Genomic DNA, 57,500 nt, shown 5'->3' on the forward strand with positions numbered 1-57,500 from the left:
CCACCTGGGCCACTTACCATTTTTAAAGGCCTTATGAGAGCTGTTGAAATCGGATTTATGTTCAAATTACTTACAAAACCTTAACTTGTGGGTAAGGTTATGGTAGGGAGGAGTACACATTGAGTTCTTTGAGTGAGAAAATTAAAGCTGCATTGCCTTCTACGGATCACAAAGCGAGGTGGCGGGAAGATTACGATGGTTTTTCTCTATCAGAAAATCATACTTTTTGCAAGTAACAAGTCCCACTTTTGTCGAAACGCTTGAAAAAATGTGTGTTTTAGATTTTTGCTATTCCAAAAATCCTTCTTAATTTGTGGGCGTTCTGTAGGTGCTTATACAAACAGTCCAATAGATGAATCTAAATCGGCCACCGCAAAACGATGTGTGGCGACCTACAAAGGAAACTAAAGATAGAGGTCATTCCAATTGGGGATGAAGTTTGTCACGAAAGATAACAGTTCTCAACAGTGGGAGCTCCTGCGTTTTCGCTTTATTACGAGTTTTTGGAGCCGATTTCTTTTCTCAGGTTTTGGGACAAGTTTTCAGTTTTTTTGGACCCTTGGTTCAAAAAAAACATTCAACTTCATAATCTCTAATATCACCGCACGTAAAAAAGGAAAGCGTCAGCTTCCCTTTTTTGCAAAAATTTAGTTTATTTTAATATTCAACTTTTTGAAGAAATAATTCTTCCTTTTTCATCTTTAAGGCTTTAGACGCCATATTTTTAAAATCTTCCGGCGGTTCTAAAAGTCCGAGTTCCACCTTAGAAAGAAAAGGAGTGGAGACCTTTAGTTTTTTAGCCATATCGTATTGTTTGATTCCCAATTCCCTACGTTTTGCCCAGAGCCTATTGGTGAGCCCTTCCGAAAATTCAGGATAAACATCCTCAACGGGCTGCTCGTTAAACAATCTTTCAAGAGTGGTTTTCAAATATTTAACGCAGGATTGCTTGAACTTTTCGGTAGGATCCTGGCTTCCGGTTTCGATTTTTGAAAGGTAACTTGGAGAAACTCCGAGCGCTCTCGCCATATCGTATTGTTTTATTCCCCGTTTTTTACGGAGCATGTAGATGTGGTTTTTCATTCAATTCCCCTCTCGATCGACAAGGGTATTTCGGTTAAACGTAAATTCAAGAAAAAATTTCCAACACACTTTGGACAAAATTATGATTTCATTATTTAGTAAGCCGAAAGGGTTATTATAAATAAGTAGAATGAAGGATGAAAATAAGAGAGCGGAAAAAGGAATTGGAAATAAATTTTTTTAAGTTAGTACCAAAAGGAGGAAGTAGAGAATAATAAATTAATTTTTTTGAATATACATTCGAAAATTATCTTTTCGATTTTTTGTTTTTTAATTCAGAACTTGTCCCAAAACCTCGGATGTCGGAACTCCTACAAAAGCGCTCCGACGATAAAATCCGTTAGAAAATCCATAAATCAACAATCTGCGGGAATTTCCATACTCTATTACGAACTTATGAAATGATTGTGCTATTTTCTTTTCAGGTTTTGGGACAGACTCTTAAAAAAAGAATTCGTTGGCCGTACCGAAATTCGATTTTCGTTTCAGCAATGTTTTATTTATATTGTTCCAACACACAGGGAATCCGAGTAAAAATCGTTTCCATTCCAATTTTTGCCGAATAGAGTTATTATTTTTTACGAATATCGAAGTTAGAACACTGTTGTAATCGATTGGGAAAGAGAATTTTATTATACTAAAGAAAAGCCCTGGTTTTTGGAAACAAGGGCTTTTGAAATTTTAAATTTGTCCCGCCTTCAAGCTTTCGGATGCAATTTTAAATTCATTTTCGGACTTGAGTTTCGACAAGTAATCTTGAAAGATAGACTGTTTTTTTGCTTCCGCTAATTCTTGTTTGATTCTATCCCTTACCTTACTAAAATCTTCCGGAACTCTTTCGTTAGGATTTGTAGTAGAAGCTTTGGAATACGCGTAGAGTTTTCCCGCTTCGTAAGTGTCTCTGATTTCTTTTTCGGTAACATTTACTTCTGGATCGATTGAACGATTTCGAATGAGCATAAAAAGAACGGATCTACCCAGTAGTGGAAGAGTTTTCTTAAATTCTTTCGTGTCCTTAATGGATTGAACCTCTTGGGACTCCGCGGAAATTCGGATCGGAAGATAGATTTGAGTGTAAAACGATAGTTGATCGTTTTTTTCCTCTTCGGGAGACCCTTTCCGTTTCTGAATAATCGGAGAAATTTTATTGAATTCTACGACAAGATCCTTAAAGGAAAATTTTACTTTATTTTTATCTTCGAAAAGAACCGTCTCCGCTTTTAATCCTTTGATAAATTCGGGAGTTAGATCCACGATTTTTAAACCGCTTTTTGTTTTCAGAGAATCCATTTCCTTTTTCCAAGCTTCTTTGAAAAAACGGTTTCCGTAGTGTTCCGCGGTTTGATTTGCCCTTTCGTTCACGACTAAATCCGAATAAAATTTCGCCGCATTTTTTTCATCTTCGGTAATACCTTCTTTGGAAACGTATTTCAACGCAAGAGTCTTCAATTTATCCAATTCGTTTTGAAAGAATTTATCGATCTTCTTCGGATAAATTTTTTCGATTCTTTCCACTCTAAGAATATAATAATTTCCTTGTGCTTCCTTGAGGATGAATTCTCCTTTTTTATTCGCTGCTTCCTTCAGAATTGCGGTAAATGGATCATCCCCGCAGTTGATACAATGTGGTTCTAGTTTTCCTCCGATCGCTTTTCTTTGTATTTCATCCGTATTCTTTGCTATAAATTCCGCGATTTCCCGGTCGGATTTGATTGTTTGGATTTGCTGGAGAAGTGTATTTGCTTTTGTCGAAGCGTCGGGTCCCGCTTTTAAAAATAGGATTCTTCCGAAGGCAAATTCAAGCATTCCCGAAGTGAGAAGTTTTTCAGAAAACTGTTTTCTATAATCGTTGAATACTACTTGAGGTTCGACGAAACTCATAATTTTTTCGTATTCGTCTTTTGTGACTACGTTCGTATTCTTATTATTGACTTCGGCGATTTTTTGAATTCCGATTTCTTCCACGATTTTTGCCTGAGTTGCGATCGAAGCGCTATTTAAGTCGGGTTCTATACCGCGAAGTTTGTAATAAGCCCTCAGTTCTTCGCGTGTTACCGTACCGGATTTGAAGGAAGCGAGAACGTCTGAATCCCTGCTGCAGTTTATGGCAAACATTACGAATAGGGAAAGAATGGTTAGGGATGGAATTTTTTGTTTCATAAGATTGTGTCTTAATATTTGTGAATTTTTTTTCTTGTTGTTTGGGGATTTGGGATTTCCACTGAGATTTCCCGGGTTAGATTTTTTTCCCGGGAGCTGTATAGGTTTTTCATCTCGGTGGGAGAAGATTTTCCGGAGTTTTTCACGAATCCGATTTTAGCGGGTTCCTCTTTGATTTTTAAAGAGAGAATTTCGGCTTTTCCGGATTCTAAATTTTCCATTTCTTTTCGTATGGAATCCTTTAGAATTTCAGAATAGTCCCGATCCGAAGAAATTCTTTCCTGAATCTTTCCCAATTCGAGTATGTCTCGGTCCATCTCTTCAATCTTTCGAAAAAGATGTGCCACTTTTACCTTCATACTTTTATCCCAACGTTGATCTTTTTGGTTCTATGTCGGCTTGCAAGAATGAAAATACATGAAAGTAGGAAAAATTCAAGACTCCTTGTGAAGGATGTATGAATAAAATGCAAAGAGCGAGAAAAACAAAAAAGAATGCTTTGGGATCGGTTTTTCCCGAGCGTAAATATAAAAATCCCAATGTGCAGGCTAAAATTCCAGATTTGATAAGATAGAGAAGGTCGATTTTATCCCAGAATTCGGAATCCCACTGATACCAAATTCTAAATCCCGCGACCAAAAGGAATACAAAAATAAGACTTTCCTTGGATGGTGTTTCATCCGTTAAATATCCAGTTTTTAAACCGAATTTTGTTCCCTGAAGATTGTCTCTGGTTTTTGGTTTTTTCTTTAAAGCCAGAATTCCACAACAATGAATGCAGAGCAGATCGAAGAGATCGTAGGGTGTGGAACCGTCTAATCCGCCGATGGCGAAAAAAATCAAAGTTAACACTGAAAGTGGAATTATAACCTTATTAATCTCCTTGGAGGTTTCTTTTCCATGATAAAACACTATACAAAGAGCTAAGATTATGGCGCCCGGGTATAAAAAAGAATAGGATTTTAAAATTAAAAATAGAATGGATAAGAATAGAAAAACCATTTGTCTTCGGGAAGAAATACTTATAGGCTGACTTTCCAAGCATCATGATTTTAAACGAAATCATCATTTCTACGGAAAAAATCGACAACGTTCAGGTTATAAAACTTCAGGGTTCCATCAACTCATTTACCGAAAAAAAATTCAGAGATCAGCTTTCGGTTTCGATCCGTTCCGGTCCCGTGATTTTGGATCTGGAAGAAGTCAGTTTGATTTCTTCCCGTGGAATTCAATCTTTGAAGGAAATGAATCAGCTGAGTTTTACTTCACGCAACAAATTGGTACTGATTCATCCTACTGAATCGGTTCGGAAGGCGATCAAAATGGCGGCGCTCAACGGACTTTTTTTGATTGCTCCGGATGAAGAATCCGCTTTGAAAATGACGATGAAAAATAGGTAGGATATAAGTGGAAAATTTGATTCGGTTTAATTATGCGCGTAAACTCTGGCATCTTCTCGGGTTGATCTTTCCTGTCTGTTACTATTTGGATGTTTTTCAAGGAGCATTCGGGCTTTTGAATGCGACACGTGCAGTAGTCTTCATTTCTTTGGTGTTTTGTCTTGGAGTGATCGTGCTGCTTGAATATTTTCGTTTTCGATTTCCGGGTTTTCAAAGATTCTTTTTATCGATTTTAGGTGTTTTGATGAAGGAAGAAGAAAAGACGAGATTGAACGGCACTCTCCCTTATTTTCTTTCCTGCACGTTTGTTGTACTTTTGTTTCCTCCCGAGATTTCCATTCTTGCCATGCTTTTTCTCGTAATTGGAGATCCGACCGCCGCCTGGGTCGGGACATTTTACGGAAAGCACAGATTTTCCAACGGAAAATCCGTGGAAGGAATCATTGCATTCATCGTTGTTTGTTCCATTGTAGGTTTTGCTTTTATGTATCTTTCCGAGACGTCCAATAAGCGGAATTTTTTGAGAACGGAGGATTTTGTATTTTATAATAGTATAATTTTCTTAATTCCTGCCGTTTTGATTTCCGCGGTTACGGAACTTTACTGCGGGACGTATTGGAACGGTCTCGTAGACGATAACCTTTTGATTCCCTCCGTTTCTGCTATAGTTTTGGGTTTTACTGCCTGGTTGATTTTAGGAGTGGAACCTTCTGCAATCTTCCTGAATTTGACGGAATTATTTTTAAAGATCTAAGAATCTATCCTAAAACTGTCTTCTGTAGTCGTGGCATTGCCGTGACACTTTCACCAGTCCTTTGAATGTAAGAGCTCCTACGTTTTGCCATTACTCAAACTATATAAAAGGGAGCCTAATATTTTGCACTGAAACAGGGCTTCTTATCTTAGGAATAAAATTAACGGTACTTAGAGCCGGTCTCAAAACCTCCAAAATGTGGGAACTCCCACGAAAGCTTGACAATAATAAAACCTATTCGAAGGCCGATGATCGTCAAAGGGGAGAGAACTTTTCATTTTATGAAAAATTCAAAATGAATATTTCTGTAGAGGTTTTAAGACCGGCTCTTAGTTTTATAAAAATTATAACTGCGATTTCTTGGAAATTTTTAACATGCGGGTTGTCACAAAACTTCTCAATTACGGTAAATTCTCCAAAAAAAGGTGAAAATCTAATTCTTTCCCTAAAAACTTTCCAAGTATTTTGCTTTTCAGAGGAGGGCCATACCGAGAATCATCGGATTGTACCCTCATGAGCAATAAACAGCAATTCATCCGTAATTTTTCCATCATAGCCCATATTGATCACGGCAAGTCCACTTTGGCCGACAGACTTTTGGAAATCGGTCAAGTTACAAATGATCGAACCAAGAAGGATCAAATTTTAGATTCGATGGATATTGAAAGAGAAAGAGGAATCACGATCAAAGCGAACAACGCAACCTTTGATTATCTCGCCGACGATGGTAATATATACACGATGAATCTTCTCGACACTCCGGGCCACGTGGATTTTACCTACGAGGTTTCCCGTTCCCTCAAAGCTTGTGAGGGCGTTCTTTTGATCGTGGATGCGAGTCAAGGAGTGGAAGCACAAACTCTTGCGAATCTTTATCTCGCGATGGAACAAGATTTGGAAATTCTTCCCGTCATGAATAAGATCGATCTTCCCGCGGCGGATGTGGAAAAGACAAAGATTCAGATCGAAGAAAGTTTGGGATTGGATTCCGAGAAGGCGGTTGCGATTTCGGCAAAGACAGGTCTGAATGTCAAAGCGGTTTTGGAAGCGATCACAAAAGAAATTCCCGCTCCGAAAGGAGATCCGAAGGGACCTCTCAAAGCATTGATCTATGATTCTTATTTTGATCCCTATATGGGAGTTGTGATCAAGATTCGTGTGTTTGACGGAGGTATCAAAAAGGGAGATCGTTTTCTCATTATGAGCACGGGAAAGGATTTTACCGTAAACGAAGTAGGAATCAACCGAATCGCATTGACTCCGACCGATGGTCTCGGGGCCGGAGAAGTTGGATATCTCATCGCCGGAATCAAAAAAGTTTCCGATGCAAAGACGGGGGACACGATCACTTTATTTTCTAATCCTACAAAAGAATCGATTCCCGGTTACAAAGAAGCAAAACCGATGGTTTTCTCCGGACTCTATCCGATTAACGGAGAACAGTTTGATGAACTTGTGGATGCGATCGAAAAACTCAAACTTAACGACGCCGCTCTCATATTTGAGAAGGAGAGTTCTGTCGCGCTCGGATTCGGATTCCGTGTGGGATATCTCGGGCTTCTTCACATGGAAATTGTTCAGGAAAGATTGGAAAGAGAATTCAATCTCGATCTGATCACGACAGCTCCTTCTGTCAAGTACATCATTCGAAAGAAGGACGGTGAAGTGGAGGAGATCGATAACCCCTCCCGTTTTCCGGAGCCGATTACAATCGAATCCACGGAAGAGCCCTACGTCAAAGCGACCGTGATTACCCCGAACGAATACGTGGGTAATATCATGGCCCTTGCGATGGACAAACGAGGGATTCAGTTGGATACGGTTTATCTCACTCAAGACAAGGTTCAATTGACTTATGAACTTCCTCTTGCGGAACTCATTTTCGAATTTTATGATAAGCTAAAGTCCTTTACGAGGGGTTACGCGTCGCTTGATTACGAACCTTCCGGTTATCGGATTTCTCAACTCGTGAAGATGGATATTCTAGTAAACGGGGAACCCGTGGACGCTCTTTCCATGATCGTTCATAGGACGAAAGCAGAGCAGAGGGGGCGGGAAATCATAGAAAAGTTGAAGGATTTGATTCCGAGACATCAGTTTATGATTCCGATTCAGGCCGCCGTCGGAGGAAAAATTCTCGCAAGAGAAAGTATTTCCGCGCTTCGTAAAAACGTTACCGCAAAGTGCTACGGCGGAGACATTACTCGCAAGAAAAAACTTTTAGAAAAGCAAAAAGAAGGAAAAAAGCGGATGAAGCAGATCGGAAACGTGGAAATTCCCCAGGAAGCGTTCTTGGCCGTTTTGAAAACGAACAATTAAGGTTTTCTAATTTCTTTTTCAAGAAAAAAGCTTGATTCTCTTTTGATTTTTAGTTTCATTTCTTTCATGGATTTTTCTTTTCTTCCTGTTTACGCTCTTTTGTTGTTTGTAGTCGTAGGCTTTGGTTCCCTTTTCGGTTTTCTCCGTATTTTTTGGAAAGATATTAAATCAGAGTTTAAGGAACTTAAGTTGGAATTAAAATCCGAAATTCAAAAAGTTCGTTCCGAGGCAAAAACAGAAAATCAAAGTCTGAGAACGGAAATGGTTCAATTACACTCTGAGATTCATGAATTGCGTTCTGAATTTAAATCTGATATTCAAAGAGTGGATAAGAATGTTTTCTATCTCAGGAAGAGAATGGACGTTTTAGTCGATAGTTTTGCACTACGATTTCTGAGCACGGATTCCTTTGGTAAAACGTCGCCGAAACAAATCTGAATTCTTTTTCAGATTTCTTCCTAAGAATCAATTTTTTGCATTCTCTCCAAGTTTATTTTCGATCATGTCTTTCTCCTATTTACATTCAAACCGTTTTTAAAACTCAAGAAAATGAACTTTCCATCTTGAGGGATGATCGACTCGCTTTTGGAATGGGAACCAAGTTTCGAAAATTTCTGGGAATTCATTTCGCCTTAGAAAAAAAGGATATTCGGAATGTAGTTTTGCAGGGAGAATTTCACAGTAATGCATTAGCTGCCTTTGCCTTTTTGTTTTGTAATTTCGGATATAAGGTTCGAACGTTTTGTTATGCGAGAGATAGAGATAAAACCAGTGCCAATTCTATTTTTGTCAGGAGGAATTCACATTTCCTAGAAAAATATAATTCCAGATCGGAATGGGAGAATGCCGTCAAACGAATGTGCGTCAAAAGAGCGGGAATTGCGGATTTCTTCGAATCCGAAACAAAAGTTTCGGATTCGGATGAAAACGAAATTTTGATTCCCGAATATGGTTTTTGTCGGAGTGCGCTGGATGGGTTGGATTCTCTCTGGGGACAAATTCCGATTGAGCGATACGATCGTCTTGTGGTCGACCTCGGATCGGGAGCGACTTGGTTGTCCGCAAATCGTTTTTTTCAGAATCGGACGGATGTTGTGGGAATTTCGATTGGTCTTCCAAAAATGAAGATAATTTCTTGGCTGAAGGAAAAACAAATTTCTTTGAATCTTCCTCAAGCTCCGATAGAAGAACAAAAAATTTTAGAATCCAAGGAAATTCGAGGTTTCGGTTCGGTCGATTCTTCTATTTTAAGATTTTGTAATTCTTTTTATTTGCAGTTCGGAGTTCCAATCGAACCGATCTATTCCGGAAAATCCTTATATACGATTCAAAACAAGATGGATCGCGGAGAACTTACCGGAAGGATTTTGTACATCCATCAAGGTGGGCTCTGGAATTTTTTGGATCATTTTGTAGATATTTAATATGAATTTTATCTAAAAAAAATAAAAATTAATGTTCCGATGTTTTATCTTTAATGGTAAAGATGAAATTTTGAAAACAAAGGTTTCCGAAATTCTGTTGCATTAAGACAAAATGGCGTTCCTTCTGGGTTTGAAACGAGGGTTAGATGCGAACATGAACCACAAAACAAGAAAACCAACAGAAGGAACTAAGAGCTTGTTCCAAAATTGTCTTCTGTGGGAGCGGCATTGCCGTGACACTGTCATCAGTCCTCTGAATGTAGGAACTCCCACGTTTTTTTAAGAACTTGCTGGATCCTTTAGAGATATTTTTCTTCAGGTTTTGAGACTGGCTCTTCGTTTGTTCTCTGTAAAAGCAAAACTGGGGCTGGACAGGTGCTTATAAAAATAGTTTTTAAAATTGAAGTTACTTTCTGAAAACATTTAAAGAATTTATATATTAAAATATTCATTTATATCTTGGCATATCCAACAGGTGTTGATCTTGCTGATCTATAGAAAATTGAGTACCCGTAAATTTCGTAACAAAGCGTCGGTTAACACAGGTTCGGTAATCCAATGCGAAAGCGATTGAGCCGTGGAACTCATTAGAGCGCTCAAGCCGGTCTCATTTCTATGCACTCGAAGTAACTTCCTATGGGTCGCTCTGAACTCAATGCAGAGCTTTCCTACGGGCTTGCTCTGCAGGTCGTTCGACAGATTGCGTTCTATATAAACTGAAACTAAAGTCGATTGTTTCATATATACAATTTATTGACTGCAGTCTAACTTTTGCTTGCAAAGGCTGGATCGCTCCCAGATTTTCGACTGTCGAATTCACGTTAATTAGATTTTGTAGGATTTTTTTTAGAGATAAATTTTCGAACTGGAACCTCTCGCCTTTTCCTGAAAAAGACGAGAGGTTTGATAGGTTGGTAGAGTGATGAATTTTTCGGTTACGTTTAAGAAAGGATATAATCCCGATTCATCGTCCGGATAAAATCTCTCTTGATCGATTTAGGACAAACCGCCTCACACTCGTATTGGTTGGTGCAGTTTCCGAAACCTTCCTTGTCCATCGCGTTGATCATCCTTTTTACGCGCTCCTTTTGCTCCACTTTACCTTGTGGTAAAAGGCCGAGATGAGTGATCTTTGCGGAAACGAACAACATCGCACTTGCGTTTTTGCAGGAAGCGACACACGCGCCACACCCGATACAAGTCGCTGCGTCCATTGCTACGTCCGCGTCTACTTTAGAAATCGGTAATGCGTTTGCGTCGGGAGCTCCGCCGGTGTTCACGCTGATAAAACCTCCGGCCTGGATGATTCTATCAAACGCACTTCTATCGACTACAAGATCTTTGATGACCGGGAAAGCTTTGGCTCTCCACGGTTCGATATAAATTGTGTCTCCGTCCTTGAAGGAACGCATGTGTAACTGGCAAGAAGTGACTCCTTGATGAGGTCCGTGAGCCTGGCCGTTGATCATCAGGTTGCAGGAACCGCAGATCCCTTCGCGGCAATCGTGTTCGAAAGCGATAGGATCTTCTCCTTTGGTGATGAGTTCTTCGTTGACTACGTCGAGCATCTCTAAAAAGGACATGTTCGGGGAAATATCTTTTGCATCATAGTCTGCAATCTTTCCCTTTGTTTCTCCGTTTTTTTGTCTCCAAACTTTGAGCTTCAGATCCATTATTTATAACTCCTTGTAGCGAGGTGAACGTTTTCGAACTCCAGTTTTTCCCTGTGTTCTGTCGGTTTTTTACCGATTCCGTTGAATTCCCAAGCGGTTGCGTGGCAGAATTTATCGTCGTTTCGTTTCGCTTCTCCTTCTTCTTGGTGTTCTTCTCGGAAATGTCCTCCACAGGATTCTTCCCGAGTCAATGCATCTAAACAAAGAAGTTCTGCGAATTCGAGGAAGTCCGCGACTCTTCCCGCTTTTTCGAGTGACTGATTGAGCTCGGCTCCACTTCCGGGAACATTTACGTTTTTCCAGAACTCTTCCCGGATATTAGGAATTTCGGATAATGCTTCTTTAAGACCTTTATCATTACGCGCCATTCCGCATTTGTCCCACATCAGTTTCCCGAGTTGCTTATGGAAAGAATCCACGGTTCTTTTTCCTTGGATGGAAAGAAGTTTTTTCGTGGTCTCTTTCGCATCGGAAAGAGCTTTTTTTGCTTCTGCATGATCTTCTTTGGGATGAGAATTAAATCCCACTCCTGCGAGATAATTTCCGATCGTATAAGGAAGAATGAAATATCCGTCCGCAAGTCCCTGCATCAAAGCGGACGCTCCGAGGCGGTTTGCTCCGTGATCGGAAAAGTTTGCTTCTCCGATTACAAACAGACCGGGTAAGTTGCTCATTAGATTGTAATCCACCCAAAGTCCACCCATTGTATAGTGGACAGCAGGGTAAATTCTCATCGGTTGTTTGTAAGGATTTTCACCGGTGATTTGTTCATACATTTGGAAGAGATTTTCATAACGATCCCGGATTTTGTCTTCACCAAGACGTTTGATCGAGTCTGCAAAATCCAAATATACTCCTTGTCCGGATTCTCCCACGCCGAGTCCTGCGTCGCAAGCTTCTTTGGCCGCGCGGGATGCAATGTCCCTTGGAGAAAGATTTCCGTAACTTGGGTATTTTCTTTCCAAATAATAATCTCTTTCCGATTCGGGTATGTCCGCGGGACTCCGTTTGTCTCCTTTATTTTTCGGAACCCAGATTCTTCCGTCGTTTCTAAGGGACTCGGACATCAAAGTCAGTTTGGATTGATGATCTCCGGAAACAGGAATACACGTCGGGTGAATTTGCGTATAACACGGGTTAGCAAAATATGCTCCTTTTTTATGAGCTTTCCAAGTTGCAGTTACGTTACAACCTTTTGCATTCGTGGAAAGAAAAAATACGTTTCCGTAACCTCCGGTTCCAAGCACAATTGCATCCGCCATGTGAGTGGAAAGTTCTCCGGTGACAAGATCACGAACTATGATTCCTTTTGCATGACTGTCGATCACGATTAGTTCCACCATCTCGGTTCTAGGATACATCTTTACCGCGCCTAACCCGATTTGACGAGAGAGAGCGGAGTAAGCTCCTAAGAGAAGCTGTTGTCCGGTTTGACCTTTTGCGTAGAAGGTTCTGGAAACTTGAGCCCCGCCGAAAGAACGGTTGGAAAGATGCCCTCCGTATTCTCTCGCGAAAGGAACTCCTTGGGCGACACACTGATCGATGATGTTAACGGAAACTTCCGCAAGGCGATGCACATTCGCTTCTCTTGCGCGAAAGTCGCCACCTTTCACTGTATCGTAGAATAGACGATAGACTGAATCACCGTCGTTTTGGTAGTTTTTAGCGGCGTTGATCCCACCTTGAGCCGCGATACTGTGCGCACGACGAGGACTGTCTTGAAAACAGAATGTTTTTACGTTGTAACCGAGTTCTGCGAGAGTTGCCGATGCGGAAGCTCCTGCCAGACCGGAACCGACTACGATGATGTTGAATTTTCTTTTGTTGGCTGGGTTGACTAACTTGATATTAGCCTTGTGATTGGACCATTTTTTCTCAATCGGGCCGTTTGGAATTTTAGAATCTAAACTCATAAAAGTTTCTCCAAAGAATTACGGGTGAACGTATCCCGCCAAAATCGAAAGCGGGATAGAAGTGTTTCCAATAAAAATGATCAAAGCAAAAAGAATCGCTCCTGCTTTGATTTTACCGCTTAAGGAAGGAGTGGTTAAACCCAATGTCTGAAATACGCTGGCAACTCCGTGACTGATGTGGGAAGCGAGCAATAACATCGCAAAGATGTAGGAACCGGCGACGATCGGATTTTGAAAGCCTAGGATTACCATCGTGTAGATGTCGTGCCTACCTTTTGCGTCCGTCATCGCGAAATGATCCGGATTGGTGACTCCTAACGTGAAATGGAGCAGATGATATACGATAAAAGAGAAAATTAAAAGTCCAGTAAGAGCCATGGTTCTTGAAGCGAGAGTCGCCTGTACTGTATTCTTTTTAGCGTAGGGAACTGGGCGGGCCTGTTTGTTTTCGATAGAAAGTTTTATCGCGTAGTAAACGTGTATGATAAAACTAACGATCAGAATAACTCTGGCTACCCAGAGAAGAGGGGCAATATCTCTCAGCGATTGACCATATGCGTTGATTTTTTCCTGTCCAAGGAATATCTGAAGATTTCCCAACATATGAACAACCACAAAGCCGAAATAAACAAGCCCGGTCGCAGCCACGAGAGTTTTTCTCCCGATGGAAGACCGGAGATATCCAGCTTTAAAATCCATACCATTTTCTCCTATTTGATTGATGGAAAGAATTCATCGAAAAATTTGAATGAACAAAAAAGACGGGTTTAAAAAGACCCCCGAACTTTTTAAAATGAGAGTAAAAAAACGAGCTAAGACGAAAAGCATTTTTATTTCGAAGGGAAAAAATTGATACTAAAATCAAAAGTTATTAAGATTCTTTCTCAATTAGAGATGAAATGATCAAAAATCAGGACATCGGGAAATTTGGTGCGTCGCGTAACGAAACTTTTCGAGAGATCAAAGGATAAAAACAATGAACCCATCCGATCCATTTCAGGAACTTTATCAAACAAATAGAATCAAAGGTAGTTCCGAATCACAGGCAACAAAAGAATACTCTGAAAATTCTTTCCTATTTAAAAAATATTCGAACAAGGAGAAAACGTTAAATCCCTATTTTTCCTTTCGAGGAAGAACTCTGTCAAAGATCGCGTTCGGGTGTTACAGAGTGGGGCTCGAATCTCCCGAACACGAAAAGGCAATGGGACTTTCCTTTTCGGAAGGATTTAACGTGATCGACACTTCCTCCAATTACGGAAACGGAGAAAGTGAAAGTTTAGTCGGCAAGGTTCTTCGAAAAAAAATAACAACGGGAGAATTAAAACGAGAAAATGTTTTTATCGTAACTAAGGCAGGATATATCCAAGGAAAAAATCTACAGATCGTAATGGAACTTGAGAAACAAAACACGGGATTCCCGGAGATTACTTATTATTCGGAAGAATGTTATCATTGTATTCATCCTTTTTTCTTAGAGGATCAGTTGGAGAGATCTCTTCAACGGCTTGGTTTGGAAACCGTAGATGTGTTTCTTCTTCACAACCCGGAATACTTTTTGATGGATAGAGAGAAACATAACGTATCTAAGGAAAAGGCCACCGAACAATATTACGAAAGGATTCGAAACTCATTTCGATTTTTGGAACAAAAACGGAAAGAAGGAAAAATATTATATTACGGAATCTCATCCAATACCTTTCCGGAAGATTCGGAAAAGTATACCGCAACTTCGCTTATCAAAATTCTAAAAATCGCAAAGGAAATTCAAGACGAACTCGGATTAGATGAATCCGGTTTTGCAGTTGTTCAATTTCCTGGAAATCTTTTGGAAAACGGATTTTTGGATCCAAAGTTTGAAGGAAAGAATTTAGTCTCTCTTATCCATGAGAACGGACTTTTGCCTCTGATCAATCGTCCATTAAACGCAATTTCAAGTTCCGGAAATATTCGCAGGCTTTCTTACGATCCAAAGAAAAAAAGCGGGGACGTTATGTTACTTCTGAAAGAAAGATTAGAAGTGATCTACGAAAGAGAAGAAAAATCGCTTTCGATTCTGCCCCAAGGCTCGATCAAATACACTTTTCGAACCGTAATCGAGCCGTATTTAGATCAGTTTCAAAACCAGAATCATCTGAATCAGTTTTTGGAAAGAACAGTGATTCCGATCCTACAACAACTGATTTCTCAGGTCGAAAAACTAGGCGGACAAAAAGCACAAGCCGAATACATCGAAACCCTGAACGAGGCGCTTCCTATTTTGGAACAATATGTGTTTCAGAAAAACATTCTGGATAGAAGCGAGCTCTATGAGAAAATTCTAAAATGTTATCCGAAGTATCAGGGTTGGAACCTTTCCACGATTGCGCTTCACCTGCTTCATTCTTCCCTAGGGGAAGGTGTGGTTTTACTCGGGATGAGAAGGGAGGAATACGTGAAAGATGCGAGTTTTTCTTTCGGGGCACCCGCTAACGACATTCAATATCAGGATTGGAAAAAATTTGAAGTTTGATCCTGAAATCGCGGCTCTTTTCGAATACATCGCATCCACTTCCGATCCGGAAGAGACGATCGACTTCGCTTATCAAAACGGAGAAAGATTGTTCCGAGAGGGAAAATACTTCGAGGCGCACGAGGTACTCGAGTTTCAATGGAAAAAGGATTCCGGAATTAGGAAAATCTTTCTTCAAGGAATCATCCAACTCTCTGTTTCTCTTCATAAGATATATGGAAAGCCGAACGGTCGAGGATCTAGGATGCAGGCGGAAAGATCCAAGGAAAAATTGGAGGCGGTTTTTAGATCCGGAGGTTTGAGCGAAAAGGGAAGACGGACGATATTTGATTTACTTCAAAGTTTGGATCAGATCATAAATCTTTATGAAGGAGACGAACTTCTTGTCGAAAAAGTTTCTGCTTTCTGTATTCCAAGTCTTCCGAAAGAATGGCGGGAGTTGTTTAGAGGTTGATATGGATGAGATGGAAGGCGGCGGAGTCGTTGGGCTTTTTTTCGAAAAGCGGCGGTATTTTATAGAATTACAATATAACGAATTGATATTTCTAGAAAATATTGTTTTACAATTTCAGTCCTCTGGAAGGAATTTTTAAATGAGTAAAATAGAAAGCGGTTTTTTTCAATCCGGTGGATACAATCTTTCCTATAAAATTCATAAAAACGAAAAAAAACATTCGATACTTTTATTTCACGGATTTCAGGACGCATCGGATACGTTTCTCTATCAGTTTCCGTTTTTATCTAAACATTTCGATATCTATCGATTCGATTATAGAGGTCATGGGGATTCCGAATGGCTTCGGGAGGGGAGCTATCATTTCATACAAACTCTTGTGGATGTAAAGACGTTCGTCTCCAAATTTCTTCCCGAAAGGTTTCATATTTTAGGTCATTCGATGGGAGGAGGAATTGGGGCAAGATTTGCGGGGATTTATCCAGAAAAGATTTTAAGTCTGGTTTGTCTGGAAGGTTTTATGTCGATTCAAAATCCGGAATTTGAAAAGAAACGTCTAAAGGCTTGGTTGGATACACTTGAGAACAACGAGGTCGGAACTAAGGAAAGGAAGAATAAAAGTTTTTCGAATTTAGATGAATTAACAGTTCGTTTAAAACCCGTTTATCCTAGATTGGATCCGAAAAAAGTTCGGGATTTGGCAACTTATCTTTCTAAAAAGACGGATACCGGATTTCAATGGAAAAACGACCCTCTTTATAAAAGAGGATTCCCTTTTATTTTTTCTCCGTACCTGACTCGTCATCTCTGGGAATGTATTTGTTCTCCGACACTCATAATTTACGGAAAAGAAACGCATCTTATGCCCGAAAATAGGGAAGAAATTCTTTCCCATTTTAGACATTTGGAATATATCGAAATGGAAAACGCGGGTCACAATATGCATCACGACCAACCCGAAAAACTAGAAGAATTATTAAACGAATTCTACGCCAAACACGATTTTCTTTCCAAGTAGTTAAAATTTTAGGGTTATTCAAAACCGGGTTATTGTAGACAAGAGAAATAATCTGTTATTCTAATTAATTGGCAATTTGTCGATGTCCCTTTGCGGATTGTAAAACGAAATTTGAAAAGTTTTCGGACAACTAAAAGTAAGATCTTGTCGCAATGGAAGCGAAGTTTTAAAACACAAATCTTAGTATAACGTAGGTGTTGCGGAGAAATCGGGTTTTTGTAAACAACCGATTTCAATCGATAATAACGTGTTTTGGTTGTAAACTATAAGCAGGTCCTTTTGACACGTTTGCAGGACGAATTATTTCAATATTCAGCCGGATCTTATCCATTGACTTCCGAATAAAAAATGTTTCATTTACGAAAAAAAGCTTGTACTTTCACCCATATTTCCGGAACATTTTTTCAACAATTTTTAAGGATGTTTTCATGCAGGAGCAAGGCGCGAAATTTAAGAGTCAGTTGGAAAGATACGTCAATTACCGCGGGATCGATATCGTTTTGTATCTCAAAGACGGTTCTCGTGTGGAATTGGACCGCAATCGTAAAATAGTGGGCGAACGAATCGTGTATTTTCCTTCAAAGAATCTTACGAGCGCCGTGGAGATTACGAGTATCAGTCGTGCGGAATTTTTTGTAGCTTGATAAAAAAAAGTTCATTCTAAATCGGTTCGAAAAAAAAACTTACAGAAAATGTCGGACCAAAAACTGACTCCCTCTTTCAGGAGATAAAAAAGAATACGATCCGGCGGTCGTTATTTTATGGATTGGATCGTTCTTAAAAAATGCGTCCGAATCGTATTTGCAACGTAGTTTTTTTGAAAGAAGGAGTGAAGATTAAAATTTTGATTCCGTCATCTCTTTTTTAGCAAGGATTGTTTTTGATTTTGTCCGATTCAGTTTTTTTGAAAAAGTAAGAATTCGTTACGTTTTCCACATCTTCTATTTTTTATCGAAAAAAATTAAAATTGCACAGATGAGGATGTATTTGATTCAAGAGTGTTAAAATCAGTTCCTTGAAACTTATAAATTCTGAAAATTTCAAATGACTGAAATTGGGTGGAATAAACACTAATTTTTGAATATTTTAATTTCCTAATTTGACTACCCAAGTGGAGAATAATTCTGCAACTAAACTTTCTTCTTCATCGAAAGCTTGGGAAGTCAATTTTACAATCGAGCGTTTTTGTTCCGTGATTTCGCTTTTAATCCTCACTTTCCCTTTTGTAACACTTTTACGATATTTGATTTCAGCGGTAGCGGTTGCCATAAATTTATATTTTAAATTGGAAGATCGAATCCAAGCGGCCATTGCGGCTCCGGCCGAACTGTCCATTGCGGAAAAAAGTGCACCTCCGTGAACGATCTTAACTGGATTGAAAAAAGAGTCGTCGACCTCGATTTCATATTCGCTTTTTCCCGGACTAACGGAGAGAATTTTATAACCGATTTTATGAGAAAATCGATCTTGTTCTTGAAAATACGCCGTAAATTCTTTTGTATTTGCTTCAGGCATTGAGGAAAATGGATTCATATAAATTAGATTTTTTATGGGAACTTCTTTGTCAATTCCTACGAAAATTGCCGAAAAAGGTTGAACGGATAAAAAGATCGATTTTGAAAAAATTAAAGTCCGATTTGAGGGTTGGTGTTATCCGAGTGTTAGGCTTTAGAGAATATGGTTGCTTGAAAGGTCGTTAGATGCGGAAATTCGTATCGAGTGACGGGAATGCGATTCGACAATTCTAAATCTACTTAGAACTACATAAAAGAGTGTCTGTAAGAGCTATTTCAAAAATACTTTATCGTTGCTTAAAACGTCGGTGCCAATCATTCTAAGATATTTTTGAGATAGCTTATAATATTTTGCGCTGAAACAGCACTTGGGAATAAAAACTTACGGTACTCAATTTTATAGGGATAAATAAGAAACTGATCCTAAATTTAAGATTGTGGAATGAAATGTAAGGTTTTCGGGTACTCGAAAAAAGGAATTCTCCTAGGTGGAAATGAACATTATAATTTTTTAATAAATCATCTAGATGAAAAAACGGCTCAACTAAAGTTAACATTTCATAAGTCAACCCTTTAAGAAAGGTCTCGGATTAAGTCTTCGATCTCTTGGATCTTGTTAAAATCTTTTTCGGTATAGTTCATATAGAGATCATACTCCGATTCCGAAATTTTTTCGCAACGGATCACTTTGACCGGAATTTGAATTGCTCCGGAAAGACTAATCGTTCCTAGTTTGAGTTCTAAAATCGTTCCGGGTTCAATGGGAGAGTCGGTTCTATAAAGCAGACCTTTCAGGATATTTTCAGCCAATCGAAGATTTTGACCGGCCAATTGACTTAAATAGACCGTGACTGTGTTTGGAATTCTATTGTAACGCATGGCACAACCATGTAAAACTCAGACGGATTCGATCAAGCAAAATCCTAAAATTTCTTTCTGGATCGATGTTTATTATATTAAGTTTTCATTATATTTTTGCGCACTACTTTCGATAATGACAAAATGTTCAGGCACCTCTATAAAATTAAAAAACAACAGAACGTTCTAAAGAATTCCTATGCGAAACCGCTGTTTTATGAGGTTCTCTTCAATAGAGTTGTTGAAAAATTCCATAGTTCAGTTTAACAAAACTGCTTCAATCAACCGTTTTCATGAAACAGAAACGAATGGAGAACTAATTTTTCAACAACTCTAATAAAGAATTCGAGTTTTAATTGAAAACGGATGTTTTTCGATTTTTTCCTTGAGTTCGTCTCCAACAGATTTGTCGATCACCATCGATAAATAACCGATTTCGGCGCTGGTTCCCAAATTTTGGGAGCTGATATTTGCGCCGATTTCAGAAACCATAAAGTTGATGTCTTTTAAGAAGCCGGGTTGGTTTTTATGAACGTTTAGGATTCTATACTGACCGGACGGTAATGGGGTGATTTCCAGATTTGGAAAATTTACCGAGAACGTAGTCGAACCGTTGTTTACGAATTTTAAAAGTTTGCTCGCGACTTCGGAACCGATGTTTTTTTGTGCTTCTTCGGTGCTGCCTCCTATATGCGGTGTAAGAATCACATTAGGCAGATTTTGCATCGGGGTTAAAAACGGATCGTTGTTGGATTCGGGTTCTTGTGGAAAAACGTCTATTCCCGCTCCAGAGATATGACCGGATTTGATTGCTTCGGCAAGTGCTTCCAGATCTATAACTTTTCCTCTGGAAAGGTTAATCATGTATGCGCCTTTTTTGGTGATCTCGATTTCTTTTTTTCCGTAGAGATTCATCGTTTGAGGAGTTTCCGGTACGTGGAATGTGATGAAATCCGAGTTCTTCAAAAGTTCCTGATAACTTTCGACAGGAGTTGCGTTTCCGAGGGGAAGAACCGTTTGGACATCGTAGTAGATGACTTTCATTCCCATCGCTTCTGCGAGAACGGAGACTTGGCTTCCGATATGACCGTAACCTACGATTCCGATCGTTTTACCTCGAACTTCGAAACAATTTTTTGAAATTTTGTTCCAAATTCCGGAATGAGTGTTTCGAATATGATCTGGAACTCTTCTGGCGAGCATAATGATTTCGGAAATCACGAGTTCTGCCACGGAACGAGTGTTGGAGTAAGGGGCATTGAATACGGGAATTCCTTTTTTTTCTGCTCCGGAAAGATCTACCTGGTTGGTCCCGATGCAAAAACAACCGATTGTCAAAAGTCTTTTGGCTTTTTCTAAAACGGAAGGAGTTACGTTGGTCTTACTTCGAATTCCTAAAACGTGTATGTTTTCAATTTCGTTCAGAAGTTCTTTTTCCGAATAGGCGGTGGGAAGAAGACGCACATTAAAGCCGTCTTTCCGGAACATATCAAATGCGTCTTGGTGAACGTTTTCGAGAAGGAGAATATTGATCTTATCTTTTGGAAATGAAATCATTTACCTACCAAGATTTCAAGAATGCGATTCTCTGAAAATTGAATTTTGCTTGGCTTGTTACAGAAAAAATCCTAGTTTGAGAAAAGCTCTTCAAAGACGAAGTTTGATCTTCTTTTTTGGAATTCTCCGGTTCTTATGGAATTTTCTTTCAAATCCAAGGTATACTAAAAAAATGGGGGAAACAATTTTGGGGGAGCTTTTGAAGATTCTGTTTTTCATTTTTCATTTTTGTTTCAGCTTGTTTGCAGGAATCGGCTGTTCTTCTGGCGATTCTATCCGTCGAACTCCCGAACCGGCTCTCGAACAGGTCTTATTCAATTCGGATTCTTTTTGTCCTGGATTTCATCTTTTTTGTTTCGATGGGGACACTCGGTCCTTGAGTTTTCGAGGCGTTTTTAAGAATTCAACCTCCGAAAAATCCATCTTTCTAGATTACTATCTCAGTTCTTTCGAGGTCAGTTTTCCGATCGGTGTTTCCTTAAAATTGGACGGAGACTGGTTCAATCTTCGCAAAGTGGGAACCGATTATTCTGATTCCGTTCGAATTTCCTCTTTTGTTCCGACGGAAGTCGCCGATAAAATCATTCATGCAAAAGAAATCGCGTTCAGTTTCTCTTCCAGAGAAAAAACGATAAACCGATTCTTTTCCCCCGTAGAAACGGCAAAATTTCAATTTCTATTAAAATCGCTTCGAGAAAAATTAGATACTCAATCAAATTTGAATATTCTGAATCCATGATGTTTTTGGCTTGATGTGAGCGAGTTTTGAACTTTGGGCATTTTTTTTTGATTGTGAGCCACGTTTTATGATCCGTTGGATCTTTGAATTTATGTCGGTTTAATTTTTTTATTGTTTTTGAATTCCCGCGGTTTGATGGATGCCGGGTTTTTGTTCACGATAAACTTGAAAACAGGATTTTGAATTTTCGACTAAAAATGCGAAAATATCGTACGGGACATCTCTATAAAATCAAAAAACGACGGAACGTTATAAAAAATTCCTATGAAAAAACCACTGTTTTACAACATTCGAGAATTCTAAAATCTATTTTATAGAGATCCCCATACGAAAGAGGGATCCGGTGGTTTTTTAAATGAAAGGCGTCTTAATAAAATTTCTATCGATCAAAATTCTTCGATTGTATCGTTTGAAAAAATCGTCTTTGTTTCACTGTATTCCGAACCCACGTTAGGATTTCGATCAGGCTTTATTTTATTATCCTGTTATTGATAGAATGTTTAAGTGATAAAACAAGTTTGATTTTGTAAGCTTTCAATTTGTATCTAAATGGATTTGAAATTTTTCGTCGGTTTTCTTCATTAGAGTTGTTGAAAAATTAATTCGCCATCCGTTTCCCGTTGCATGAAAACGATCCATTGAAGCAGTTTTATTAATCTGAACTATGAAATTTATCAACAACTCTATTGATTTTATGAGTTTTTTACAGAGAATTTAAAACGATCCGCAGTCCGAAAAAATTACTTGAAAATTTTTATTTATTAAAAAAATTTTTATATATAAAATATTGAATTTTTGGGGTATATAAGGCCTTTGCAATACGAGCCCAGTAACAGATCCGTTTCAATTTCCGTGGGATTTATTCCGTAATTTAATTTTAACGGGCTTTGGAGTTCGTCATCAAGAGATTCTCATTCTCTCGCCAGCTTTTTAACACTATCCAAAGTAGGAGAGAGCCAGTCTTCCAGAAGAGGATCTTGACCAATGGCTTCTTTTTTGAATATGAGATCCTTGTTCGACATTGCGATTTCCGAAATCTCGTTGATTTTTCTTGCGGTTTCGATCGCTTTCCAATAATGTTTCAACGCTTCGGCGGTGTTTCCTTGTTTTTCGTAGACCGCGCCGATATTGTTGTAAGCGGCGACTAATGTCTGATAGACTTCTTGGTGATATGGGTCATCCGATTTTGGGAGGCCCATATTCAAAAGTCTTTCTTCCATATTGTCTTGGACCTTGAGGTAGTTTCCAAGGCTTGCCTTATATTGGCCCGTATAAAAGAAAGCGTTTGCTTTACCCATAAGCAAGGTGGAATGGTTGTACTCGTCTTCGTCTTCAAAGCCGACCCATTCGTTGAGGGAAGCGGCAAAGTCTCCGTTCATGTAATCCACCCAACCCTTGAAGTAGCGAAGTTCTCTTTGGATTTCTAGGGGAAGGGGAGTTCTCCATCTGCGAATGAGGGTAAATTCTTTTTCGTCGGTTTGAACCGATTCCGCTTTGGAAAAACCGTCCAGAGAGTTTTTGAGTTCCATGGATCTTGTTTTTGCGGACGCATCCATCGCGGTTCTTGCACGGAACGGATAAATTTTGCGTCCCGGAAATTCGGTGATCTTATCTTTTTCATGAATTCCTGCTGCGGATAGATATTGGATTCTCGCCTTATCGAAATAGATACGGCCTATGTTTCCTTGGATCAATGTTTCGTCCTCTTCTCTTGCTCCGTAGCTTTGTTTGTAATTCTCAAAACGTTTGAGGGATTCGTTTAACAATTTATCCGCTTCTGCGAAATTTGCGAGACGGATAGCGTTTTCCGCGAGTTCTGTGGAAGCGAGATAATGAGCGGGATCGAGTGCCGCGGCTTTTTCGAAAAATCTTCTGGCTTGGATGGATTCCTTGATGGAAGCGAAATATCTTCCTCTTTGATAGTAGCCTTCCGCGTATTGGGAACCTTCGATTTCCGTTCCTGTCACGGAATCTTTTTCCGTTTTATGATAGATGAGATTCAGAATTTCAAGAGCGTTGTCGTTGACTTCCATTCCTGAAACCTGATCCGTGGGATTAATGTTATAACGAATTCTTAATTCTTTTTTATTCAGATCGGTGTAAAAGGAGGCAAGCTTGGAAAGAACGTGAAGAGAAAGTTCCTTTTCTATATTCAGGTTGTTCTTGATTTGTCTGTGATGGTTGATCACGAACTGGGGGTTTCCGTCTTCCTTCCACATTTCGATATAAGTGGAAAGTAGACCACCTTGCCCAACGGAGCTAGACGGATCGATCTCCACGATCTTATTGTAAAACGATGCGGCTTTGCCGAATTCCCTTCGGTTGTAATAAATTTTCGCGATTCCTGCGGTGGATTCCTCATCGTAGGGTTCGTTTCCGTCGGTATACACCTGTTTGAAAAAGTTGATCGCGAGCTGATCGTTTTTATATTTTCCACCTCCGAGAAAAGGTTCTGTAAAAGAAGGCATAATGGAAGAATGGAATCTTCCTAAATTCTTGTATGTTGGATTGTCGTGTGTTTGTTTTTCCAGACGCATCACGATATACGCGCCGGCTTTCATGATCTTTCTTTGAATTCCGTCTTGAGCGATTAGAATCATACGATTTTCGCTTCCGTTCTTTCCTGAGAGTTTTGTGTTATCCCAGACTTGGCCTTTGGCAAGAGTGATGATGGGAACCTTTTCACGTTTGTCCCAAGCGTTGGAAGAAGGTTCTTCTCTTCCGGCGCCGAAATCGGGACTTACCTTACCGAATAATTTTTCAAAGGCTCTGTCGTATTCTTCAACTCTTGTATATTCCACGCCGTAGAGATTTAGATACTTGAGATGGTTTGGAAGAATATTTTCTCCTCTAGCGAAAGATTCCTCCGCTTCGAAGAATTTTTTCTTTCGGGTTTCGCTGTTTTTCGGATAAACTCCCGCCTCGCGAATCAGCATGAGGCCTTGTTCGTAATACTGAGCCGCTTGATTTGGAATGATGAAGTTTCTGTAAAATAACGTTCCGCCTACTACGAGAAAAATCGTAGCCGCAATTGAAATGATCGTCCTGCGGATTACCTTTCTTTGCCTTTGTAGGCCTTCTTTGGTATAAACAGGATCCGTAGAAATGATAGGAACTCCGTCTTTGGAGAATCCACTCATTTTTTGAGAGACGAAAATAGTTTCTCCTAAGGCTCCGGAGAGGAAGTCTGCGATTTCTTGGGGAGAACTTTCTATCTTGATTAATTCCAGAAGCCCTTTCTGATCTCTCGGCGTTAGGCGATCTTGAACGATCGAGTCGATCACCGCACGGCGTAGAGTCGGCGGATATCTGAGGATTTCTTTTTGTATGATTGCGAGTTCTTCGTCTTTGAGCCCTTTATCGATATCCTGTTTTTCTTCGTTTGCGAGTCCTTGCAGATCCGCTTCGAGACCGAAGGAACTTCCGGAATCGAAGACTTCTTCACCCGCATCGGATTCTAAGTCGGGGCTGAAGGATTCGAAGGAAGAATCCCCGGAAATGTCGGATAATGTGTCTTCTTCTATGGAAGGAACAAAATCGGCAAAAGGGTCTTCGGAAACGGTAGCAGAAGAGGCGAGATTCGAAAACGGATCTTGCCCTGTAGGAGGGCCTAAATCTCCAAAGTCGGCAAACGGATCGGATTCGGTCGAAGAAGGTCCTGAGTCTGCAGGAGAGCTGAAAAAATCATCGTCTCCAGCGCCGGATGGAGACGGGGGCATCAATTCATCTCCGCCATCGGTGGAGGTAGGCGCTGTTCCGGAAAGATCGAACTCATCCCCTTCGCTTGGGGTTTCGAGTCCGTCCATTCCGACAAATGGATCGGAACTGTCTCCGGCAGATTCGGGGATGGATGTGAATGTGTCCATATCCGCAAACGGATCCGCTTCGGGTGTGGAAGAAGAACCGAAGTCGTCATTCACCGAACCAAAATCAGTTCCTCCGAATGGATCGGATTCCACGGGACTCGTATCTGTCAAATCTGCGAACGGATCATCGGAAGACGGTGTGGTCATCTCATCTAAGCCCGCGAACGGATCGCTTACTGTCGTCGGAGCTGGGCTTTCTTCGCCAAAGGAAAAATCGTCGGAAGGAGGGACTGCACTTGTTTCTTCCGAAAGTCCAAAATCGCTGAACGGATCCTGTTCTTTTAACTCACTCGGAGCCGGTTCAGAGTCCATTCCAAAATCTGCAAATGGATCGCCTGCGTCTACGGGCGAGATAGGTGATTCTTCCTCAATGGGAAAATCGTTGGTAGCCGCGGCTTTTTTTGGTTCTGCTAAAAGTTCATCTAAATCGATATCGTCATCTTCAAAAACTTTAGTAGGAGGTCTTTTCAGGCTTTCCGGTTCCGGGGATTCGTAATCTACTTCCTCACTTACTCTTGAAGATTCTTCGGATTCTTCCTCTTCGTCGTGAGAGAGCGTTTGAGTTCCGTATCCCATCTTTTGACGAAACACGGAAAGCATCGGATTGAGTTCTTCCGAAATTTCCGGATTTTTGGATAGAGGCTGGAGAATAGAATGAATTTGCTCTAGTTCAGCTTCGTTCAGTGGGGTAGAATTCGCCTCTGCCATGATTTCCTGCTAAATTATATCGGTAGGGCTGTGGATTCTCCAAGGAAAAAACTCTCCCTTAAATCGTGTCCGAATCGAAAAAAATTTATGTCCTATATCGGACTCGATTTGATTTCTGCGAAAACGATTGCGGATTTACCTTATGCTTTTTGGGAAATTGATCGAACTTGTATCCAGAATGAAATCGATCCCTGTAATTAAAATTTTATTAATACTACTTTTGACGATAAGCGTTGCAATTGGTGCCGACGAAGATACAGGAAATTGGATCGGATCTTTTTCATCGGAAGATTATGAAGACTTTTTGGAACCTGTGGAAAAGGAGAAGATTTATTATTACTGGCAGATGGAAAAACTAAAAAAGGCGGTGGTTCCTAGATACGTTCGTTACATTGATTCCGCCTTATCTTTGGAAACCGGAAAACTTCTCAATCGTGGGATTTTGTTCACTTTTGAAGGAATTGAAAACGAGGAGGTTTCTATATGCGGAAACTTTTCTCTTTGGAGATGTATCCCTTTGAAAAAGAACAGCCATGGAATTTTCTATATTGTATTGAATCCGGAAAGTAGAGATACGATTCGAGAGGAACTTAAGATACTGGAATATAAGTTTAGAGTGGACGGTTTATTCACTCATGACCCGTCTAACCCGGATTCGGCGGAGGATGGAAACGGTTCTTTGGTTTCTAAATTGATTGCAATTCCTTCCGGGCCGGACAAACTCGCGACCACTCGAATTTTGGAGGATTCTCCCTATGAGGAATTGGAATATAGAACCGTCGAGTTTAGAATTTATGCCCCGGATGCGGAGATGATCACACTCGTTGGAGATTTCAATCATTGGGATCCGGAAGAGGACGTATTAAAAAAGGATAATGAAGTTTTTACTCTTATTAAAAAGATGAAACCTGGAAATTACCTTTATAACTTTGTTCAAGACGGAAAGATTATTCTGGATACCTTCAATCAAAACACAAGGCTTCGAGAAGATACGGGAGAAATTTCTTCTTATCTAACGGTTCCGGAGCGTTCTTACGCTTTGGAGGCAAAATAGAATCTTTTTTTCATTGACCTAGTATTTTCCCGAGCTTTTTTCTACTCATGGAAAAAATTCGGCTGGGAGTTTACACGTTCGGGGTCATCGTCGTCGGGATTCTCGTCTTTACTCTTTCCAAAAGCTGGTTCATCTTAGATAGGGGGGTGGAGTTGGTAGAATCCGGTTCCTCCAAAGAAGGCCCCACAACTCCCGCGGATAGGAGCGGGGACTTGCTCAATCATTCTGTGGTCCTTTGGGAACGTTATCTTTTTTATCCGTTTGAACTTTCTCGAGAAACGGTTGCCGGTCACAGAAAAAACCTGAATCACGCAAGAAATCTCACCGTAATCGATTTAAAATCCGGAAATCATAGGAAGTTATTTAACCGAAACGTCTACATTTGGGATTACTTTACTGGTACGAACAAAGAAAAAGAAACCGGAGAAACGACTGAAGAAACCGAATTGGATTCGGTTTTGGTGTCTGGAATTTCCACAGGAAAAAATCTCATTTTGATCGGAATGACGGAAGATACGAACAAAGACGGATTCTTAAATCAAAAGGATCGAAAACAGGTTTTTGTGTATAATCCGATCGGGGCGACTCTTGTAGGGATTCTTCCGAGAAAATACTCTTTGGAGAAATTTCTTCCTTCTTCCGGCAAGGAAAGATTGGTTATGATCGTTTCTTTGGAAGAAGGGAAAGAAGAATCGAAAAAGAAGAAGTCGTCTTCAGTCGTTTCAAAACTTCCTGAAATCACATTTTATATTTATGATATTCGAAACGGAAAGGGAATTCTCGTGGAGCGACCGTGATAAATCCGAGTTATCTGAATACACGATTGAGCGTTGAATCTCTTTTTGAATGGATAAGAATATTTTAAAATTCTTATTCTTCTCTGGACTCAAGCCATCGTTCCGCGTCGAGTGCGGCCATACAACCGGAACCAGCGGCGGAGACCGCCTGGCGATAGATCTTATCCTGAACGTCTCCCGCAGCAAAAATTCCTTCGATACTTGTTTTAGTGGAACCGGGAACGGTTTTGATATAACCGCTTTCATCCAGATCTAAAATTCCTTTAAAAATATCCGTATTCGGTTTGTGACCGATCGCGTAAAAAAGTCCTCCGACTGAAAGTTCTTTTTTTTGACCGCTCATCGTGTCCTCCAAGGTCAAAGCGGTGAGATTTTTTCCATCTCCTTTTGCTTCCTTAACTTGTGAGTTCCATATGATTTCAATTTTGGGATGAGTGGTCGCTCTCTTTTGCATAATTTTGGATGCACGAAGAGAATCTCTTCTATGAACCAGATATACTTTAGAAGCGAATTTCGTTAAGTGGGAAGCTTCTTCTACTGCCGAATCTCCACCTCCTACGACGGCCAGTTCTTTGTTTCTATAAATCGGAAGGGCTCCGTCGCAAACCGCACAGGCGGAGATTCCTCTTTGCCAGTAGGTATCTTCGCCTGTTACATGCATTCTTCTTGCGGTGGCTCCGGTTGCTATGATTACCGCTTCGGCTTCAATGCGCTCTTCGTCCGACCAGAGTTGGAACGGTCTGGAGGAAAAATCCACTTTAGTGATGGTTTGTGTCAGGATTTTGGTTCCGTATTTGACGGATTGTTCTCGGAAGAGTTGGGTCAATTGGGTGCCGTCGATTCCATTCGGAAAACCGGGAAAGTTTTCGACTTCTGTCGTGGTTGTAAGCTGACCGCCTGCGGCAATTCCACCCGCCATAAATCCCTCATACATCACCGGATTTAAGTTTGCTCTGGCGGCATAAATCGCGGCGGTATGTCCAGCCGGTCCGGAACCTACGATGACAATTTTGTGGACCATGATTTCCTCGAATTAGAATGATTCTAAACTTGATCTATTTTTAGACTCTTACGATGTAAAGCAGATTCTTTTTCGAGGGAGAATTTGGAAAGTTTTTCTCTTTCGGCAAACTTTAAAGACTGTTTCAAAAACATCAAGATGTAGAACTTCTATAATTTTAAACGACAGGAAAAATTGTATAAAAGGGATATAGCGCCAATTCGGTGTAATTTGTGAGAACTCCTACATTGTTGGATCGTTTTAGGGGATTTTGAGGTATTGAGATCGGTTTTTTAGATAAAAACGTTCTTTGGACTCGTCTGGATTTACTGTGTTCCTCAATAGATTGAATAGGAAAGGTTTGGGTTTACGTTTGAATTCCTACAAAATCATCACTAGTGGATCCTCACCTTGAAGGAAGAAGATAGAATTCGCTTGCCAGACAAGCCTTATATTCCAACCTTTCCTCTATCCATGAAAGGATTTTTCTTCTGGGCAGGACGAGCCCTTGTATTTTTCATTCTCGTTTTGATCGGAACGGAAATTCTTCTCAACTTACTCAAAAGTCCCTCTCTTCAATTTTATAGAGATCAAAAACTTCTCCATAGATACAATCCGGTTTATTACGTGGATCTTGCACCGGATCAGGACATTTACATCCGCCATTTTGCCGGAAAATGGGAAGGAAGATTCAGAACCAATTCTCTCGGAATGAGAGGCTTGGAAGAACCCGACCCGAAAACCCCCCAACTCGCCTGTTTGGGGGATAGTCTCGTTATGGGTTTTGGAGTTTCTGATGAAGACACGTTTTGTCATTTGTTGAACGGGATCGAATTAAAAGGTGGGGCAAGGCAGACTTTAAATCTAGCGGTGGACGCATACGGTTCTTTAGGAGCGCTTCGAAGATTGAAAGACATGGCTCCTAAATTAAAGAATCTAAAAGAAGTTCTTTTTTTCGTTTCAGGAAACGACTTTACGATTCCGGAAGAGCTTAGGGCGAAAGGAATGTTATCGGATGACGAGATAGACGAGATTCGAAGTCAAGATCCGGGTTTTAACCGAAATTTTAGAATTCAATTCGAACTTTCCAGAGCTTCTTATACGCTTCAAGCTTTGAAACTGGCTTTTGAACAATTAAAGGTGCAATATGGATTCACTCTGTTCCGTTTGAGATCAGAATGGAATTCTACTGGACTTTCCTCCGCTTCTACTGCCGAACAAACCCCCGCAAAATATATGAGGGATTCTTTTTTTAAAACTTCGGAAACGAAATGTGATTCCGACGAGAAAAGAGTATTCGAAAAATCGAATGTACTTTCAGTTCCTAATCCGGATGGTATGAACAAAAAGGAATATAAAAGGAAGTATTGTCCCGAACCGATTCCGGATTACTTTTCCTGTCAGGAAAAAGAACCGCCTCTTGGCTCTTTAGAACCTCTTCCAAAAATCACACAACAAGCGTACGACGAAATGGTGGAATACACAAGATCAAAAGGGATTCGGTTGATCATAGTTTTGATGCCGATTCAGGTAGAAGAGATCTTTTGCAGAAATCAAGGGCTCTATCATCCTTTAGAAAATTATGCGCTTCGAGCCGCGGCTTATTTTGAAAAGAAGAAAATCCCTGTACTTAAACTTAGAAAAGAAACCGGGGAGATGTGCGGAGAAGTGATTGAAACCGCAAAAGGGAAAAAGTTTTCAGGGATTCGGGATTATTTTATTCCCGAAGATGGACATTTGACCGTGTTCGGAAACCGATGGGCAAGACGAGCCTTGGAAAAACAGCTCAAGGAATTGGAAAAAAATGCTCTTTAATTCGGTTCAATATCTTGTTTTCGCTCCTCTCGTAATTTGCCTCTATTTCTGGCTTCCCGCAAAATTGCAACGGTTTTGGCTTTTGGTAGTGAGTTTGTATTTTTATGCTATATTCAAAATTCCTTTTATTCTTCTTCTAATTTATTCTATCGTTTTGACGTATTACGCCGTAAGGGGTATGGAAACCGCGCATTCTAAATTTTTAAAATTATTCTTTTTAAATATAGCCGTTTGGGGGAATTTATTACTTCTTTATCTATTTAAATATATGGATTTTTCCATTCACGCCTGGAATGTATTTACGGATTCAAAACCTTGCGATCCCGCCTACATTTCTTCAACGGGCGCGATCTTGCCGATGGGTATTTCGTTTTTTACCTTACAAGCGATCTCTTATGCAGTGGATGTCTACCGTGGAACCGTTCGGCAGGCAAGAAGTCTCTTTCAATTCGGACTTTTTCTCTCGTTTTTTCCCCAACTTGTTGCGGGACCGATCATTCGTGCTCAGGATATGCTCCATCAATTTTTGGAGAATTATACTTATAAAAAAGAAAATCTTCTTCCCGGGATCAGACAATTGTCTTGGGGCCTTTTTAAAAAAACGTTCGTAGCCGATCCCATTTCTCTAACCGTGGATCCGGTGTTCGCCAATCCGGGAGCTTATGACTCTCTGTCTTTAATTTTAGCGGCGTTCTTGTTTTCTTTTCAGATTTATTGCGATTTTTCCGGATATTCGGATGTTGCGATCGGAACCGGAAGGATTCTAGGATATTCCATTCCGGAAAACTTTATGAGACCTTTTCTGTCTCAGACCGTAACGGAGCTTTGGAGAAGGTGGCATATATCCTTTTCCTCCTGGCTCAGAGATTATATCTACATTTCCTTAGGCGGAAATCGGGTGAGTGTTTTCCGAGCGTACTTCAACGTGTTCATTACTACTTTTGTGAGCGGAATCTGGCATGGAGCGGATTGGAATTTTATCATTTGGGGGGCTTGCCACGCGTTTGTGATGGTGTTGGAACGATTTGTCTTTTCTTTTTCCGTTTTAAAAAGCGGTTGGGATAAAATTCCGGATTGGATCAAATACACGTATTCGTTTCTTATTTTTTCCTTTTCTATGTTTTTCTTTCGGGCCAAAGCGTCGCCGGAATACGGATACAACACTAGTTTGGAGCTTGCGTTTGCCATTGTTAAGCGAACTTTCTCCTGGGAGAATGGTCGGACTTTACAGATTCCGTTTGCGGTTTTGGCGGCTGTGATCATTTTATTCGGAGCCGATTATCTTCAGGAGAAAAGACGGACTCGGATGGAAGATCTTCAAAATAAACCTTGGGTCGTTTATCCTTTGGCGGGAATGATGATACTTGTCGGTTTTATTCTCTACAGCGTGACGGTAAGTCAGCCGTTTCTCTATTTTCAGTTTTGAATTTAGATTCTTGTCGTATTATTTTTTCATAGAAACTTATTCGTGCGTTTAAGATTTCTTTTGAGTTTGTCCCAAGATTTCGATAGAAATATCATCGCGAATTTTTCACAAAACGAAGGAGTTCCTACAGGTTATAGAAATGTCCTACTCATTTCTACATAATAGAGTGTCTAAAATTCTTCATCAAACGCGGGATTTATGCTCAAATTAACGGTACTCTATTTTATAGCATAACCTTAGCCACAAATACTTGGATCTGAAGATAAATCTGTCGGAATTACTACAAATCCTCTGTGAAACTTACGCCCCACCCTGATTTTGGGTGGAGGGGAGAGGCGGTGGGAAGACTCGGGAGGTTTTCTTTACCACAAAATCATACTTCTTGCAAGTAAAAAGCCTCATTCTTGTCGGAACACTTGAAAAATGTGCGTTTTTGATCCTTCTGATCTAAAATCCTTTTCAACTTGTGGGTAAGGTTATGATTTTATAGGGATCAGTAATAGAGTTGTTGAAAAATTCCATAATTCAGATTAACAAAACTGCTTTAATCGACCATTTTCATGAAACGGAAACAGATGAAGAATTAATTTTTCAACAACTCTAATATAATTCCCATACCAAAAATAGTTCCAAGATAATGCTCCCATCGCATTTTGGGGATAAAATCGAAATAAAATAATCAAATCAAAATGATTGACTCAGAATTTTTTCTGAAATTCTATCAGCGATCAACTTTGCTGAGATTGCATTCGGATGTCCGTCGTTTTGAAGGTAAAAATCGGTTTTGTTTCGATTATATTCCCGGATGAAATCAGGTCTTGTATCTAAAACCGGAATCCCTTTGTGTTTTGCGATTTCACTGACTTGGTCTAACAAAGGAGTGGATGGAAGAGGGGTCAAGGAATGAGAACCGTTCGGGTATAAAACCACGGTTAAAGGAATATTAAGATTTTTGCAAGTGTCGAAAAAAAATCTCATTTCATTGAAGGACGGATGATCGTCCGGATAATCGCTAAGAGTTTCCGGAATCGTTTCGGGGCCGTTACTACGGAGTTTTTTCAATCTCCTGTTTTCGTTTTGAATTTTGGAATAATTATAGAGGGCACTGTATCTGGATAAAAAGACAGAGAATCGAAAAAGCCATCTTCCATAGAATGAATTTCTTAAATAGATTTCTCTATACACGTCTTGTAGGTCCGAAGGATGATAGATCCAAAATACGGCTTTCGGTAAAATACAATCCTTCTTTGCAAAGTCTTTACAAAGAATCGCCCTTTCCATTTTTCTTCGAATTCCACTTGTGCCGAGAGAGTCTACTCCGAGATTTCGAACTTGGATTCCGTAAGGTTTGAGCTTTTCCTGCAATTTCCAAGCGATCGTATCGGAATCGTTTTGTCCGAAACCGTAGGCGATCGAATCTCCCATCAACCATATTTCCGGTTTTGCTCCGGGGATTACTTTTTCCTCCGAAACGATTCTTTCCGCGTGCTCTTCTACCCTTACTCGGAATGTAAATCCCGCAGGATGAGGTAGGGTTGTATCGGAATTCGGGCAAAGCATGATTTCCGGAATTTCCCACTCTTCGATACAGTGGACCTGCTTGTCTCTCAGCCTGTAAATGAGGCCTGCAGGAGGAAACATTCTCATTAATATTTCACCTAACGCAATGCAGAAGATAAAAAGGAGAATAATTCTACTATATGGAAATGATTTCATAAGGGGATTGGCATAAGAGGTGATGCGGGGGAAAGTTTGCGCTTTGTGGAAGGAACAGATAAAACAAAAAAAGAACGACTTATCGAGCGACTCCTAAAAGTAGAGAAACTAAACTTTGGGAACAGCTCGTAGAAATTGAATAGCAAAAGCAAGTTTAGTTTATTATGATTTATGAAACTCATGACGCTCGGGAAAAAACTCTATGGGGTTGGTGTTGCAAAGTCTTTACACTACTTTCAAAAAGGGGTAATAGGTTGAGTTTGGGAAATTTTGAAGGTAGATGACCGGTTTGTTTTTTTGGATGGATGGGATCCGAGTTGTGAGATACACCGTAAAGGGAAAGTTCGCATTTCAAAAACAAACGTCTCGCTGGAGGAAGAAGGGTTGGAATTGTGCTCGTTTTAAATCTGTTGAATTCCGATCCGTTTTTCTTTTTTTCAAGAAGGCAATCTTTTAGAAAAATAGCATAACTTTCGATTTCTTTATCTTTTGACTTGGAAATTTTTTCCAGGATTCTTTTCGTTTTATCCCTATCTTTTTCTTGTAAATGAATTTCAAGAAGATAAAGTAAAAGGGAGGAATCGCCGGGAAGAGAAGATTCGGCCTTTTCCAGATAGAACGCGGCGGAATTGAGAGCGAGGCCACTGTCCGCAAGAATCATTCCGAGAGTGCGGTTTGCTTCCAAATGGGTCGGATTCTTTTTTAGAATCGATTCGTAAAGACGCATTGCTTCCGCAGTATTTCCTCTGGAAAGAGAATCTCTCGCGTTCCAGATTGTTTCCTCGTCGGAGGAGCAGGAAACGGAGAAGAAAAACGTGAGAAAAAAGAAAAAAATGTATCGGATATTGGGTCTCATAAATGCAGAAGTTTTTACTTTCGTCGTTAGAAAAAAAGAAAATTTAGACCGTATTTGTCTAGGGTTTCGATTAGAATTTTCCAATAAACCCATTAGGCAACATAAAAAAGTTTAATTCTCCTGAGGGGAAACGTCCGAAGGATTTAATACTTGTTAAACATTTTAGACGGGACTAAAAACAGTGACATCTTCACATAACAACCTACTTCAAAATTTTCAGGAATATCTCTCCGTAGAAAAGGGACTAAGTGACAATTCCATCTACTCTTACGGATACGATTTGAACAAGTTTAAGAACTTTCTGGAAAAGGAGCATATAGATTTCCTAAAGGTCCAGGCGAATGATATTATGCGTTTTTTGAATGAGGAAAGGGATCGCAAGATCAGTTCGAAAACGATAGCAAGAGAAGTGGTTGCAATTCGACAGTTTTACAAGTTTTTAAAGGACGAAAAAAAACTCGACACCAATCCGACCGAGAAGATCGAAACTCCCGAGGTAATGCGAAGTATCCCGGATTACCTGACACAGGATGAGATCGAGGAACTGTTCGCGAGTATCCGAGAGGATAACCTTTACGAACTCAGAGACAAATGTATTTTCGAATTATTGTATTCTTCGGGGCTTAGGATTTCGGAGGCTTGCAATTTAAGGTTAAGCGACATGGATCTGGAAGGAATGATTCTGACCGTAGAAGGAAAGGGAGGACGTCAAAGGTTGGTTCCCTTCGGAGAAAAATCCTTGGACATAATGAACCGTTATCTGAAACAGAGTCGGCCTTTTATTCTCAAAGCGAGAAACTGCGAATATCTTTTCGTTTCTAAAAAAGGATCTTATATCAATCGTAAATCCGTTTGGAGACTTTTAAACCATTATATAAAAAGGACGTCTATTTCTAAAAAAGTGACTCCACATACTCTCAGACATTCCTTTGCGACTCATTTGTTGGAAAATCATGCGGATTTGAAATCGGTTCAGGAGCTTTTGGGCCACATTGATATTTCCACGACGCAGATTTATACTCACATGGCAAATAAAACTTTGAAAGAAGTTCATAAAAAATTTCATCCTAGAGGATAAAAGTCGGATTTTAAAAGAAAGAATTTTCTGTGAGTTGCTCATTCCTTGAGTTTTTCAATTTGAGAGAGTGATCGGAATAAGAACGATCTAACAAGGGTTTTTGTATTCGAAAATACCGTGTTGTTTTATTAGAAAAATTGAATTAAGGTCGAAATGGATTCCGGGAAAAAGAAAAATCTAGAAAATCTGTTTCGATTGCAGATTCCTTCGCACCCTCGTTATCTCTCCATCATTCGAAATCTAATCTATAACCTGGCGTTCGAGAATGGATTCACCACGAGTGATTCTGCCGATCTCAAGCTTGCAGTTGGAGAATGTCTTCTCAATGTAATCAAACATTCTTACAGTGGCAGAAAAAATTTGCCGATTTTCATAGAAATCAGCCTCTTTGACGATCGTATGGAAATTCGAATTCGCGATTTTGGAAGCCAGAAAAATCTTTCCGAAATTAGAGGGTATGAGCCGAATGATTATCGGGAGGAAGGAATCGGTCTTTATCTCGTGAAAAAACTCACGGATCATTTTTATCTGGATCAATCCCTGCCGGAGGGAAACAGACTGATTCTTACAAAATTGAAATGAACGTTTTTTTGCAAATGATCTTACGGTTTTTTATTTTTGTTTCGATCTCACTTTTCATTTTTACTTGTAGAAAGGGTCCTTCCATTTCCAGAGAAGACGTTCAAAAACTCAGCAAGGACTATTTTACTCGTCTTTGTACGAAAACGGCCGAATGTGCGAGTCGTTATCTTGAAACCTTACCCGTCTCGGAAAAAACTTCGGAAAACGCCGCGTATTCCGTGGATCAGTGTATGGAAGAACAGAAGGATCAGAACATTCTACCCGACGAATATGAAAAAGTTACGGATACACAGATTGCCAAAGTAAAAGTCTGTATGGAAGACCTTCTCAAAGTTCCTTGTGAGGAAATGGAGGGTGGGGGAATCCCTTCCTGTCAGGAATTGTTTCAATCATCCAAAGATGAATAACGTTTTCATGAATGTTTATAATTTAACGTGAGTTCGGCATAAGAAATGAGAAAAGCCTGCTTTTAGTTTTCTTCTTGTAAAATCCCGAGACGTTTGGGTCTGACTTTTGTGATCTGGGTGTTTCCGTCGTTTCCTAAAAACACAAAGGAAGGTCCAGGAATTTCTTTGAGACGAACTTTAAAATTTTTACCTTTACCAGGATAGATGTCTACTCCGGGAAAAATTTCCTGTTCTACTTCTACATAAGAGTCCTTATCCGGTTCGAAACCCATAATCATGGACTGTTCTTGTCCGAGAAGATTGTTTAAAATTCCTGAATATTTTTGTTTGATCGCCGAAAGTTTCGGAAGGCTTTCCTTTTCTTCGGTAGTCAGTTGTCTTCTCTGGGAATCTTCATTTAATTTCACGAGGCTCTGTTCTATTTTCTTTAAAATCTCCTGGTTTTTCCGAACTTCGTTGCGAAGTTTTTCTAGATCTTCTAGAAGCTCAGGACGTACTCCTACGGAAACGGACGTTTTTGTCTCCGCGATGGCGCCTAGTTTTGTACAAATAACCGATTTACCCGCTACACAACTTCCACCGATCAATTCTCCTCTGCCTCCCCGAATGAGGACGGATTCTCCCGCTACAAGTTCGGAGTGCATAGAAGCTTCTTCTATAAAAATCGTGTTTTTTGCGATCAGTTTCCCTTGCTCTACAAAACGAGTATAGATGTCGGATCCTGATTCGATGAGGCCGCCGTTTCTTCCCATAAATCCACCGGATAAAACGACATCTCCTCCGGCTTTGAGAAAAACTTTTCCGACGGATTTTTTGACGATGATGGAACCCTCCGTCTCCAAAGTAAAACCGTCCGCGATCGAACCTTCCACGATGATGGTTCCGGGAAAACTAACGTTTCCCGTGGAAAAATCCACATTCTCCAAATGGCAAACTTCGTCGACTCGTATGATTCCTTGACGATCCAAGATCGGCCTTCCGTCGATCAGAGAGATGGCGGAAGTTCCTTCCGAAGAGAGTCTAACGTTTGCGCCGAGTTTCCATTCCGCTTCCTTCCCCGGATCATAGGGAAGAATTTCTCCGAATACGTTTTTTCCTTCTTTCCCCGGTAGAGGAGAAATTTTTTCCGCAAGTTTTTGATCCTTAGAAACACTTTGTATAATTTGAATATTCTTAAAATCTACTCTACCATACTCATCCTCTTCTAGATTCGGAACCGCCGGGTGAATGAATAAAATCCGTATGTCTCCGTTTTTTCCGGGAACCGGAGATACACCTTCTGCAATAAGAATTTTTTTTCCATACTCCGGCTCTTCGGAAAGTGTATCGATAATTTCTTTTCGAATTCCGAATTGGATTCCTCTCTGTCGAATCGATTCCTGAATTTGTTCGGAGTTTAAGATTCTACCGCCGTATTTAGGAGGATAAAAAATGAGATAGGCTTTCATACGATCGTCGGAGATGTCAATTTCGATCCGAGAGCTTTCCGGTTTACCTGGCCATTTCCCGATAAGATGAGAAAGGCCGTCCGATTTCAAAGCAAGATTTTGGATGATTGCGGGAGAAATTTCCGTGATCCGAAAAAGTTCGATTCTTCTTAAAATTTCTTTGGAGTCTACCGGCTTTCCTTTTTTACCGGCGGGAAAAACGGAAAGATACGCGAGTCCGTCTTCATTTTCTATTTTGAAGAATCCGTTTTCGTTTTCTTCCAGATCCTTTAAAAGGGAATCCGTGAAATTCTTGAGAGAATCGCTCATCCGGGGTTTCAGTTTAGAAGTCATCGTCCCTTTTTACAATCGAAATCTCTCGAGAAAACTTGAATGTTTGGAAAGAATTTTTGTCAATGATGGTGAGAATGTTCTTCGTTTCGAGAGGGGAATTGTTCAATTTTATTTGAGTCTTTGTGTTCCATATGTGTATGATTCATTCGAAAGAAAATCATAGAAATTCCGATGAAGACCACCGCAACCCCGGCGAATTTGATTGTATTTGTAGGAAGTTTTAAGACGAGTTTTCGGAACCCGATTCCAAAAAGAAAAAGAGCCGGAAAGGTTCCTAAAAAAAACGCAGACATTATGATCGAGCCGTATCCTATATTTCCGGTTGCAAACGCCAGACTGAAAGCAGGATACAAAGCCGAGCAGGGAAGGAGCCCCGTTACCATTCCGAACGCCAAAGGGACACCGGAAAGATTTTTACCTTGTTTGAGTGAAATGAGGAGAGGGGTGGCAAATTTGTTGAGAACTTTTTGATAAATTCCCGAACGTTCGGGACCGGCATTTTGTAAGAGTCTGAGCCCGAAGGCAATGACGAAAATTCCGGAGATCACCGCTGCAAATTCTCGAAGAGAAACCATATTTCCTGCGAGATTGAGTCCGGAGCCCACAAAGCCCAATATAGCGCCTAACGTGGAATAAGATAAGAATCTTCCCAAGTTGTAAAAAAGATTCGTTTTGAATCTCGCTTCTTTTTGGTAGAGGTTTAGAGTTCCAGCGAAAGGCCCGCACATTCCGAGACAGTGTAGGGAACTTGTGATTCCGTGGAGGAATGCCACGGAAATCGTGGTTAGAAAAAGTTCAGTCTGCATGAAATTTTTCCTGTTTCGGCGGCTCTTCGTCGTCGAAGAGCATTCTATATTTCGGCCCTTCGATGTCTTCGTACTGACCTGATTTTAACGACCAGAGGAATACAATTAATGCTCCCAGTGCTATCAGCATCGCGATAGGGATCGTGAGGTACAATGCGTTCATGGTTCGGTTCTCCATTGTAAAGAGATGGAATTGAGGACTACGGAAAGGGAACTGAGAGTCATAAATCCCGCACAGATGACTGGAAGCATAAAACCGAATGCGGCCAAAGGAATCATGATCGAGTTGTAGATTAAGGATATTAGAATGTTCTGAAATATGATATTTCTCGTTCTCCGGGATATGGAAATGGCGCGCACCAGAGAATCCAATCGGTTGGAAAGTAATACGAGATCTGATTTGTCTATAGACAAATCGGAGGCGATTCCCATCGAAATTCCCAAGTTCGCCGCAGCTAAACAAGCGGAATCATTAATTCCGTCTCCTACCATGACGACCGTTTCTCCATTATTTTGCGCTTGTTTTATGACTTTTAGCTTTTCTTCTGGTTTCAATTCGTAGAATGAATTTTTCAGATCCAAAAAAGAAGCAAGTGATTGGACATTGGATTTGGAATCTCCGGAAAGGATTCCTAAAAAACTGATCTTGGGTTTTAATTTTTGAATCGTATCTTTTGCTTCGGGGCGAATGGTATCTTCCAAACAAAAACTTGCGATGAGTTTCTCGTTTACTCCGATATAAATTTTTCCGTCCTGTGAATCTTGGCCGTTAGAGACGAATTTTCTATTTCCGATTCTATACGTTTGATCTCCGTTTAACGAAACTGCTTCGATTCCGTTTCCGGGAACTTCTTGGATTTTTTTCCAAAAAATTGGAACCGGAGGTTTATTCTTTTGTTGAAGTTTTTTCTCGATTTCTTTCATCAAACTGATTGCAAGAGGGTGTGTGGAATTGGATTCCATCGAAAGTAAAATCGAATAAATTCGGAAAGAATCGTCCGGCTTTAAAAACCATTCTTCTCGAATGGATAATTTTCCGAAAGTTAAGGTCCCTGTTTTATCAAAATAGATTCGATCGGCGTGACTTAAAATTTCCATGGAGTCCGGATTTTTAACTAGAATTCCGTTTGCCCCGTAGAGTAGATTACCTGCTACATGCGCGGTGGGAACGGCGAGTCCGAGTGCGCATGGACAGGCCACGATTAATACGCTGATCGTGTTGAGAACAGCGGATTCTCCATTACTATAATAAAAAAAGAATATACTAAAAGTTGCAATTGCGAGTAGAAGGACGATTAAGGTGAAGTGGGTGGAGAGCTTATCGGTGATTCTTTGAATTTTCGGCTTTGATTGAAGGGCGGCTTCGACCAACGACGAAATTTTGGAAAGTGTACTTTCCCTTACCGTCGTGGTCGCGGTGACAAAAACGTTCGTGTTGAGACAAAGAGAGCCGGATAGAATCGAATCTCCTTTTTTACGGGAAACAGGTTTGGATTCTCCCGTGAGAAAAGATTCGTCGAAATGGGCGTTTTCCGTTTCCAAAATTCCATCCACTGGAACTCGATTCCCGTTTTTGAGTAAAATTTTATCTCCTTTCTGAATTTTGCTAGGGGATACGGAGATTTGTCTGAGACCTTGAATGATTGTGTATTCTTCCGGGAGTGCGGATAGAAGTTCTCCGATTTTTCTTCCCGCTTTCAAACGGATCGTGGATTCTAGAAATTTTCCGATCAATACAAAAAAATAGATCGTGCATACGGAATCGAAGTAAACTTCCCCTTTGTCGCTTAACGTCACGTAAACGCTATAAAAGTAAGCCAGTGAGACTCCTAAAAACAGCAACATGTCCATGGATAACATTTTTCTTTTGATCGATTCCATACTTCCCTTATAAAAAGGATAACCCGAATATATATAAACGGGAGTTGTAAAGACCCAGGATACGAAATGGAATAAACGTTTGAACTCGACTTCGATTCCAGAAAAATATCCAGTGTAAAGTCCTACGCTGAACAACATAATATTTCCCCAGGAAAATCCGGCGACCGCCATTCTGAGAAAAAGATCTTTAGAAAAAAGACCGACTTTTGTTTCCGTCTTGAGAGGGGAATATAAGGCAGGTTCGTAACCGATCTTTCGAATCAAGGAAAAAATTTTATTTAGATCGATTCTATTTCGATCATAAATCAATTTCATTCTGCCGGTTGCAAAATTGATTCTTGTTTCTAAAACTCCTGTTTGTTCCGAAACAACTCGTTCGTTCAACCAAACACAGGCAGAGCAATGAATTTTTCCGATCGTAATTAGAGTTTCGCAGATTCCATTTCCCTTTTGTATTACGTATTCTTGATATGTGGAATCTGTTTCCAAATTTTCCGGATTCGGTCGTACATAAGACGCTGGTTCTAAGATTTCCGATCCTCGAAGATCGTAAAAGCGAGTGAGTCCGTTTTCCATCAGTAGGATTGCAAGAGATTTGCATCCGAAACAGCAGAACAATTCCGTTTTCCCTTTTAATTCTGCGTATATTTTTTCTTTTTCGGATCGAATCTGAGTATTGCAGTGGTAACAACGGTTTTCGATTTCTGTGATGGATTCCATGTTGTTGTTTATTGAATATTCAGATTTTCTGTTTTTCTTATGCGTCTTCCAGATATCTCTCCTTTGACGCTTAAAACCCACGCTCCGATTTCCGGAAATTCCAAGACACCGAGGTAATTCCCTTTGGTTTTAGGGTCTTCTTCTAGAAGGAAGGAGCGATTCCACAGATCGGTTGCGGATCTTTCGATTTCGACTCGAATCTTGGCTCCGCTGACTGGGATTCCGGATTTTAAAAATCGAATTACGATCGGATTCTTTCCGAGTTTTAGATTCTGGGACAATAAAACACTTTCGAAGGAATATCCTTCTTCGAGCATTTTCCTCTGCTCTAAGATAGATTTTTCGTAATTCAATCCTATTTCGTAATATTCTCTTTCGATCGGCCCTGTATAGTTCTCGTTTGCATATCGAATCGTAACTGCGGTTGCGGAGATCAATGCAATGAATGCGATCCAGATCCAAGTGAATGCGAGTTTCATACTTTTATGAAGGGCCATGAGTTTTTCCTTTAGTTTTGAATCGAAATGGGAATCCGAAACGGAATCGTTTTTTTCAGCTGATAGTTTTTGTTTTTTGAATCGGTAATTTTTAAAGTAATCTGATGGGAGGTTTGAGATTGGGAACGGTTCGAGGATTTTAAGGTCGTTTCCAAGATGATTCTAAAGTCTTGTACGCTGTTGGCTTGGATTTCAACGGAAGGAGTTTGGGTTCCTCCCAAAAGAATTCGAATTGGAGAAGGAAGAGTACTTTCCTCCACGGAAACGTTTAGAAGTCTATTTTCAAACGTCATATTCGAAAGTTGAGCATTGTAAAAGTTTCTTACGATTTCTCCCGGAATTTCCATCGGTTGGACGATTCTATCGGGAAGAATATTCGCGTAGAGTGGGATTCTGTTGTAGAGTAGAATGACGGAAGTTATTAAAACACAAAGAAGTAAGATTCCGTAAATAAAACTCCTGGGTCGTATCCAACGGATCTTATTTTTCGGATCATTGGCCTGATTTTCGGACATATACCCGATTAAGGTTTTCTTGCCTTCTTTACCCATGGTTTTTGTGCATGCGTCCACGCATTTGCCACAGGAGATGCAACCTATGTTTACTCCTTCTCGGATATCAATTCCGGTGGGACAGACTACCAAACAAAGATTACATGCCGTACAATCTCCAATTTGAATTTTTGCCTTTCGCCTCGGTTCCCCTCTTTTGAAGTCGTAGGTGACATTGATGGAATCCGCGTCCATCATCACGGTCTGAAATCTCGCATAAGGACAGGCATATTTGCAAAATTGTTCTCTTACGAACGCCATATCAAGATATAAAGTCGCGGTAAAAAACAATGTAAAATAAATCCAAGTGGGAGGATTGGTCAAAAAGGAGGAGGAGAGAATGTCGCTTATCATTTCATACGGATCCGCAAAATAAGAGACCCAAGCAAGAGCTCCTAGTAAGCTGAGAAAAATCCACAGTTTATGAACAAGAATCTTTCCGAAGAGAGGAGCGTCTTTTTTTCCATACTTGGAACCGAGAATTGTTCTTCCGATGAAATCGAAAAGATCCGTAAACACGGTTTGAGGACAGGCCCAACCGCACCAGACTCTTCCGATCAATGCCGTAAAGAAAAAAAGGGATAAACCCATTCCGATAAGAAAAAGATGAAGATAAAAACCTTCTTGAGGTGTGAAAATGTTTCCGAGTAGATAAAATTTTCTTCCGGGAATGTCAAGTCGGATCAAAGGATGTTCTTCCCAACGTAACCAAGGAAGAAAAAGATAAAAGGGGACTAATATCGCTTCCACAAGATATCTTGCGGAACGAATTTTACCGGAAATATGTCTGGAGATAACCACAAAAAACTTAACGGACCGCTTTGAGACTTGCGTTTTGAGACGCAATCCAAGCCATCACTTGATACACTTTTTCGGAACCGAGAGAGTTTTCGTGTGGGGGCATAGGACCTCTTCCCAGTTTTATTTTATCGTTAGCGATTCCCTTCATGATGTTATCATAAACTTGGGAATCGGTCGATCCGTGGATCCATTCTCGGTCCATCAAACTCGGTCCTACAAGACCTTGTCCCGTAAGTCCGTGGCAAGCGGCGCAAGTCGTTTGAAAAATTTTTTCACCTTCCACGATTGCATTCTCGTTTCCTCGAAACGGATTACTTCCGTCGTTCGAAATAACGGCTATCTCCTTCGGAAATTTCTTCTCGTGTTCTTTCATTTCCAATTCGTAAGCCACGTCCTGCTTCCAATTGGAAAATTGGTGAAAGTAGATCGCGTACAAGATGGAAAAAAGGATTGTAAGCAAAAAGATCCATTGCCACCAAGTTGGTAGTGGATTGTCTTCTTGTCTGATTCCGTCGAAATCCTGATTTGAATTTTGAGCCATCGATCAATCCTCCTCGAGCATTCGAAATTTAGGTTCTTCCATTTGTGTCTTACGTTTATGGTTGTAAACATAAGAAGTGATCAAAATAATCGCCGTCACAAGGATCGGAAGTCTGAGAAACTTATAGATTTGAATCAGTTCTAATTCCATAATCTTGGCCTCACTGAATGGATTTGGAAAGAATCGCCGTGTCTTTTCCGAGTTTGAGAAGATACGCAATCAAAGCATCTCCTTCTGTTTTCCCTTCCAATTCTTTTACGGCAGAAAGATAATCCGCTTCCGAATAAGGGACTCCCACTTTGGAAAGGCCTTTCATACGATTAACAACTTCTTCCACGTCGAGCGTAGAGTCAGCATCGAATAACCACGGATAGGCGGGCATCATCGATCCGGGGGAAGTATCTCTTGGGTTGATCAAATGAGTCTTATGCCAAGTGTAGGAAGGTTGGATTTGGGATTCATGGGCAAGATCCGGTCCGGTTCTTTTAGAGCCCCAGAGAAACGGATGATCGTAAATGAATTCTCCCGCTTTGGAATATCCGTCTCTTCCATACGACTTAGAAGGATCGAAACGATCCACTTCCCATTTGAAGGGACGGATCATCTGGGTATGGCAGTTATTACAACCTTCTTTTTGATAGATGTCTCTTCCAGCGAGTTCCAGAGCTGAAAACGGGATGACTCCTTGGATCGGAACTGCGGTTTTTGAAATAAAGAAAGGAGGAATGAGTTCGAATATACCTCCGATCAATACGGCGATTGTCGTATAAATGGTGAATTTAACTCCTTGTTTTTCCCATTTTTCCGTAAACCCTGAAAACCAAGTCAAAAGAACGTCGAAAAGTTTCATGCGTTTTCTCCTTTCACTCTCAAATCGACTTCTTGAAAACCGGAACCGGAGCTTTGAATTGTTTTGATCACATTATAGAGCATGACGAAGACGCCGCTCAGATAAATAGCGCCGGCAACCCCTCTCGCAAGACGAAAGGGTTTTAATACCTCGGTGATTTGAACCCAAGCCGGATACTGTAGAAATCCTTTGGAATCAATCGCTCTCCACATAGAACCTTCTGTGATACCGGAAACCCACATTGAAACGATATAGAGAAGAATTCCTAAAGTCGCAAACCAGAAATGCACGTTCGCGAGTTTTTCCGAATAAAGATTAGTATTCCACATTCTAGGAACGAGATAATAAATCGCGGCGAAAGACATCATTCCCACCCAGCCCAAGGTTCCGGAATGAACGTGACCTATGATCCAATCGGTGTTGTGACCGAGGGCGCTGATCGAACGAATGGAAAGGAGAGGGCCTTCGAAGGTAGACATACCGTAGAATGTGATCCCTACGAGCATCATCTTTAGAATAGCGTCGGTTTTGATCTTTTCCTTCGCTTGAGTTAACGTTAGGAATCCATTGAGCATTCCTCCCCAAGAAGGCATCCAGAGCATGATGGAAAAAGCCATCCCGGTGGTTTGAAGCCATTCGGGAAGAGGGGTGTTCAGCAAGTGATGAGGACCGGCCCAGATATAAATGAAAATCAAAGACCAGAAATGAATGATGGACAATCTATGACTATAGATAGGTTGTTTGATGTGTTTCGGAAAATAGTAATACATCAAACCTAAGAACGGGGTTGTTAAGACGAATGCTACCGCGTTGTGACCGTACCACCACTGAATATTTGCGTCGTAGACTCCGGAAAAAATCGAGTAGGACTTGGAAAGACTAACAGGAATCGAAAGATTATTGACTACAAAAAGAATCGGGATGGTGACGAAAGAAGCAATGTAGAACCAGATCGCCGCGTAGAGTTGTTTTTCCTCTCTTGTAAAAATAGTCGCTAGGAAATTCACGAGAAATATCACGAACCAAATCACGATCAAAAGATCCAAAGGCCATTCTAGTTCGGCGTATTCCTTGGATTGGTTGAGTCCTAGAGGAAGAGTGATCGCGGCAAGAACGATCGTTAGATTATATAATACGAAGTGAATTTTTGCTAAAGAATCGTTCCAAATTCTTACCCGACACAGTCTTTGAATCAGATGGTAGGCTGTGGCAAATATGACACTCAGTGCGAAACCAAAAATCGCTGCGTTGGTATGTAAGGGTCTGATTCTACCGAAGGTGAAATATCGAGTGAAGTTCAATTCGGGATAGACCATTTGAAAGGCAGCAATAACTCCCACCAACATGGAAGCGACTCCCCAGACTAAAGCCGAGACAATGAACCCTTTTACGATGGAATCGTTGTATTTGGTGTTCGTTTGACCCATGAAATTGTATCTCCTGATTCGAATCTTTTGTTCATTTCGTTTACAATGGAAAAAAGTCAATAAAATATATCCTATTCAGTAAATTTGAATATTATTTTTTTGGCTACAATGGGCCCGATTTGTATTTTTATTGAAGCCGATTTGAGAATAAAAGAGTTTTCGGGTTTTACGAACTTGATAAATATCAAGTTTTTCTGGTGCGTTTGGAGTTTGGGGGAAAAGGGAGTATGAGCGCGTAGCTCGAATTTATATAAAAGTTCTGAGACTCTATCTCAGAATGAGAATCAGCAATATATGATTTCCAACTCAAGAAGGTCCTTGAGGGTTTCGATTCCCATCATAGGTGAGGTGGTCAGGAGAGATCTATTTCCGGTTTGTCGCCCGAACATTCAAAAGGAAATGAAAAGTTTTTCTATTTTATTGTAGACTTATTTTGTAGCATCAGTCTTCGAGTTGTTCCATTCGATCACCATTGGTTTCAGAATCTCTGTTTAAAGATTCGGATTTTCCTTGAGCAATTTTTCTAGAATGTTTTTTGGAATGTAACAGGCTTCCACATGATCCAAGGCTTCCGCATTTTGAATAAAAATATCTTCTACTAAAAGATCTCGAAAGCCAACCCATTCTTCGAAATGGTAAACGTTTTGTACTTTTCTTAAGTAGAATTCCGAAATACTCTAATTTGCTAAAATAACATGAATTCGGCGGTTGAAAATGAGAAGGAATTTTCTAAAAGTGAGAGTTCCTACAATTTTATAATAGATTTACAAAATTTAAATTCCAACTTTTTCAGAAAATGAATCATGGATTTCTTACACCGAACCCACGTTAAAATAAACCCATCCACTTTTGTTCCAGTCTGGGTGAAGAGTGTCGTTTTTTATGGGAAGGTCTAAATTATTTCGTAAAGCTGATTTTATCGAATGAATCCATCGATATATTTCAGCTGGTGTTTATGGCGATTAAAGCAAAAATAACAACCCGGGACCGGGCTGTTATGACTCATTCCCCAATTTGGAGGGATAACAAATACGTTTTATTTTTCGAAATATAGGGAAATAAAAATAAGGTTTAAAAAAACCGGTCGAGAACTTTCTATTTGTCGGTAAAATTGGGGAAACGACCGAAATTAAAGGTACACATTAGGGAAATTTTTCCAAATATACCAGGAAAATAAAACGATGGATCTCAATCTAAAAGACAAACTTCAATCAGGATTTTCTTCGATCGACGGTTTATCTCGAAATCTACCGCCTCAAGTTCAGAAGACTTTTTTATATACCGGAATTTCTTTGGCCGTGTTAGGGGTTTCTTTGGCAGTTCTTGTAGGAATTCAAAAAGGTAAAGAAGGAGCGGCTTTTGACGATCAGGCGAAAGAATTGGATCGTAAAGCATTGTTCTTGGAAGATATCGAAAGAAATTACAATCGCAAACGAAAATCGATTCGTTATAGCGACCCGAATCTTTCTTTAACGGGAGAATCTTCCCAACTCGAAATCGATCGATACGAAAGAGAAAAACCTAAGGACGGACTTTTGCAAGAATCGAATATTCCTGAAGGAAAGGATCCCTTAAGGGATGGAAGGGGGGAAGGAGTCGGAACCCCGAAACTACCGACCGAGTCGGATGTATTGCCGACGGAAGATCGGAGCAAAACACCGGAAGCAAATCGTAATCTGGATGATCCGGGAATCATTTCTCCGGAACGAGATTCCCACAATCAAGAACGTCCAACTTTGATGAAACCGCCTAAAAATAATTCCAAGGGAACTTTGGAGCCTCGATGAAATTTTCGACTGCTCCGATCATATTGATCTTTTCATTCATGGTCGTCACGAGTTCTTCATTCGCAGATATGCCTCTTCCGTTTCCGGAAGAGTTGGGGTTTTCTGAAACGGAAATGAATGCTACCGGTACTTCGGAAAAGAATATACCCGGAGTTACGAAGTCGAATGAAACAAAGGAAGTATCTGAATTTGTGTCGAAAGACACGGAATCGGAAAAAGTTTCAACTGAAGATTCTTTTAAACCTTTGCAGATGGAAGAATTAAAGACGACTAACGCTCCTTCTTTAGACTCTACTTCTTTGCAAAAACCATCCGATCGATCCAAAGAGGAGGTCGCAAAATTACTGGAAAAGACGATACTTCCGAATTCCGAAAAAACAAGTTTAAAAAAGAAAAAGGACAAGAAGAAGGAAGATCCGTCCGAGAGCGGATATAAAAAAGGTCTTTTACGACTGAGAGAAAACCAGAGAAACAAAGCAAAAAGCGAGTTTGATCAATCTTCCCTACAAGGAAAATCGGCGAACTCTTCCAGACTAGAAAATGCAAGATTGACCGCTGAAAGTTCAAACGAAGTAAATGCGATCACGGAACAGATCGATTCCGAAGACGAAAAATGGAAAGCAGTGTTCGAGGTTGCTCGCGCTTTAAGAGGAAACGGAAAAATAGCTGAAGCGGAAACTCAATATCTGAAAATTATCACGGAGGCTCCTGAAAACTTCCAATCGATTTCTCTGCTTTCTTTGGGAGAGATGCTTTCGTTCACGGATCGAAAAGATTCCGCAAGAAGATATCTCTTGCAACTCGTAAAACTTCTACAGCAAAAACCGGAACTTGATCCTAAAAAGGATCAGTTGGAAAAAGCGGTAACTTTGATCGCGAGAATTTATGGAGATCAGGGAAGATACGAGGAAGCGGAAAATTGGGCGAAAACATATTTAAATCGATTGAATCCAGATGCTTCTGAAGATTCTTCTTTTGTAAAGGAACTCAAGAGAATTTTAAAACGAAGATATTATTAAAAAACTATATTAAAATCTGTGAAATTAATTTTTTACGCTGCATTTGTTCGTATTTAACGTGAGTTCGATATAACAAAATGCGAAAGCAATTGTAGTGGAAATTCCGAAGGAATTGAAGCGAAAAGCGCGGTCGCGAGCTATTTTATCTATGAAATTCGCGAGCTGCGACGACGACTCATAGGGAGTCGTTGCATTGAGTTTCTTATTCGCCCAAACTTTCTTACGCCGAACTCACGTTATTTAGAAAAAGGACAAGATAACTTTACAGTGCGTTCCAAAATCACCTAACAAAGAACCCGATTTGAATACCGTTTTGAACTGGGTTGCCAAATTAAGCGGACTCTTGGCTCGTAAATTCGACGGATCTACTTGTTATGTTTAAATTACTTACGAAAACCTGACTTGTAGGTAAGGTCAAGCTCCAAGAACCTGGTCTGTGACTTTGGGACAGTTTTTAGTTGTTCATCGACTAAAACATTCCCCTGTATCGTCTTAAGTCAGGGAAACGTTTACATCCAGTTTTCCAAACTTAGAAAACAGACTGATTCCTAAGGCGGGTTTTCTAGGAATCTTTAATGTTTCGCTTTTGGAATCGACTATATTCGGTGCGGTGATTTCGATCGATTGACCAGAACTCGCGAATATATTCATTGCGTTTCCTGTGGTCATATTCGCGATTTCTCCCAGAATATCCTTGTATTCGTTTTTAATATCTTGTAGGTTCATTCCGGGCATTAGAACACCGGCGATTTTATACGCGGCGTCGTAATTAAGGCCATAGATTACTTCACCGTTAAACGTTCCGATCACACCGATCACAATAGAAAGTTCCAGGTTGGTTTCTGGGTTGTCTTTGATTCCGATCTTTCCCCGGATCAAATCCGTTTTCAATACGTCTCTAAAAACGATCGTAGCGGCTTCGAGAAAGGGATTTACCAATTCAGCCCGGATTTGCATTATTCTTCTGCCTTTTGACCGATCCTTCGTTCAATCGGGTATTTTTCCTGAAGTGCCTGACTGATTTCCATAACGAACCCGTTCAGCAGGTTCAGGTTGTCTCTCAAATCCGGTCCCTGGGAAATATTGATTTTAGACGAATCGATTTCCAAGGAAGCGAATTCTACAAAAACATTTTTTTCGGATTCTCTGTAAGGACCTCCGACTTTTTTAGATCCAAAAGCCACGGTTGTCAAATCTTTAAGAAACTGAGTATTGTTTCCAAGGCGAATGTTCTGGTTTCCGGATTTCAATTCCCAGAGATTCAAAAGAGATTGGTCCTTAAAATCTTGAACATTGACACCTAACAAAGAGGCGATTTTTTGGAGTCCGTCCGTCTCTTCTTGAAGGGTTTTCAATTTTCCTTTCCATTCTTCTTGGGATTTGGAACGGGCCTCCAGAAGTAGTTTGCTTTTTAGGAAATTTTTTCTTTCTTCAAAAGAAAGTTCTTTGCCGTCTGGATTTTTCGGCAGTTTTCCTTCTTTTTTTTCGTTTTCGTATTTTACACGTAAAACTTCTTCGGAAACGGGGATTTCTTTTTCCGCCAGTTTATTCAGCTGTTCGTCGGTATAAGAGACAATTCGAAGTCGAAACCGGGCGGAAGAAGATTCTTTTTGAACCGCAAGTTCTCCATCGGTTTTTTTGAGATCGGAATTTAAAAGAGAATCATAGAGACTGCTTGCATTTTTACGATCAACTCGATATTGCATGGGAGCTGAGTTCAGGATCTGTTTATAGATGACTTCGGGTTTACGAACGTCTTCTTCGGAATATCCGGCTCCAGTAACGGATTCCCTATAAATTCTCCTTGCCTCTTCAGAAAGTTCCTCACGGATTCCGGTTTCGGATACGGAAAATCCGGTTGCGTTTGCGATTTGTTTCGTGACTACCAAACTGCGTATGGTTTGAAATGCACAGGATTGAAGTGTGGAAGGATCCTCCGCAAGAGAAGGGGCAATATTTCTATATTGAAAGAAACAATCTCTTTGGGCGGCCTGGAAATAGTCCATTGGGATGGAATCGCTCCCGATTTTTCCGGCGTTGAGATTCGAACGACCGGAAATCACGTCGAAAAAGCTCTTTTCGGCGTCTCCCGGAAGAAAAGTGATGATCAAACCACTCACGAGGATAAAAAGAAAGAAGGCGACAATCGCGCGAATGATCTTGTCTTTGAGAGAAACGTTTTCTAATTCCATGATTATATCAATAAACTAAAAGGGTTTGTAAGGGAATATTTCTGTAAAGGAGAAAAGTAAGAAAAACGCTTCAGAAACCTGCTCTGTCGACAGATACATAGAATGATGCTCTTTATTGCAATCGCACTCATCCTTGTAGGGCTACTTTGTTTTATTTATGTTTCTCTCAACCCGAATTCGGGGAGAGAACGGTCTAAGCTTATTCGAAAGGGAAATTCCGAAAATGAGCATCTATCAAGGTATGAATTTGATCCTCGCAAAGGTGCGGAGGTTCTTGCAGCGACCAAACGCTCTCCGAGTTTGGGACAGATCGAAAAACAAAAGCATCTAGAAGATTTGTTCGTGGAGGGAAGAAAAATCCCGAAACAGGACAAAGTTTTGCAACCAACGATATCTTCTTCGGCCGAATTTTTTGATGAGAGCGTTTCTTCGATTAAAGAGGAGGAGTTCTCCCGAGCGGAAGAAGTTCCTTCTCGTTCCGGCGTCGAGGTTTTGGAAGAGTCTCCTAAATTCTCTTTTGTAAACGAAGAAAAGCCGAAAGAGGAAGAAGTCAAAGAAATACGTTTTGAAATCGACGGGATTTTATATTTGGATCAGAATCGAGAACTTCTGTATGAAAGACTCGCCGACAAAAAGAAAGAATTAATCCCGGACAAGTTGAAAAGTTTGAAACGAATCGGTTCGGGCAAATTGAGCGAGAGTAAGGATTTTCTTTCTTTTGAAGCATTAAACAGTAGTTATAAATATTTCTTTTCTGAAATCGAAAAAATTCTGTTCTTCGATGAAGGAATTGTTTTGATTTCTTCCAAGCAGAATTATCCGATTCCGGTCTTTTTTACAAAAGAGACAAATCGGTTGAAATCGTATCTAGAAAGTTCCTCTCAAACGTTTTCAAATTGAAGTTTTTGTAGGAAAAGGGGAGTCTGTTATAGTTTAGCGACCCTCTACATGCAAAAGTTTTGTCGTTTTAACGACAATTCTTGTAAGAACGTAAAAAACGAGCCCGCCGCCGAACAGGACGATTTGAGGAATACGAATTGCTTCTATAAGATTGCTGACCGGTTCGTTAAAATAAACCGCGACTAAATCGAAAACGCTGAAGATGACAAGAATTCCGAAGAGGCTCGGATATTCTCTTTTGATTACATTGCGAACGGAAAAAGGAAGAGCCGGTTTTTTATAACCGCCGAACTTCGGAATAAATGCGGGAACGTTGTTTGCCCAGGAAAGATAAGCCTCTCCGAATTTTTTGCGCAGGAATTGTTCTTCCGCAAACATGATTCTTTCGTAATATACCCAGAAAAAAAGGATAAAAACCGCTGCTATCAAAAAGTTTTTTAAAAATAGAACCGCTCCGAGATACATCAGAAAATTTCCCACGTACAAAGGGTGACGAATGAGGGAATATATTCCTTCCTGGTTGACCAAATCTGCCACTTGTTCTTTCGTATTTCTTCCTGAGGTTCTTGCGGGTGCGTAGCCGATCACAAAACTGCGTACGAAAAGTCCTAAAATACTAATCACGAAACAAAAGGACTGGTAATACAGATGATAGTTGTAGGAATCTCCGGGGAACCGATAAAAGGGCAAAAGTCCAAGACAGAGAATCAAGATGATTCCGGGAATATAGGATCTCCAGCGAAATAAAAAATTCCCCTGAGATTCAAATTCTTCGATCAAAGCCATGCTTTCGTCCTAAATTTTAGATTTCTTGTGAAAGGAAATTGAAGGTATTTACATTGTCAATACAGAATCGGTTCGGAATTCGGATCCTAAAACCGAAATGGATTTCAAAGAATCCATAAGATCGTTTAACGATGTTTTAAAGTAAGTGCTTGAAATACGATCAAAAAAACGTTTGGAAAAACCCCGGATCAATGTGTCCTTGGGGAGTTAAAACGGATCGGAGGTTTCGTAGAAGAATTCTTTCCAATTCGGAACTTCTCGAAATCCTCTTAAAAAGTTGGGGTCGATTACATACAGAATCGAATCAGAATCCGATTTAAATATCGGTTCTCCATCGGAAGTGTTTCCAATCCATTCTAAGTTCAAAGAAGAACGCCCATCCGAATGAAGGTGGACTTCGATCCGAAAACGATCTTCGGAATTCAAAGGGAAAATATTTTCTCCGAACGGTTTTTTTAAAATTCTTTCTGCCTTGAGTGTTAGGATTTTTTGGACGATTCGAGAACAATCCTCGCCCGGACAGAGGTAGAAATTCGAAGAAGTTGGTTTCCAATTTCCCGGTTCCGCTTGTCCGATTTTAAACGTGGCATTTTTGTCTTCAGAAAAATAAATTAGAATAGTATGAATTTCTTGCATACGAACATTCTCCGGAATTAAAAGTTTCGAGAGAAAAAAGTTTTCATTCCCGCGGCCTGCCAGGGAATTTAAATTCTCTTCCACAAACCAGATTTCTCCGGTGTTTGGTTCTCGGATAAAGGTTCCGCTTTCCGATTTTCCGGAAGCTCCTATGTCCAGTTTTTCGATTTCTCCGGATTCGGTTTGGATTTCTAATTTTAATTCCTCACCGTTTAAACCGAATTCTTTCGAATCGGAACTGGAAGAGATTTTCGTAAACTTTCGGATATTTAAAATGGCATTTAGGAAGGAAGTGACTTTTTTGAAATCAGGCCTGCCTTCAACTTCTCCGACGAGGACGGACCAAGTTCTATTTTTTTGCTCTAAGATTGTCTCATGTCCTTTTCTTCCAATTTGAATCCTTTCGATTTCATTCGCTTTAAAAGGAAAAAAAGGATCATACGTTCTTTGAAAGGATCCGAAAGGATCGGAGATTAAAAAGTAAATAGTACCTAAAATTAGATTGATTAGAACCAAAGCAAGGGCAGTTTCTTTTCGAAAAAAATGATCGAAAGTTGTAAGAATTTTTATACAGGGCTTCATGGTGCCGGGTTTTTACCTCGTAGGGAATTTCTATGCCGCATCCTAAGATATGTGTAAAGACTTAAAAGAGACGGTATTCCTAAAACATTCAAAAAACTGAATGTTTTTTTTTCGGCATCGGAAAATGGATTGAGTCTTAAAAAGGCGGATTTTTTTCCTCGAATCTGGATGAGATCTGTATCTCCACCGGATATATCCAAAGCATTTAATAAAAACGGAATGTTCGATTCTTGGTAGATTTTTCTCGTTTCCGGATAGGCCAAAAGATCCGACACGAGGTAGGGGGAGCCGATAACAAGGATTCGAGAACTTTTTCCTTCGGGAGTTTGTTTTAAAAAAGAATTTGATTTTTTGAATATTGTGGGGACGGATGCAAATGCGGATTGAAAAGAGCCTTCTAGTACGGCCCCCAAAATGATTTTTTTATTCCCGCTTCGAATCGGGGTAGCAAAGATTTGTTTTTCACCGAGGGCCACTATGGAAGAACGGACTTCCGCTTCTTCGGAAGACGATAGGATCGGTTCCATTCTCACGTTCGGTTGTCGATCCGGAAAAAGAGTCAGACTTGAAATCCAGGGAAGAAGCAGATTTTTCAAAGGTTTTGTAAAAGGGCTAACTTCGTTTAACATTTCCTGAGAGTGTCCCGCGAGAATCCAAGGCGGATAAGCATTCCTTCCGATCACTCCGGGTTCCACTTCCATCAAAGGGCCGATGGGAAGAGAACGATTCGGATCCAAGACAAGGTCGGTGTTCACTCGAAAACCGTAGGATTCAAAAATACGATTTTGTTCCTCTATTCGAGGAGTTGGTTTTGCAATTCCTGCGCCGATCGAATTTGTTCCGATTCCCTTTTTTCGGTTGGGAGGTTCCAAACGAAAGTCCATGGATTTAAAAAGAAGAATGAGGTTTCCACCTCTCATTAGGAACTGATCGAGTTTATAAAAAGCTATTTCGGATAATGTTCCACCACCAATCCAAAGGAGAGTATGTAAGGAATCTTGAATGTCTTCTTCAAGGTGGACTTCCGGAAGGGCTCCGTATTCTTCCTTTAGAATCTGGTTTATAAAAATTCCGATCGTATCTTTTCCGATTTCAGGGCCCGTCGTGGATAAGGTTCCCGGAATAGAAAGAATTCCGATTCCAGAGTCTGTGGGGCCACGGATCATTTTTCTAAGAGTCGTTAAGATTTGATATTCGATTTCTTCCGCATAAAAGGCGACTGGAATCGTTTCTTTCCTGGTTCCTAATGTTAAAGTTAGACCGAAATAGGCTTGTTTGATTTGGGAGGAACCTAATTCCGTCTTTTCCAATATCTGCGGTTGGATCCCCGCTTCGATTGCTTTTTTTTGCTCTTCGACGGAAAAGTCAGGATCATGAAAGCGTAATACGACATTCGATCCACCCAAGGAAGCAATTTCGCTTAACAATTCTTTGGTTAGATCCAGACGTGTCTTATATTCTCCCGGAGTTTTCGAGGAATAATACGCATCGATATAGATAGGAGAATGTAGGTTTTGAAAAATCTTTCGTGTGCTTTCTGATACTTCGAACCGCCCGGATTCCGAAAGATCTTTTCTACATACAAATTGAGAAAGGATTCCGTTTGAGAATAGAAAAAGAAGAAATACCTGGGAAAATAAAAACCAAGGATTGGAATTGAATCGCGAAAAAAAAACTCTAAGGCTCAAGATCATCGTTTCGATCTTAGAATAAGAATATTTGCATATAGTGATAAAAGAATAAAACTCAAGTAAAAAAAGATTTCCCTTCCGTCCAGGATTCCTAGACGAAACGATTCAAAATGTTTGGAAAGGGAAAAAAAAGAGATTTTGGTTCCCGAACTTGTTCCTAAAAATTGAAGAAAAGGTTTATACCCTAAAAGAAAAAAGAAAAGGCAAAGAATGAGTCCGAGCAGATAAGAACTGATCTGATCTTTTGTTAGAGTGGAAATAAAACTTCCGAGCGCTAAGTCGGCTCCGCCTAAAAGAAAAATCCCCAGATAACCCGCCGTAATAGTTCCCAGATCCAAATCTCCGAGGTAAAGAATCGTTCCCGGAATCGGAAGTGTAAATGAAAGAACAAATCCTAAAAAACTCCAAGCCGCAAAAAATTTTCCAAACACCAATTCCGAATCTCTCAAAGGAAGAGAGAAAAGGATTTCCAACGTTCCAGAACGTTCTTCCTCGGACCAAAGGCGCATGGAGAGGGCGGGGATAAAAATTACGTATAGAATCGGAACCCAAAGAAAATATGTTTCCATGCTGGCGGATTTAAAGTCCCAAAAAGAACCGTCTCCCAACCCGAAAAAAAATAGAAATGAAGTTAAAAATAAAAAGAAAGAGGCAAAAATTGTTCCGACGGGTGAATTGAAGTAAATGGAAAATTCTTTCCAAAACACGGTTATAGTATTATGAAGAAATGTTTTACAATATTCGGAAAGTTTCATCTTATTTGGTTAGGGTCAGAGATTGGAAAACGGATTCTAAGGAGTTTTTTTCCGGAGTTAAGGAGCGAACTTGAAACCTCGCTTTTTTCAAGAGCTGAAAGATTTTTTCCGAGGACGTATTGTGGGAGCGGATTCTAAATTCTAGAAAAGAACCTTCCGACTTTCCGGTCGTTTCAATTTCGTAGTCTGTGTCCGAAAAAAAAACTTTGAGTGTATCTAAATCGGTTTCTGCCAATACCAAACTGCCTTCTCCCCGAGAGATGGAAGCTAAAGAAGAATCTGCGATCAATTTTCCTTCCGATAATACAAGAATATGATCACAGAGATCCTCCACTTCCTGTAAAATGTGAGATGATAGAAGGATCGTTTTATTCTTTCCTAGTGTACGGATGAGTTGTTTCAATTCCGCGATTTGAATTGGGTCTAAGCCGGAACTCGGTTCGTCTAAAATGATATATTCTGGATCTTGAATGAGAGCTCCGGCCAAGGCTACTCTTTGTCGAAACCCTTTGGAAAGAAGGCCGATTGGACTTGCCGTTTTCAATTTCAATAAAGAGGAAACGAAATCGATTCTTTCGCTTAGATTTTTGATGGAAATTCCTTTTGCCTTTCCT

General features: G+C 40.2%; 51 protein-coding genes and 1 pseudogene (1 of these 52 running past the window's edge). 20 read left to right on the top strand and 32 right to left on the bottom strand.

All coding sequences use genetic code 11. The annotated features are described in order from the left end of the window. Positions 1 to 657: 657 nt before the first annotated feature. The 4 genes and pseudogenes from CLV95_RS06950 to CLV95_RS06965 form a co-directional block, all read right to left on the bottom strand. The gene (locus CLV95_RS06950) at positions 658 to 1,065 is read right to left on the bottom strand and encodes a helix-turn-helix domain-containing protein (protein ID WP_002724821.1); all 408 of its coding nucleotides are present in this window, start codon (positions 1,063 to 1,065) and stop codon (positions 658 to 660) included. A 699-nt stretch (positions 1,066 to 1,764) separates the two neighbouring features. Further along, entirely contained in the window at positions 1,765 to 3,243 is a 1,479-nt protein-coding gene (locus CLV95_RS06955; RefSeq protein WP_002724837.1) for an LIC12015 family putative lipoprotein, read from the bottom strand. Between the two features lie 11 nt (positions 3,244 to 3,254). Next, positions 3,255 to 3,602, bottom strand: coding sequence for a hypothetical protein (locus CLV95_RS06960; protein ID WP_002724817.1), 348 nt, complete (start codon positions 3,600 to 3,602; stop codon positions 3,255 to 3,257). Beyond that, positions 3,599 to 4,245, bottom strand: a pseudogene (locus tag CLV95_RS06965) (hypothetical protein). Before CLV95_RS06965 ends, CLV95_RS06960 begins: the two are co-directional and overlap by 4 nt. Before the next feature lie 44 nt (positions 4,246 to 4,289). Between CLV95_RS06965 and CLV95_RS06970 the strand changes: the two are divergent. From CLV95_RS06970 to CLV95_RS06995, 5 genes are all read left to right on the top strand, one after another. Further along, the gene (locus tag CLV95_RS06970; protein ID WP_002724816.1) at positions 4,290 to 4,643 is read left to right on the top strand and encodes an STAS domain-containing protein; all 354 of its coding nucleotides are present in this window, start codon (positions 4,290 to 4,292) and stop codon (positions 4,641 to 4,643) included. Positions 4,644 to 4,650: 7 nt separating this feature from the next. Further along, positions 4,651 to 5,397: a diacylglycerol/polyprenol kinase family protein gene (locus CLV95_RS06975; protein ID WP_002724818.1), complete on the top strand. Its 747-nt coding sequence runs from the start codon at positions 4,651 to 4,653 to the stop codon at positions 5,395 to 5,397. 513 nt (positions 5,398 to 5,910) lie between these two features. Continuing rightward, entirely contained in the window at positions 5,911 to 7,716 is a 1,806-nt protein-coding gene (lepA, locus tag CLV95_RS06985) for a translation elongation factor 4 (RefSeq protein ID WP_002735693.1), read from the top strand. A gap of 66 nt (positions 7,717 to 7,782) precedes the next feature. Next, positions 7,783 to 8,154 (top strand): hypothetical protein, encoded by a 372-nt coding sequence (locus CLV95_RS06990; protein WP_002737959.1) that lies wholly within the window; start codon positions 7,783 to 7,785, stop codon positions 8,152 to 8,154. Between the two features lie 35 nt (positions 8,155 to 8,189). Then, positions 8,190 to 9,140 carry a hypothetical protein gene (locus CLV95_RS06995; RefSeq protein ID WP_002724826.1) on the top strand — a complete coding sequence of 317 codons (951 nt, stop codon included), beginning with the start codon at positions 8,190 to 8,192 and terminating at the stop codon, positions 9,138 to 9,140. Positions 9,141 to 10,081: 941 nt separating this feature from the next. Here the strand turns inward: CLV95_RS06995 and CLV95_RS07005 are convergent. From CLV95_RS07005 to CLV95_RS07015, 3 genes are read right to left on the bottom strand one after another with little or no spacing between them, the layout of a single operon-like run. Beyond that, positions 10,082 to 10,813: a succinate dehydrogenase/fumarate reductase iron-sulfur subunit gene (locus tag CLV95_RS07005; protein WP_002724823.1), complete on the bottom strand. Its 732-nt coding sequence runs from the start codon at positions 10,811 to 10,813 to the stop codon at positions 10,082 to 10,084. Beyond that, positions 10,813 to 12,726 (bottom strand): fumarate reductase/succinate dehydrogenase flavoprotein subunit, encoded by a 1,914-nt coding sequence (locus tag CLV95_RS07010; RefSeq protein WP_002735845.1) that lies wholly within the window; start codon positions 12,724 to 12,726, stop codon positions 10,813 to 10,815. The genes CLV95_RS07005 and CLV95_RS07010 overlap by 1 nt, the downstream gene beginning before the upstream one ends. 18 nt (positions 12,727 to 12,744) lie before the next feature. Further along, positions 12,745 to 13,425 carry a succinate dehydrogenase cytochrome B subunit, b558 family gene (locus tag CLV95_RS07015; RefSeq protein WP_002724819.1) on the bottom strand — a complete coding sequence of 227 codons (681 nt, stop codon included), beginning with the start codon at positions 13,423 to 13,425 and terminating at the stop codon, positions 12,745 to 12,747. A 277-nt stretch (positions 13,426 to 13,702) separates the two neighbouring features. Between CLV95_RS07015 and CLV95_RS07020 the strand changes: the two genes are divergently transcribed. The 4 genes from CLV95_RS07020 (at position 13,703) to CLV95_RS07035 (ending at position 17,354) form a co-directional block, all read left to right on the top strand. Next, the gene (locus tag CLV95_RS07020) at positions 13,703 to 15,238 is read left to right on the top strand and encodes an aldo/keto reductase (RefSeq protein ID WP_002735839.1); all 1,536 of its coding nucleotides are present in this window, start codon (positions 13,703 to 13,705) and stop codon (positions 15,236 to 15,238) included. Beyond that, a complete protein-coding gene (locus tag CLV95_RS07025; RefSeq protein WP_002724825.1) occupies positions 15,228 to 15,692 on the top strand; it encodes a DUF309 domain-containing protein in 465 nt (154 codons plus the stop codon). Before CLV95_RS07020 ends, CLV95_RS07025 begins: the two co-directional genes overlap by 11 nt. A gap of 139 nt (positions 15,693 to 15,831) precedes the next feature. Beyond that, a complete protein-coding gene (locus CLV95_RS07030) occupies positions 15,832 to 16,710 on the top strand; it encodes an alpha/beta fold hydrolase (RefSeq protein ID WP_002735787.1) in 879 nt (292 codons plus the stop codon). A 428-nt stretch (positions 16,711 to 17,138) separates the two neighbouring features. Continuing rightward, positions 17,139 to 17,354: a hypothetical protein gene (locus tag CLV95_RS07035; protein WP_002724822.1), complete on the top strand. Its 216-nt coding sequence runs from the start codon at positions 17,139 to 17,141 to the stop codon at positions 17,352 to 17,354. A gap of 442 nt (positions 17,355 to 17,796) precedes the next feature. Here the strand turns inward: CLV95_RS07035 and CLV95_RS07045 are convergent, their stop codons facing one another. The 3 genes from CLV95_RS07045 to serA form a co-directional block, all read right to left on the bottom strand. Next, positions 17,797 to 18,225 carry a PaaI family thioesterase gene (locus CLV95_RS07045; RefSeq protein WP_002724828.1) on the bottom strand — a complete coding sequence of 143 codons (429 nt, stop codon included), beginning with the start codon at positions 18,223 to 18,225 and terminating at the stop codon, positions 17,797 to 17,799. Positions 18,226 to 18,797: 572 nt separating this feature from the next. Beyond that, the gene (locus CLV95_RS07050; protein ID WP_002759866.1) at positions 18,798 to 19,103 is read right to left on the bottom strand and encodes a PilZ domain-containing protein; all 306 of its coding nucleotides are present in this window, start codon (positions 19,101 to 19,103) and stop codon (positions 18,798 to 18,800) included. Between the two features lie 312 nt (positions 19,104 to 19,415). After that, positions 19,416 to 20,639 (bottom strand): phosphoglycerate dehydrogenase, encoded by a 1,224-nt coding sequence (gene serA / locus CLV95_RS07055; protein ID WP_002722821.1) that lies wholly within the window; start codon positions 20,637 to 20,639, stop codon positions 19,416 to 19,418. 187 nt (positions 20,640 to 20,826) lie between these two features. Between serA and CLV95_RS07060 the strand changes: the two genes are divergently transcribed. Then, positions 20,827 to 21,378, top strand: a complete 552-nt coding sequence (locus CLV95_RS07060) for a hypothetical protein (RefSeq protein WP_002722848.1) — start codon at positions 20,827 to 20,829, stop codon at positions 21,376 to 21,378. A gap of 911 nt (positions 21,379 to 22,289) precedes the next feature. Here the strand turns inward: CLV95_RS07060 and CLV95_RS07065 are convergent. After that, a complete protein-coding gene (locus tag CLV95_RS07065) occupies positions 22,290 to 25,952 on the bottom strand; it encodes a tetratricopeptide repeat protein (RefSeq protein ID WP_002735737.1) in 3,663 nt (1,220 codons plus the stop codon). A 142-nt stretch (positions 25,953 to 26,094) separates the two neighbouring features. Between CLV95_RS07065 and CLV95_RS07075 the strand changes: the two genes are divergently transcribed. Together CLV95_RS07075 and CLV95_RS07080 are read left to right on the top strand one after the other, a co-directional pair. Further along, positions 26,095 to 27,006, top strand: a complete 912-nt coding sequence (locus CLV95_RS07075; protein ID WP_016749578.1) for an early set domain-containing protein — start codon at positions 26,095 to 26,097, stop codon at positions 27,004 to 27,006. Positions 27,007 to 27,053: 47 nt separating this feature from the next. Then, the gene (locus CLV95_RS07080) at positions 27,054 to 27,803 is read left to right on the top strand and encodes a hypothetical protein (protein ID WP_002722847.1); all 750 of its coding nucleotides are present in this window, start codon (positions 27,054 to 27,056) and stop codon (positions 27,801 to 27,803) included. Positions 27,804 to 27,876: 73 nt separating this feature from the next. Here the strand turns inward: CLV95_RS07080 and trxB are convergent, their stop codons facing one another. Beyond that, a complete protein-coding gene (trxB, locus tag CLV95_RS07085; RefSeq protein WP_002722784.1) occupies positions 27,877 to 28,824 on the bottom strand; it encodes a thioredoxin-disulfide reductase in 948 nt (315 codons plus the stop codon). A 453-nt stretch (positions 28,825 to 29,277) separates the two neighbouring features. On the opposite strand from trxB, the gene CLV95_RS07090 reads away from it, so the two are divergent. Next, entirely contained in the window at positions 29,278 to 30,618 is a 1,341-nt protein-coding gene (locus CLV95_RS07090; protein ID WP_026054835.1) for an LA_2490 family SGNH/GDSL-type esterase, read from the top strand. Continuing rightward, on the top strand, positions 30,608 to 32,044 hold the full coding sequence (locus CLV95_RS07095; RefSeq protein ID WP_002735808.1) for an MBOAT family O-acyltransferase: 1,437 nt from the start codon (positions 30,608 to 30,610) through the stop codon (positions 32,042 to 32,044). The genes CLV95_RS07090 and CLV95_RS07095 overlap by 11 nt, the downstream gene beginning before the upstream one ends. A 684-nt stretch (positions 32,045 to 32,728) precedes the next feature. Here the strand turns inward: CLV95_RS07095 and CLV95_RS07100 are convergent. Both CLV95_RS07100 and CLV95_RS07110 read right to left on the bottom strand, forming a co-directional pair. Further along, positions 32,729 to 33,760, bottom strand: coding sequence for an LA_2486 family SGNH/GDSL-type esterase (locus tag CLV95_RS07100; protein WP_016749575.1), 1,032 nt, complete (start codon positions 33,758 to 33,760; stop codon positions 32,729 to 32,731). A 178-nt stretch (positions 33,761 to 33,938) separates the two neighbouring features. Then, positions 33,939 to 34,709: a tetratricopeptide repeat protein gene (locus tag CLV95_RS07110; RefSeq protein ID WP_002735752.1), complete on the bottom strand. Its 771-nt coding sequence runs from the start codon at positions 34,707 to 34,709 to the stop codon at positions 33,939 to 33,941. Positions 34,710 to 34,797: 88 nt separating this feature from the next. Here CLV95_RS07110 and xerD point away from each other — a divergent pair, with 88 nt between their 5' ends. From xerD to CLV95_RS07125, 3 genes are all read left to right on the top strand, one after another. Beyond that, positions 34,798 to 35,694, top strand: a complete 897-nt coding sequence (gene xerD, locus CLV95_RS07115; RefSeq protein ID WP_002722782.1) for a site-specific tyrosine recombinase XerD — start codon at positions 34,798 to 34,800, stop codon at positions 35,692 to 35,694. 153 nt (positions 35,695 to 35,847) lie between these two features. Then, entirely contained in the window at positions 35,848 to 36,276 is a 429-nt protein-coding gene (locus CLV95_RS07120; protein WP_002722786.1) for an ATP-binding protein, read from the top strand. Next, positions 36,273 to 36,683: an LA_2478/LA_2722/LA_4182 family protein gene (locus tag CLV95_RS07125; RefSeq protein WP_002735890.1), complete on the top strand. Its 411-nt coding sequence runs from the start codon at positions 36,273 to 36,275 to the stop codon at positions 36,681 to 36,683. The genes CLV95_RS07120 and CLV95_RS07125 overlap by 4 nt, the downstream gene beginning before the upstream one ends. 62 nt (positions 36,684 to 36,745) lie before the next feature. Here CLV95_RS07125 and CLV95_RS07130 read toward each other — a convergent pair whose 3' ends face one another. From CLV95_RS07130 to CLV95_RS19760, 11 genes are all read right to left on the bottom strand, one after another. Continuing rightward, a complete protein-coding gene (locus CLV95_RS07130; RefSeq protein WP_002735818.1) occupies positions 36,746 to 38,440 on the bottom strand; it encodes a DUF342 domain-containing protein in 1,695 nt (564 codons plus the stop codon). Between the two features lie 83 nt (positions 38,441 to 38,523). Then, positions 38,524 to 39,270, bottom strand: coding sequence for a sulfite exporter TauE/SafE family protein (locus tag CLV95_RS07140; protein WP_002735698.1), 747 nt, complete (start codon positions 39,268 to 39,270; stop codon positions 38,524 to 38,526). Next, positions 39,260 to 39,433, bottom strand: a complete 174-nt coding sequence (gene ccoS, locus CLV95_RS07145) for a cbb3-type cytochrome oxidase assembly protein CcoS (RefSeq protein WP_002722753.1) — start codon at positions 39,431 to 39,433, stop codon at positions 39,260 to 39,262. Before ccoS ends, CLV95_RS07140 begins: the two co-directional genes overlap by 11 nt. Continuing rightward, positions 39,430 to 41,871, bottom strand: a complete 2,442-nt coding sequence (locus tag CLV95_RS07150; protein WP_002722829.1) for a heavy metal translocating P-type ATPase — start codon at positions 41,869 to 41,871, stop codon at positions 39,430 to 39,432. The genes ccoS and CLV95_RS07150 overlap by 4 nt, the downstream gene beginning before the upstream one ends. Before the next feature lie 8 nt (positions 41,872 to 41,879). Then, on the bottom strand, positions 41,880 to 42,368 hold the full coding sequence (locus tag CLV95_RS07155; protein WP_002735813.1) for a FixH family protein: 489 nt from the start codon (positions 42,366 to 42,368) through the stop codon (positions 41,880 to 41,882). Positions 42,369 to 42,379: 11 nt separating this feature from the next. Continuing rightward, a complete protein-coding gene (gene ccoG / locus CLV95_RS07160) occupies positions 42,380 to 43,720 on the bottom strand; it encodes a cytochrome c oxidase accessory protein CcoG (RefSeq protein ID WP_002722751.1) in 1,341 nt (446 codons plus the stop codon). Positions 43,721 to 43,727: 7 nt separating this feature from the next. Further along, a complete protein-coding gene (locus CLV95_RS07165; RefSeq protein WP_002722850.1) occupies positions 43,728 to 44,261 on the bottom strand; it encodes a cbb3-type cytochrome c oxidase N-terminal domain-containing protein in 534 nt (177 codons plus the stop codon). A 3-nt stretch (positions 44,262 to 44,264) separates the two neighbouring features. Then, complete coding sequence (locus tag CLV95_RS07170) at positions 44,265 to 44,411, bottom strand: hypothetical protein (protein ID WP_002722804.1); 147 nt, start codon at positions 44,409 to 44,411, stop codon at positions 44,265 to 44,267. Between the two features lie 10 nt (positions 44,412 to 44,421). Further along, positions 44,422 to 45,111, bottom strand: a complete 690-nt coding sequence (locus CLV95_RS07175; protein ID WP_002722838.1) for a cbb3-type cytochrome c oxidase subunit II — start codon at positions 45,109 to 45,111, stop codon at positions 44,422 to 44,424. Continuing rightward, complete coding sequence (ccoN, locus tag CLV95_RS07180) at positions 45,108 to 46,538, bottom strand: cytochrome-c oxidase, cbb3-type subunit I (RefSeq protein ID WP_002722763.1); 1,431 nt, start codon at positions 46,536 to 46,538, stop codon at positions 45,108 to 45,110. The genes CLV95_RS07175 and ccoN overlap by 4 nt, the downstream gene beginning before the upstream one ends. Before the next feature lie 441 nt (positions 46,539 to 46,979). Beyond that, on the bottom strand, positions 46,980 to 47,162 hold the full coding sequence (locus tag CLV95_RS19760) for a hypothetical protein (protein ID WP_002722845.1): 183 nt from the start codon (positions 47,160 to 47,162) through the stop codon (positions 46,980 to 46,982). Between the two features lie 557 nt (positions 47,163 to 47,719). Here CLV95_RS19760 and CLV95_RS07200 point away from each other — a divergent pair. Together CLV95_RS07200 and CLV95_RS07205 are read left to right on the top strand one after the other, a co-directional pair. Next, positions 47,720 to 48,325, top strand: coding sequence for an LIC_11485 family protein (locus tag CLV95_RS07200; protein WP_002735771.1), 606 nt, complete (start codon positions 47,720 to 47,722; stop codon positions 48,323 to 48,325). Then, positions 48,322 to 49,344, top strand: coding sequence for a tetratricopeptide repeat protein (locus CLV95_RS07205; protein WP_002722795.1), 1,023 nt, complete (start codon positions 48,322 to 48,324; stop codon positions 49,342 to 49,344). Before CLV95_RS07200 ends, CLV95_RS07205 begins: the two co-directional genes overlap by 4 nt. Positions 49,345 to 49,836: 492 nt before the next feature. Here the strand turns inward: CLV95_RS07205 and CLV95_RS07210 are convergent, their stop codons facing one another. Continuing rightward, positions 49,837 to 50,301: a chemotaxis protein CheX gene (locus tag CLV95_RS07210; protein ID WP_002722841.1), complete on the bottom strand. Its 465-nt coding sequence runs from the start codon at positions 50,299 to 50,301 to the stop codon at positions 49,837 to 49,839. Then, positions 50,301 to 51,536 (bottom strand): hypothetical protein, encoded by a 1,236-nt coding sequence (locus tag CLV95_RS07215; protein WP_002722769.1) that lies wholly within the window; start codon positions 51,534 to 51,536, stop codon positions 50,301 to 50,303. Before CLV95_RS07215 ends, CLV95_RS07210 begins: the two co-directional genes overlap by 1 nt. A 102-nt stretch (positions 51,537 to 51,638) precedes the next feature. On the opposite strand from CLV95_RS07215, the gene CLV95_RS07220 reads away from it, so the two are divergent. Continuing rightward, positions 51,639 to 52,436: an LIC_11490 family protein gene (locus CLV95_RS07220; protein ID WP_002722802.1), complete on the top strand. Its 798-nt coding sequence runs from the start codon at positions 51,639 to 51,641 to the stop codon at positions 52,434 to 52,436. A 33-nt stretch (positions 52,437 to 52,469) separates the two neighbouring features. Here the strand turns inward: CLV95_RS07220 and lmtA are convergent, their stop codons facing one another. The 5 genes from lmtA to CLV95_RS07245 all read right to left on the bottom strand — a co-directional run. Then, a complete protein-coding gene (gene lmtA / locus CLV95_RS07225) occupies positions 52,470 to 53,222 on the bottom strand; it encodes a lipid A Kdo2 1-phosphate O-methyltransferase (protein ID WP_002722746.1) in 753 nt (250 codons plus the stop codon). Positions 53,223 to 53,429: 207 nt separating this feature from the next. Then, entirely contained in the window at positions 53,430 to 54,440 is a 1,011-nt protein-coding gene (locus CLV95_RS07230) for a DUF4340 domain-containing protein (RefSeq protein ID WP_002735825.1), read from the bottom strand. Then, the gene (locus tag CLV95_RS07235) at positions 54,437 to 56,134 is read right to left on the bottom strand and encodes a GldG family protein (RefSeq protein ID WP_016749571.1); all 1,698 of its coding nucleotides are present in this window, start codon (positions 56,132 to 56,134) and stop codon (positions 54,437 to 54,439) included. The genes CLV95_RS07230 and CLV95_RS07235 overlap by 4 nt, the downstream gene beginning before the upstream one ends. Further along, positions 56,131 to 56,886, bottom strand: coding sequence for an ABC transporter permease (locus tag CLV95_RS07240; protein ID WP_002722778.1), 756 nt, complete (start codon positions 56,884 to 56,886; stop codon positions 56,131 to 56,133). Before CLV95_RS07240 ends, CLV95_RS07235 begins: the two co-directional genes overlap by 4 nt. Position 56,887: 1 nt before the next feature. Beyond that, positions 56,888 to 57,500 carry the 3' portion of an ABC transporter ATP-binding protein gene (locus tag CLV95_RS07245; RefSeq protein ID WP_002735846.1) on the bottom strand. It continues 305 nt past the right edge of the window, so the window shows 613 of its 918 coding nt (coding positions 306-918); the start codon falls outside the window, past its right edge; the stop codon is at positions 56,888 to 56,890.

It is taken from the genome of Leptospira borgpetersenii serovar Javanica (assembly GCF_003046425.1).
Taxonomy (GTDB): Bacteria; Spirochaetota; Leptospiria; order Leptospirales; family Leptospiraceae; genus Leptospira; species Leptospira borgpetersenii.

Bases quoted from the DNA above. Each gene is read 5' to 3' on its own strand.
- CLV95_RS06950 (WP_002724821.1), bottom strand. From the start codon at position 1,065: ATGCTCCGTAAAAAACGGGGAATAAAACAATACGATATGGCGAGAGCG.
- CLV95_RS06955 (WP_002724837.1), bottom strand. From the start codon at position 3,243: ATGAAACAAAAAATTCCATCCCTAACCATTCTTTCCCTATTCGTAATG.
- CLV95_RS06960 (WP_002724817.1), bottom strand. From the start codon at position 3,602: ATGAAGGTAAAAGTGGCACATCTTTTTCGAAAGATTGAAGAGATGGAC.
- CLV95_RS06970 (WP_002724816.1), top strand. From the start codon at position 4,290: ATGATTTTAAACGAAATCATCATTTCTACGGAAAAAATCGACAACGTT.
- lepA (WP_002735693.1), top strand. From the start codon at position 5,911: ATGAGCAATAAACAGCAATTCATCCGTAATTTTTCCATCATAGCCCAT.
- CLV95_RS06990 (WP_002737959.1), top strand. From the start codon at position 7,783: ATGGATTTTTCTTTTCTTCCTGTTTACGCTCTTTTGTTGTTTGTAGTC.
- CLV95_RS07005 (WP_002724823.1), bottom strand. From the start codon at position 10,813: ATGGATCTGAAGCTCAAAGTTTGGAGACAAAAAAACGGAGAAACAAAG.
- CLV95_RS07010 (WP_002735845.1), bottom strand. From the start codon at position 12,726: ATGAGTTTAGATTCTAAAATTCCAAACGGCCCGATTGAGAAAAAATGG.
- CLV95_RS07015 (WP_002724819.1), bottom strand. From the start codon at position 13,425: ATGGATTTTAAAGCTGGATATCTCCGGTCTTCCATCGGGAGAAAAACT.
- CLV95_RS07020 (WP_002735839.1), top strand. From the start codon at position 13,703: ATGAACCCATCCGATCCATTTCAGGAACTTTATCAAACAAATAGAATC.
- CLV95_RS07030 (WP_002735787.1), top strand. From the start codon at position 15,832: ATGAGTAAAATAGAAAGCGGTTTTTTTCAATCCGGTGGATACAATCTT.
- CLV95_RS07035 (WP_002724822.1), top strand. From the start codon at position 17,139: ATGCAGGAGCAAGGCGCGAAATTTAAGAGTCAGTTGGAAAGATACGTC.
- CLV95_RS07045 (WP_002724828.1), bottom strand. From the start codon at position 18,225: ATGCCTGAAGCAAATACAAAAGAATTTACGGCGTATTTTCAAGAACAA.
- CLV95_RS07050 (WP_002759866.1), bottom strand. From the start codon at position 19,103: ATGCGTTACAATAGAATTCCAAACACAGTCACGGTCTATTTAAGTCAA.
- serA (WP_002722821.1), bottom strand. From the start codon at position 20,639: ATGATTTCATTTCCAAAAGATAAGATCAATATTCTCCTTCTCGAAAAC.
- CLV95_RS07065 (WP_002735737.1), bottom strand. From the start codon at position 25,952: ATGGCAGAGGCGAATTCTACCCCACTGAACGAAGCTGAACTAGAGCAA.
- CLV95_RS07075 (WP_016749578.1), top strand. From the start codon at position 26,095: ATGCTTTTTGGGAAATTGATCGAACTTGTATCCAGAATGAAATCGATC.
- CLV95_RS07080 (WP_002722847.1), top strand. From the start codon at position 27,054: ATGGAAAAAATTCGGCTGGGAGTTTACACGTTCGGGGTCATCGTCGTC.
- trxB (WP_002722784.1), bottom strand. From the start codon at position 28,824: ATGGTCCACAAAATTGTCATCGTAGGTTCCGGACCGGCTGGACATACC.
- CLV95_RS07090 (WP_026054835.1), top strand. From the start codon at position 29,278: ATGAAAGGATTTTTCTTCTGGGCAGGACGAGCCCTTGTATTTTTCATT.
- CLV95_RS07095 (WP_002735808.1), top strand. From the start codon at position 30,608: ATGCTCTTTAATTCGGTTCAATATCTTGTTTTCGCTCCTCTCGTAATT.
- CLV95_RS07100 (WP_016749575.1), bottom strand. From the start codon at position 33,760: ATGAAATCATTTCCATATAGTAGAATTATTCTCCTTTTTATCTTCTGC.
- CLV95_RS07110 (WP_002735752.1), bottom strand. From the start codon at position 34,709: ATGGGTTTATTGGAAAATTCTAATCGAAACCCTAGACAAATACGGTCT.
- CLV95_RS07120 (WP_002722786.1), top strand. From the start codon at position 35,848: ATGGATTCCGGGAAAAAGAAAAATCTAGAAAATCTGTTTCGATTGCAG.
- CLV95_RS07125 (WP_002735890.1), top strand. From the start codon at position 36,273: ATGAACGTTTTTTTGCAAATGATCTTACGGTTTTTTATTTTTGTTTCG.
- CLV95_RS07130 (WP_002735818.1), bottom strand. From the start codon at position 38,440: ATGAGCGATTCTCTCAAGAATTTCACGGATTCCCTTTTAAAGGATCTG.
- CLV95_RS07140 (WP_002735698.1), bottom strand. From the start codon at position 39,270: ATGCAGACTGAACTTTTTCTAACCACGATTTCCGTGGCATTCCTCCAC.
- ccoS (WP_002722753.1), bottom strand. From the start codon at position 39,433: ATGAACGCATTGTACCTCACGATCCCTATCGCGATGCTGATAGCACTG.
- CLV95_RS07150 (WP_002722829.1), bottom strand. From the start codon at position 41,871: ATGGAATCCATCACAGAAATCGAAAACCGTTGTTACCACTGCAATACT.
- CLV95_RS07155 (WP_002735813.1), bottom strand. From the start codon at position 42,368: ATGGCCCTTCATAAAAGTATGAAACTCGCATTCACTTGGATCTGGATC.
- CLV95_RS07165 (WP_002722850.1), bottom strand. From the start codon at position 44,261: ATGGCTCAAAATTCAAATCAGGATTTCGACGGAATCAGACAAGAAGAC.
- CLV95_RS07170 (WP_002722804.1), bottom strand. From the start codon at position 44,411: ATGGAATTAGAACTGATTCAAATCTATAAGTTTCTCAGACTTCCGATC.
- CLV95_RS07175 (WP_002722838.1), bottom strand. From the start codon at position 45,111: ATGAAACTTTTCGACGTTCTTTTGACTTGGTTTTCAGGGTTTACGGAA.
- ccoN (WP_002722763.1), bottom strand. From the start codon at position 46,538: ATGGGTCAAACGAACACCAAATACAACGATTCCATCGTAAAAGGGTTC.
- CLV95_RS19760 (WP_002722845.1), bottom strand. From the start codon at position 47,162: ATGGGTTGGCTTTCGAGATCTTTTAGTAGAAGATATTTTTATTCAAAA.
- CLV95_RS07200 (WP_002735771.1), top strand. From the start codon at position 47,720: ATGGATCTCAATCTAAAAGACAAACTTCAATCAGGATTTTCTTCGATC.
- CLV95_RS07205 (WP_002722795.1), top strand. From the start codon at position 48,322: ATGAAATTTTCGACTGCTCCGATCATATTGATCTTTTCATTCATGGTC.
- CLV95_RS07210 (WP_002722841.1), bottom strand. From the start codon at position 50,301: ATGCAAATCCGGGCTGAATTGGTAAATCCCTTTCTCGAAGCCGCTACG.
- CLV95_RS07215 (WP_002722769.1), bottom strand. From the start codon at position 51,536: ATGGAATTAGAAAACGTTTCTCTCAAAGACAAGATCATTCGCGCGATT.
- CLV95_RS07220 (WP_002722802.1), top strand. From the start codon at position 51,639: ATGATGCTCTTTATTGCAATCGCACTCATCCTTGTAGGGCTACTTTGT.
- lmtA (WP_002722746.1), bottom strand. From the start codon at position 53,222: ATGGCTTTGATCGAAGAATTTGAATCTCAGGGGAATTTTTTATTTCGC.
- CLV95_RS07230 (WP_002735825.1), bottom strand. From the start codon at position 54,440: ATGAAGCCCTGTATAAAAATTCTTACAACTTTCGATCATTTTTTTCGA.
- CLV95_RS07235 (WP_016749571.1), bottom strand. From the start codon at position 56,134: ATGATCTTGAGCCTTAGAGTTTTTTTTTCGCGATTCAATTCCAATCCT.
- CLV95_RS07240 (WP_002722778.1), bottom strand. From the start codon at position 56,886: ATGAAACTTTCCGAATATTGTAAAACATTTCTTCATAATACTATAACC.